Annotated in this window: 48 protein-coding genes and 1 pseudogene; 27 read left to right on the top strand and 22 right to left on the bottom strand. The window is 41.1% G+C overall.

Going from position 1 to position 57671, the window contains the following annotated elements; genetic code table 11:
- Nucleotides 1-221 precede the first annotated feature (221 nt).
- Complete coding sequence (locus IYN84_RS21580) at nucleotides 222-2882, top strand: S8 family serine peptidase (protein ID WP_196139725.1); 2661 nt, start codon at nucleotides 222-224, stop codon at nucleotides 2880-2882.
- A 49-nt stretch (nucleotides 2883-2931) separates the two neighbouring features.
- Here IYN84_RS21580 and IYN84_RS13265 read toward each other — a convergent pair whose 3' ends face one another.
- The 4 genes from IYN84_RS13265 to IYN84_RS13250 all read right to left on the bottom strand — a co-directional run bounded on the left by IYN84_RS13265 (nucleotide 2932) and on the right by IYN84_RS13250 (nucleotide 8040).
- Nucleotides 2932-4983 (bottom strand): TonB-dependent siderophore receptor, encoded by a 2052-nt coding sequence (locus tag IYN84_RS13265; RefSeq protein WP_196139724.1) that lies wholly within the window; start codon nucleotides 4981-4983, stop codon nucleotides 2932-2934.
- Between the two features lie 99 nt (nucleotides 4984-5082).
- Complete coding sequence (locus IYN84_RS13260; RefSeq protein ID WP_196139723.1) at nucleotides 5083-5436, bottom strand: energy transducer TonB; 354 nt, start codon at nucleotides 5434-5436, stop codon at nucleotides 5083-5085.
- 197 nt (nucleotides 5437-5633) lie between these two features.
- The gene (locus IYN84_RS13255) at nucleotides 5634-6269 is read right to left on the bottom strand and encodes a hypothetical protein (protein ID WP_196139722.1); all 636 of its coding nucleotides are present in this window, start codon (nucleotides 6267-6269) and stop codon (nucleotides 5634-5636) included.
- Between the two features lie 16 nt (nucleotides 6270-6285).
- Nucleotides 6286-8040 (bottom strand): serine/threonine-protein kinase, encoded by a 1755-nt coding sequence (locus IYN84_RS13250; RefSeq protein WP_196139721.1) that lies wholly within the window; start codon nucleotides 8038-8040, stop codon nucleotides 6286-6288.
- A 297-nt stretch (nucleotides 8041-8337) separates the two neighbouring features.
- Here IYN84_RS13250 and IYN84_RS13245 point away from each other — a divergent pair, with 297 nt between their 5' ends.
- Entirely contained in the window at nucleotides 8338-10140 is a 1803-nt protein-coding gene (locus tag IYN84_RS13245; RefSeq protein WP_196139720.1) for a DUF885 family protein, read from the top strand.
- Between the two features lie 607 nt (nucleotides 10141-10747).
- Here IYN84_RS13245 and IYN84_RS13240 read toward each other — a convergent pair.
- From IYN84_RS13240 to IYN84_RS13225, 4 genes are all read right to left on the bottom strand, one after another.
- Entirely contained in the window at nucleotides 10748-11983 is a 1236-nt protein-coding gene (locus IYN84_RS13240; RefSeq protein ID WP_196139719.1) for a M56 family metallopeptidase, read from the bottom strand.
- Nucleotides 11980-12360: a BlaI/MecI/CopY family transcriptional regulator gene (locus tag IYN84_RS13235; RefSeq protein WP_196139718.1), complete on the bottom strand. Its 381-nt coding sequence runs from the start codon at nucleotides 12358-12360 to the stop codon at nucleotides 11980-11982. Before IYN84_RS13235 ends, IYN84_RS13240 begins: the two co-directional genes overlap by 4 nt.
- A gap of 126 nt (nucleotides 12361-12486) precedes the next feature.
- On the bottom strand, nucleotides 12487-13653 hold the full coding sequence (locus IYN84_RS13230) for an erythromycin esterase family protein (RefSeq protein WP_196139717.1): 1167 nt from the start codon (nucleotides 13651-13653) through the stop codon (nucleotides 12487-12489).
- Nucleotides 13654-13787: 134 nt separating this feature from the next.
- A complete protein-coding gene (locus tag IYN84_RS13225) occupies nucleotides 13788-15866 on the bottom strand; it encodes a winged helix-turn-helix domain-containing protein (protein WP_196139716.1) in 2079 nt (692 codons plus the stop codon).
- Between the two features lie 171 nt (nucleotides 15867-16037).
- Here IYN84_RS13225 and IYN84_RS13220 point away from each other — a divergent pair, with 171 nt between their 5' ends.
- Nucleotides 16038-17222: an MBL fold metallo-hydrolase gene (locus IYN84_RS13220; RefSeq protein WP_196139715.1), complete on the top strand. Its 1185-nt coding sequence runs from the start codon at nucleotides 16038-16040 to the stop codon at nucleotides 17220-17222.
- Nucleotides 17223-17241: 19 nt separating this feature from the next.
- Nucleotides 17242-17658 (top strand): hypothetical protein, encoded by a 417-nt coding sequence (locus IYN84_RS13215; RefSeq protein WP_196139714.1) that lies wholly within the window; start codon nucleotides 17242-17244, stop codon nucleotides 17656-17658.
- A gap of 15 nt (nucleotides 17659-17673) precedes the next feature.
- Here IYN84_RS13215 and IYN84_RS13210 read toward each other — a convergent pair whose 3' ends face one another.
- From IYN84_RS13210 to IYN84_RS13190, 5 genes are all read right to left on the bottom strand, one after another.
- Nucleotides 17674-18543: a DMT family transporter gene (locus IYN84_RS13210; RefSeq protein ID WP_196139713.1), complete on the bottom strand. Its 870-nt coding sequence runs from the start codon at nucleotides 18541-18543 to the stop codon at nucleotides 17674-17676.
- 17 nt (nucleotides 18544-18560) lie between these two features.
- Nucleotides 18561-19037, bottom strand: coding sequence for a GNAT family N-acetyltransferase (locus IYN84_RS13205; RefSeq protein WP_196139712.1), 477 nt, complete (start codon nucleotides 19035-19037; stop codon nucleotides 18561-18563).
- Between the two features lie 92 nt (nucleotides 19038-19129).
- Nucleotides 19130-19717, bottom strand: coding sequence for a Crp/Fnr family transcriptional regulator (locus IYN84_RS13200; protein WP_196139711.1), 588 nt, complete (start codon nucleotides 19715-19717; stop codon nucleotides 19130-19132).
- A 198-nt stretch (nucleotides 19718-19915) separates the two neighbouring features.
- A complete protein-coding gene (locus tag IYN84_RS13195) occupies nucleotides 19916-20455 on the bottom strand; it encodes a hypothetical protein (RefSeq protein ID WP_196139710.1) in 540 nt (179 codons plus the stop codon).
- Between the two features lie 171 nt (nucleotides 20456-20626).
- The gene (locus IYN84_RS13190) at nucleotides 20627-21097 is read right to left on the bottom strand and encodes a nuclear transport factor 2 family protein (protein ID WP_196139709.1); all 471 of its coding nucleotides are present in this window, start codon (nucleotides 21095-21097) and stop codon (nucleotides 20627-20629) included.
- A gap of 188 nt (nucleotides 21098-21285) precedes the next feature.
- On the opposite strand from IYN84_RS13190, the gene IYN84_RS13185 reads away from it, so the two are divergent.
- From IYN84_RS13185 to IYN84_RS13175, 3 genes are all read left to right on the top strand, one after another.
- Nucleotides 21286-22293: a helix-turn-helix domain-containing protein gene (locus IYN84_RS13185; RefSeq protein WP_210330474.1), complete on the top strand. Its 1008-nt coding sequence runs from the start codon at nucleotides 21286-21288 to the stop codon at nucleotides 22291-22293.
- 208 nt (nucleotides 22294-22501) lie between these two features.
- The gene (locus IYN84_RS13180) at nucleotides 22502-23626 is read left to right on the top strand and encodes a saccharopine dehydrogenase family protein (protein ID WP_196139707.1); all 1125 of its coding nucleotides are present in this window, start codon (nucleotides 22502-22504) and stop codon (nucleotides 23624-23626) included.
- Entirely contained in the window at nucleotides 23623-24282 is a 660-nt protein-coding gene (locus IYN84_RS13175) for a DUF4166 domain-containing protein (protein ID WP_196139706.1), read from the top strand. The genes IYN84_RS13180 and IYN84_RS13175 overlap by 4 nt, the downstream gene beginning before the upstream one ends.
- 184 nt (nucleotides 24283-24466) lie before the next feature.
- Here IYN84_RS13175 and IYN84_RS13170 read toward each other — a convergent pair whose 3' ends face one another.
- On the bottom strand, nucleotides 24467-24781 hold the full coding sequence (locus tag IYN84_RS13170) for a hypothetical protein (protein ID WP_196139705.1): 315 nt from the start codon (nucleotides 24779-24781) through the stop codon (nucleotides 24467-24469).
- A gap of 224 nt (nucleotides 24782-25005) precedes the next feature.
- Between IYN84_RS13170 and IYN84_RS13165 the strand changes: the two genes are divergently transcribed.
- Nucleotides 25006-25236 (top strand): PLDc N-terminal domain-containing protein, encoded by a 231-nt coding sequence (locus tag IYN84_RS13165; protein ID WP_196139704.1) that lies wholly within the window; start codon nucleotides 25006-25008, stop codon nucleotides 25234-25236.
- 95 nt (nucleotides 25237-25331) lie between these two features.
- On the opposite strand, the gene IYN84_RS13160 is transcribed toward IYN84_RS13165, so the two are convergent.
- On the bottom strand, nucleotides 25332-25898 hold the full coding sequence (locus IYN84_RS13160) for a glutathione S-transferase family protein (RefSeq protein WP_371734916.1): 567 nt from the start codon (nucleotides 25896-25898) through the stop codon (nucleotides 25332-25334).
- Between the two features lie 510 nt (nucleotides 25899-26408).
- Here IYN84_RS13160 and IYN84_RS13155 point away from each other — a divergent pair.
- The 3 genes from IYN84_RS13155 to IYN84_RS13145 all read left to right on the top strand — a co-directional run bounded on the left by IYN84_RS13155 (nucleotide 26409) and on the right by IYN84_RS13145 (nucleotide 27316).
- Entirely contained in the window at nucleotides 26409-26669 is a 261-nt protein-coding gene (locus IYN84_RS13155; RefSeq protein WP_196139703.1) for an RNA-binding protein, read from the top strand.
- A gap of 23 nt (nucleotides 26670-26692) precedes the next feature.
- On the top strand, nucleotides 26693-26893 hold the full coding sequence (locus tag IYN84_RS13150) for a hypothetical protein (protein WP_196139702.1): 201 nt from the start codon (nucleotides 26693-26695) through the stop codon (nucleotides 26891-26893).
- Nucleotides 26894-27106: 213 nt separating this feature from the next.
- On the top strand, nucleotides 27107-27316 hold the full coding sequence (locus IYN84_RS13145) for a cold-shock protein (protein ID WP_196139701.1): 210 nt from the start codon (nucleotides 27107-27109) through the stop codon (nucleotides 27314-27316).
- A 69-nt stretch (nucleotides 27317-27385) separates the two neighbouring features.
- Here IYN84_RS13145 and fadA read toward each other — a convergent pair whose 3' ends face one another.
- A complete protein-coding gene (gene fadA / locus IYN84_RS13140) occupies nucleotides 27386-28546 on the bottom strand; it encodes an acetyl-CoA C-acyltransferase FadA (protein WP_196139700.1) in 1161 nt (386 codons plus the stop codon).
- Between the two features lie 21 nt (nucleotides 28547-28567).
- Entirely contained in the window at nucleotides 28568-30712 is a 2145-nt protein-coding gene (fadB, locus tag IYN84_RS13135) for a fatty acid oxidation complex subunit alpha FadB (protein ID WP_196139699.1), read from the bottom strand.
- Between the two features lie 406 nt (nucleotides 30713-31118).
- Between fadB and IYN84_RS13130 the strand changes: the two genes are divergently transcribed.
- The 5 genes from IYN84_RS13130 to IYN84_RS13110 all read left to right on the top strand — a co-directional run bounded on the left by IYN84_RS13130 (nucleotide 31119) and on the right by IYN84_RS13110 (nucleotide 37040).
- Entirely contained in the window at nucleotides 31119-33608 is a 2490-nt protein-coding gene (locus IYN84_RS13130) for an EAL domain-containing protein (RefSeq protein WP_196139698.1), read from the top strand.
- Between the two features lie 191 nt (nucleotides 33609-33799).
- Complete coding sequence (locus IYN84_RS13125) at nucleotides 33800-34327, top strand: DUF962 domain-containing protein (RefSeq protein ID WP_196139697.1); 528 nt, start codon at nucleotides 33800-33802, stop codon at nucleotides 34325-34327.
- Between the two features lie 265 nt (nucleotides 34328-34592).
- The gene (gene pepQ / locus IYN84_RS13120) at nucleotides 34593-35906 is read left to right on the top strand and encodes a Xaa-Pro dipeptidase (protein WP_246722944.1); all 1314 of its coding nucleotides are present in this window, start codon (nucleotides 34593-34595) and stop codon (nucleotides 35904-35906) included.
- A gap of 166 nt (nucleotides 35907-36072) precedes the next feature.
- Nucleotides 36073-36678, top strand: coding sequence for a YigZ family protein (locus tag IYN84_RS13115; protein WP_196139695.1), 606 nt, complete (start codon nucleotides 36073-36075; stop codon nucleotides 36676-36678).
- Complete coding sequence (locus IYN84_RS13110; protein WP_196139694.1) at nucleotides 36666-37040, top strand: SirB2 family protein; 375 nt, start codon at nucleotides 36666-36668, stop codon at nucleotides 37038-37040. Before IYN84_RS13115 ends, IYN84_RS13110 begins: the two co-directional genes overlap by 13 nt.
- 34 nt (nucleotides 37041-37074) lie before the next feature.
- On the opposite strand, the gene IYN84_RS13105 is transcribed toward IYN84_RS13110, so the two are convergent.
- Nucleotides 37075-37983: an acyltransferase gene (locus IYN84_RS13105; RefSeq protein ID WP_196139693.1), complete on the bottom strand. Its 909-nt coding sequence runs from the start codon at nucleotides 37981-37983 to the stop codon at nucleotides 37075-37077.
- 234 nt (nucleotides 37984-38217) lie between these two features.
- On the opposite strand from IYN84_RS13105, the gene IYN84_RS13100 reads away from it, so the two are divergent.
- From IYN84_RS13100 to IYN84_RS13075, 6 genes are all read left to right on the top strand, one after another.
- Nucleotides 38218-38460 (top strand): accessory factor UbiK family protein, encoded by a 243-nt coding sequence (locus IYN84_RS13100; RefSeq protein WP_196139692.1) that lies wholly within the window; start codon nucleotides 38218-38220, stop codon nucleotides 38458-38460.
- Nucleotides 38461-38678: 218 nt separating this feature from the next.
- A complete protein-coding gene (locus tag IYN84_RS13095) occupies nucleotides 38679-39803 on the top strand; it encodes an ABC transporter substrate-binding protein (protein WP_196139691.1) in 1125 nt (374 codons plus the stop codon).
- The gene (locus IYN84_RS13090; protein ID WP_196139690.1) at nucleotides 39796-40959 is read left to right on the top strand and encodes an ABC transporter substrate-binding protein; all 1164 of its coding nucleotides are present in this window, start codon (nucleotides 39796-39798) and stop codon (nucleotides 40957-40959) included. The genes IYN84_RS13095 and IYN84_RS13090 overlap by 8 nt, the downstream gene beginning before the upstream one ends.
- Nucleotides 40960-40961: 2 nt before the next feature.
- Entirely contained in the window at nucleotides 40962-43481 is a 2520-nt protein-coding gene (locus tag IYN84_RS13085; protein ID WP_196139689.1) for a hybrid sensor histidine kinase/response regulator, read from the top strand.
- Nucleotides 43481-44572 (top strand): ABC transporter substrate-binding protein, encoded by a 1092-nt coding sequence (locus tag IYN84_RS13080; protein ID WP_196139688.1) that lies wholly within the window; start codon nucleotides 43481-43483, stop codon nucleotides 44570-44572. The genes IYN84_RS13085 and IYN84_RS13080 overlap by 1 nt, the downstream gene beginning before the upstream one ends.
- A 145-nt stretch (nucleotides 44573-44717) precedes the next feature.
- Nucleotides 44718-46040, top strand: a complete 1323-nt coding sequence (locus tag IYN84_RS13075) for a diguanylate cyclase (RefSeq protein ID WP_196139687.1) — start codon at nucleotides 44718-44720, stop codon at nucleotides 46038-46040.
- A 17-nt stretch (nucleotides 46041-46057) separates the two neighbouring features.
- Here IYN84_RS13075 and IYN84_RS13070 read toward each other — a convergent pair whose 3' ends face one another.
- The 3 genes from IYN84_RS13070 to IYN84_RS13060 all read right to left on the bottom strand — a co-directional run bounded on the left by IYN84_RS13070 (nucleotide 46058) and on the right by IYN84_RS13060 (nucleotide 50328).
- Nucleotides 46058-47755: a bifunctional diguanylate cyclase/phosphodiesterase gene (locus tag IYN84_RS13070; protein ID WP_196139686.1), complete on the bottom strand. Its 1698-nt coding sequence runs from the start codon at nucleotides 47753-47755 to the stop codon at nucleotides 46058-46060.
- A gap of 241 nt (nucleotides 47756-47996) precedes the next feature.
- Nucleotides 47997-49436 carry a coniferyl aldehyde dehydrogenase gene (locus IYN84_RS13065; RefSeq protein WP_196139685.1) on the bottom strand — a complete coding sequence of 480 codons (1440 nt, stop codon included), beginning with the start codon at nucleotides 49434-49436 and terminating at the stop codon, nucleotides 47997-47999.
- 52 nt (nucleotides 49437-49488) lie between these two features.
- Nucleotides 49489-50328 (bottom strand): 2-keto-4-pentenoate hydratase, encoded by an 840-nt coding sequence (locus tag IYN84_RS13060; RefSeq protein ID WP_196139684.1) that lies wholly within the window; start codon nucleotides 50326-50328, stop codon nucleotides 49489-49491.
- Between the two features lie 230 nt (nucleotides 50329-50558).
- Here IYN84_RS13060 and uvrD point away from each other — a divergent pair, with 230 nt between their 5' ends.
- Entirely contained in the window at nucleotides 50559-52721 is a 2163-nt protein-coding gene (gene uvrD, locus IYN84_RS13055; RefSeq protein WP_196139683.1) for a DNA helicase II, read from the top strand.
- Between the two features lie 426 nt (nucleotides 52722-53147).
- Here the strand turns inward: uvrD and IYN84_RS13050 are convergent, their stop codons facing one another.
- On the bottom strand, nucleotides 53148-53861 hold the full coding sequence (locus IYN84_RS13050; protein WP_196139682.1) for a 2OG-Fe(II) oxygenase: 714 nt from the start codon (nucleotides 53859-53861) through the stop codon (nucleotides 53148-53150).
- 194 nt (nucleotides 53862-54055) lie between these two features.
- Between IYN84_RS13050 and IYN84_RS13045 the strand changes: the two genes are divergently transcribed.
- The 4 genes and pseudogenes from IYN84_RS13045 (at nucleotide 54056) to IYN84_RS13035 (ending at nucleotide 57659) form a co-directional block, all read left to right on the top strand.
- A complete protein-coding gene (locus IYN84_RS13045) occupies nucleotides 54056-54556 on the top strand; it encodes a TIGR03546 family protein (RefSeq protein ID WP_196139681.1) in 501 nt (166 codons plus the stop codon).
- A gap of 56 nt (nucleotides 54557-54612) precedes the next feature.
- Nucleotides 54613-56295, top strand: coding sequence for a TIGR03545 family protein (locus IYN84_RS13040; RefSeq protein ID WP_196139680.1), 1683 nt, complete (start codon nucleotides 54613-54615; stop codon nucleotides 56293-56295).
- Nucleotides 56296-56757: 462 nt separating this feature from the next.
- Nucleotides 56758-57111 (top strand): annotated as a pseudogene (locus IYN84_RS21710) (DUF6572 domain-containing protein).
- Between the two features lie 68 nt (nucleotides 57112-57179).
- Nucleotides 57180-57659 (top strand): hypothetical protein, encoded by a 480-nt coding sequence (locus tag IYN84_RS13035; protein WP_196139679.1) that lies wholly within the window; start codon nucleotides 57180-57182, stop codon nucleotides 57657-57659.
- Nucleotides 57660-57671 lie beyond the last annotated feature (12 nt).

Raw genomic sequence — 57671 nt, 5'->3', positions numbered from 1 at the left:
GTTCGAAAAAAATGTGTAATTTTTACCTGTTTTTGATCAATTTTTATCTTTATATTGAGATTGAAGTACGAAGTACCACTATTTAATAAATCTAATAATCTTACTTAGTGGCCTGTCCTATCAAAAAGTTGAATCTAATAAAAATAAAAATAAAACGATTAAAAAAATAAGACAAAAGTTCGTTACTCGCCTACTTATAATAATGTTGGGAGATACAACTCATGAAGTATTCGGTTAGTAAAGTAACCTCGGCTGTTGCAGCAACAATTTTTGGCGCTGCAATCGCAACAGGCACCAGTGCAAGCTCATTAAATCAAAATGCAGCTACAGGAAAAGCAACTCAAGAATTTAATCAATTTGTTAGTTCATTACCAAAGCGATATATCATTCAGTATAAGAATGATAATTCACTTCAGGCGAACGGACTTTCTCGTCGTGCGTCAGTCAAGGCAAAAGCAGTAGGTCTTGGTGCCAAAATTAAACAGGAATTCGCTAACATTAATGTTATCTCTGCTGAACTCGATGCAAAAGCGATTAAAGCACTAAAAATGGATAGCAATGTTGTCCGAGTAGAAGAAGATTTCCCTCGTCGATTAATGGCTCAAACTGTTCCTTATGGAATAGGTTTAGTTCAAGCTGATCAGGTAGATGACACTGTTGCTGCTGCATCAGCGGGTGGTAAGAAAGTTTGTATAATTGATTCTGGTTTGGATTTGCCTCATGAAGATATGGGTAGTCAGGGCGGAACGATTAACGGGACAAATGATAGTGGTACAGGTAACTGGCACGATCATGGTGGACCTCATGGTACTCATGTTGCCGGTACTATCGGTGCACTAAACAACGGCATCGGTGTTCGCGGAGTTATTGGTAGCGATGTAAGCATGCATATCGTTAAGGTATTTAACGAATCAGGTTGGGGTTACTCTTCAAGTCTGGCAAGCGCAGTAAATACTTGTGTAAACAATGGCGCTGATGTGATTAATATGAGCCTTGGTGGAAGTGGTTCAAGTACAACTGAAGCTAATGCGATGCAGTCTGCTTTAGATGCAGGCGTTTTGCTTATTGCTGCAGCTGGTAATGACGGAAATGCCAGTAGCACTACAGATGCGATGAGTTATCCTGCGTCCTATGATGCTGTAATGTCTGTTGCTGCGATAGATAGTGAAAAAGCATTGGCGGATTTCTCACAGAAAAATAGTCAGGTAGAAATTTCAGGTCCAGGCGTTAATGTTTATTCTACATACCCTGAAGGGACAGGAAGTGTTGTTGAGTTGACAGTGGGTTCTACTGGCTACTCAGTAAATGGCATGGAAAATCAGGGCAGCGCTTCTGGTGCACTTTATAACTTTGGAACCGGTGAGTCGACTAATTCAGGTGCATCTGGCAAGGTTTGCTTGATTGAACGTGGTAACATTTCGTTCCACGATAAGGTGAAAAACTGTGAAAACAGTGGCGGTGTAGGCGCAATTATTTATAACAATGTTGCCGGTGAATTAGGCGCAACCTTGGGTGATACTAATACTACCAGCATTCCTGCTGTCGCTGCTTCACAAGCAAATGGTCAAGCTATGTTGAATCAGCTGGGTCAAAATACTTCGCTAAATATTGGTCCGGGTAATTATGGCAAGATGAGTGGTACTTCAATGGCGTCACCACACGTTGCCGGTGTTGCAACTTTGGTGTGGAGTCATCATCCAAGCTGTACGGCAACACAAATTCGTGCCGCGTTAAATGCGACAGCAGAAGATTTAGGTGCGGCTGGACGAGACGTTAAGTTCGGTTATGGCCTGGTACAAACTAAAACGGCTATAGACTACATTACAGCTAACGGCTGTGATGGCAATGGAAATGGTGGCGGGGGCGGAGGCTCTAACAACCAGCTTGAAAATGGTGTTGCGGTTAATAATTTATCCGGAGCCAAAGGAGAGCAGGTGAAGTTCACTCTTGAAGTTCCTGCTGGCGCTAGTGATTTAAGCTTTGCCATGAGTGGCGGTACTGGTGATGCTGACCTTTACGTAAAGTTTGGATCTGAAGCAACCACTTCGAGCTATGACTGCCGACCTTATAAGGGCGGTAATGCTGAAACCTGCACTATCAGTAATGTTCAGTCTGGAACTTATCATGTGATGTTGAACGGCTATAGCTCATTCAGCGGTGTTTCTTTGATTGCTAATTTCACCGAGAATAATGGTGGTGGCGGAAGTGATGACGTACTGGAAAATGGCGTTGCTAAAACCAGTTTATCTGCTGCAAAAGATGCAGAAGTAACTTTCACTATGGAAGTTCCTGCAGGGGCGAGCGACCTTAGCTTTGTTACTACTGGTGGTAGTGGCGATGCTGATATGTACGTCAAATTTGGAAGTGCACCAACAACTTCAAGTTACGATTGTCGTCCTTATAAGAGCGGCAATGAAGAAACCTGTAATATCAGCAATGTTCAAGCAGGAACTTACTATGTCACACTTCGCGGATACAGTGCGTTTAGCGGTGTTTCGTTGACCGGCTCTTATAGCGAAGGTGGAAACGGTGGCGGTGCAGCCAGCTTTGAAAATAGCGACAACTATTCGATCCCGGATAATAACTCAACCGGTATTTCCAGCCCGATTTCTTCGACTAGAAGTGGTGCTTCGAATACTGTGACTGTTGATGTCAATATTATCCATACTTACAAAGGTGACCTGGTTGTTGACCTGATTCATCCGGATGGAACTGTTTTCAACTTACACAATCGTACAGGTAGCTCTACCGACAATATCGTACAAAGCTATTCAGTAAATGTTGGTTCTAAAGATTCTGCTGGAACATGGAATTTGAGAGTTAAGGATATGGCAGGTCAAGACACTGGTTACATTGACAGCTGGAAATTATCCTTTGAGTAAGAGTCAATTATTTTAATTGAGTCGTAGGCCCCTTAATGGGGCCTTTTTTTTAAAATTGATAAATTAACTTTAAAAGAGTTTCTCTCCCATTTGCAGGTATATCATGAACGGGAAAATCCTGATTAATATAAAAGCTTGCTAAATCAGAAGTGAAGGATGGGTGTTCATAATATTCATCAAATAGGTTAAATATGCTGATGTCCAGGGTTAGTCTGGGTAAAACCTGAATATTTGTTAAGCTCAGATTTGATATCTGGTGAGGCGGTAGCTCGCCTACTTCAGGATTTGCATATTGACGAGAGTCTGTCCACTGTGACTCCATATGAAACCGGATTTGATTGGAAAACTGGTAGGTATATCCGAGTTTCAACTGTTGCTCGGGATAGAATGAAGTTCGAGCTCCGGTCAGATCATTTTCTACTTTAGTGTAGGAATAATTTAAATAGCCAGACTGCATCCCCTTCGAGTATTTAAGTTCCGACTCAAAGCCCTTTCCCGAAACTCCGGCACCATTAGTAAAGCGGACGCCATCAGTTGATTGTGAAATGGTTTTTTCTGTTTCAAAAGCATAAAAACTTGATATCCAATGCCAATTATCTTTAATACTATAGTCAAACAAAACTTCATAAGTACCGACACTCTCAGGCAGTAGTTGCTGATTACCTACCAGATAAAAGCCGCCATTTAATTCCCAACTATTTGGCGCCCGAAAAGATTCTCCATACAAAAGTTTCAACTGATATCTCTGAGTTGGAGAATATACTGCTGAGGCTCTAAAACTAAATTGTCCTCCGACAGTCTGGTAGTGATCATAGTGTAGTCCTGCAACTGAACTCCAAAAGGCATTCCATTGATAGTCAATGGAAGCATGTGCCGAAAAAACTGACTCTTCAGGATCAAAACTGAATCTTTCATTTAGCAATTGCAGCGGATCATTTTCAGAGACATAAACGAAATCAACGTCGCCATATTTTTTAAACTCAGCACCATATAATAATTGAATGTCATCAGATATCTTTTTATCAAATAATACTTCGACACCCAGGCTTGTATTGGTCACTCGATTAAACTCACTTTCGTAAGGAGGCCCTAACACACTGGAAGGATCTGAAATATAATAAAATCTTCCTTTGAATTCATAATAATCATAAAAAACCCTAATAATTGCTCTGTTATCCTTAGCGATTCTGGATTCTTTCTGGAACTCAAAAAAAGTATTGGTATCTTCAAAAAAGGTAAAACGATTGTCCATGCTTCCGCCAAATATTCCGGTGGGTACATTTTTAATTCGATGATTCAGATAGGCAGAAACTCTCCAGTCTTCAATCTTGGCGTCGAAATAAAAATTTCTATTTTTCACTGCGTTAGCTTCTTTGATAGTTTGGCCCTGTAATGGATGTATCGAATCTTGATATTCTTCAAGGGAAAGACTTGTCTTTTCTCCTCTAGAAAGACCACCCATAATCGATACGTAACCGTCTTTTAAATGCCAATCTCCTCTAAAAGCGGTCTTTCCCCATTCACCACTTCCGGCTTCAAAATAAAAATTTTGTGAATCTTTGTTTAATGGCGCATGTGTTATGACATTAATTACCGCAAACATTGCATTGGTTCCATAGGTGGCTGAGCCGGGACCACGTACAATTTCAACGCGTTCAATATGATTGATGTCTACTGATGGCAAATGTCCGTTGAAATAGCCAAAGCTCTCGATAACGCTATGACCGTTTAAAAGTAGTAATACTCTAGAGTTTGGATCATTCGACTGATAGTGACCTCGTGGAATGATAAAGTTATAAATTCGATCACTGAAAGTATAAAAGCCCACCTGGGCATTAAGTAACTCAGACAGATCTCGCCAGCCACTTGAGCGAATTTGATGCTTGGTGATTACCGTGACAAATGCTGCTGTTTTAGAAACCGGTTTCTCGGTTTTTCTTGCAGTTGTGACGGTTACTTTGAGAAGTTCCTCCAAAGTCAATTGAGTAAGCTGAAATGGTTCTTCCTCTTCCGCTTTTGCAGGTAGACATAGATAAACCACACAAAAAGCAAGGAAGAGGAACCTGTAGCTAATAGAAAGAGTTTTTTGTTTAAGCATCATAGATAGGCGCCACTAAGTCTTAGTAAAGCTTAGTAGAGCCCAAGAGAGTTATCCAGAACTATGAGCCGGCACAAAATTGACATTCCCGAGAGTTCTCTATTAGAGCTTAAATTCCAGGGTATAACGATATTTATTGTCTTGTGAGTTGTTGACCTCAAATACCCATTGTTTGATAGCTTTACTAGCCTGAACAACAAAGGTCTGATCCGGAATAGCATTGAGTACTTTGATATTTGTCGGGCTTCCATTTTTGTTTAGAGAAAACTCAAAGGTAACACTACCTTCAATCCCTTCAACTGCTGCCCGTCTGGGATATTCGGGATTTACGATTTTCACCGGTATGGCTTCAACATGAGCGCCAGCAGTGACATAACCGGCTAGTGAAGTTAGAAAGAAAAAAGCCAGTCCAAATAAAAGCGGCATTAAAGACAGTTTTGTGGTGATCATTTTCATAGATTCGTTCCCTAATTTACTTAATGTTATTTTTTGATTACGTTTGTAATCCGTGTTAAGTATTACACTTGTAATTCTATTTGGCAAGTTTGTTTTACAGGAAGATGGTTGCTGGATTTGTTTTGTGGGAAGAGGACCGTGAGTTTAAATGAGATAGATGAGACGCATTACTGCGCCTCAATCCTCTCTGGTATGATTTAATGAGCTTTAGCTAGTCGATATTGAGCATGTTCTAAAGGTTGCTCTTGATTGGTATTGATTACCAGCTGCATGCGGCTATCTACCGGCGCAAAGGCTTTTCCGTCGACTATCACTTTTGTTTTGATTGGGTAAACCCCCTGTGGCATCCCTTTAGGTAGTGTAAAAGTAAACTCATTATTAAAAGCTCCACAGCGCTGACTTTCTTTGTTAACTACTTTTACCAGACTTTTGAGTTCTTTGGTGGGATCCTCATTGTCATAGATGATTATTTGCTCTTTTATTTCCAGGGTTTCTTTGGCTTTGCCTCGGACTACCTCCAGCGACGATTGTATTGAGATTTTATTTCCGGCACTGACCACCTCGCCTGGCTTGATACTAGATTCATAGGACACTAGAACCGGCTCATCAGGTAGTGAATTATATTGGGATTTATACTTATCAACGACTTGCTTGTCTTCACGGGTTTGTTCAGTTTTGTAGTCGATATACATGTCATAGAGTAATTTGGCAGCAATCGCAACAGCAGCTACCGTTGCAATTCGCTTTATATTGTCACTCTTACAGCCCATGCCTGCGACCGACATTATAAAAAGAATGCTTATCGCGATTATCGTTGTTTTGGTAAACTTCATTTCAAGATCTCCATGGCTATTCGATGCGGATGGCTTTTTTCGCATCGGCTATCGCTTTTTCCGCCGATTTTTTCAATTCTAGCGCGGGTTGATAGTCTGGTACAAATGCTAGTGCTGATTCTGACTTGGCTATTGCACAGCTATAGTCATATTTTGCAAAACATTTTTTTCCATCGTTTAAAATATCTTTAGCTTTTAATAATGCTTCTTTTTGCTGATCCCCGGCTATGATTGCGCTTTGTCTTAAAGAAACTGCTTGCGCATTAGTCGGGTCAATTTTTATCGCGAGAGTGGAATTATCGATAGTACATTGGTAGTTCTTTTTCTGTAAACACGTCTCCGCTTCTGTTAACGCCTGCTTTAATTGTGTGCTAATTAGTTGCATCGCTTCCAATGCGACGGCTTTCAGTTTAGTTGCTTCAATATTATCAGCACTAACAGCCAGAATTTCATCTGACTTCTCAACTGCGCACTGATAACTCTTTGCCGCTAAGCACTTTTGACCTTCCTGCAACAGTAACAAGACTCTTTGGCTTTCCTGTTCTACCTGGACTCTGCTGAGCAATTCATTTGCGAGCTGGTGTTCGGGTTTGATTTTTAAAATGGCATTTACACTACTTTGTACACATTCGTAATCTTTCTGAAGGTGACATTCCTCGGCTGTTGCGAGAGTCTTTTGTATTACTGAGTCAATTTGGTCATGATTGAAAAATTGAGTGTAAGCAATTGCGCCTACTGAGACTGCTATCAGACTCGACAAAAGAATTGCTTGTGAAAGCTGACGTTTGCCAAGAAGAGCCTCGGAAAACTCTTCAATAGTCTGCGTTCGTTCTGTTTTCTTTAATTTTAAAGCATTACTTAATGCTCGCCACTGTCGTTTAGACAGTCCTTCGATCATTGGGGGCTCTAGTTCCATCGATAACGCAGCTGGAGCTGATTTTTGTTGATAGGGATGCTTTCCTGATAATAATTGATAGGCAATTATTGCGGCTGCGTAAACGTCATCGCTCGGACTGGGATCCTCATTGGAAAACATTTCAAGACTCGCATAACTGGGTGTCAGAGCGCCGATAGTTCCTGCGTCAAAGTGATCCTGATTTTTTAGTGCTAGTCGAGCGATTCCAAAATCGAGAATTTTGGCACCCTCTTTGGTGACAAAAATATTCGCTGGTTTCAGGTCGCAGTGGATGATGCCTTTCTGGTGAGCAAAGCTTAATGCACTGAAAATATCTTGTAGAATTTTAAACGCTTTTTCTTTGCCTAGTCCTTTTTTGGCGTGACGTTTAAGAATCTGATCCAAATCTTCGCCTTCTAACAACTCCATTGTCATATAAATCGTATCGCCATCTCGATCAAAATCATGCACTGTTACGATATTGGGGTGAGACAGACGGGAAGAGCGACTCGCTTCCCGTTGCAGGGCGATAAAAGCGTCGGGGTGTTCCTTGAAATCCGCGTTAAGTACTTTGGCTGCGACGAAGGGATTGGTATCTCTGGCTTCTACCTTGCGCAAGTCCTGTGCTTTATACACAGTTCCCATTCCTCCAGCTCCCAATGCAGACTGGAGTACAAAACGATTTTTTAAGACAATTTTGTTTTCGGCTAGTGCCTTATCTACGTCTGCCTTGGCTTTAATAAACCCTTGCCTGTTTTCTTTGGCATACAGGGATTGGCCAATTCGTGTCAGTTCAACAAGCGCCTCTGCGGAATCAGTATCGGATGTGACACTGTCTGTTATCTGGCCATTAGTATTTTCGTTATTCCCCGCCATGAGGTTTCCTGATAAGTGTTCCCAAAATAGGACAGAATATTGAGTCAAAACTATCGGTCTACAATACAGTCTCTTTCAGTTTGGCTCAAGAAACACTTCTCAGATCATAAAGGTAAATACAGATTTTCAGGCTAATTTTGCTATCAGGTTGGTCTAATTGACCAAGTTTATGTTAATTTGAAAGCCCTCAATAGCAAGCTGTTTATTAAGTATTTGATTTTTATGAAATTAACAAGTTGGCAATGGTATTGCTTATATATGCAGTTTTAATTGATAACAATAACGGTTGGGAAATATATGAAATCAACAATATGGAAATACAGCAAGCGAATATTGCTTGTTGGCTTTATCGGGCTCTCTATTTTCTTAATTAACCTCATCTGGTTCAGACCTTTCTTTATTGGTCACTTTTACGACAAGATCTTTTTTGAGTTTGCGCTGGAAAACCCACAGATGCTGACAAATATAGGGGTGAAGTATCGATATGGAGAGCTAAACGACAACTCTATTGCGGCGAATGAAGCATCTTTTGAGTTGCTGAAGAAAGATTACCAGCAGTTGAAGGAGTATGAGCGGGAAGGCCTGGAGGGCCAGGAGTTACTTTCCTACGATATTCTCGACTGGTTCCTAAAAGATCAAATGGATGCTCACAAGTACCGTTACAATGGCTACAGTGTCACTCAGCGAGGAGGGAGTTATCAGGGAATTATCAACTTTATGGTTAATATGCATCGGGTTGAAGACAGTAGTGATGCAGAGGATTATGTTTCCAGAATTTCACAAATAGGTAGTTATTTTGATAATACTCTTGAGTCGGTTAAGCAGGAGCAAGAGCATGGTGTAGTTCCGCCTGACTTTATCATCAGCAAAGTTTTAGAAAATCTTCACAATATTCGAGATCCTGAGCTGAATGAAAATGTTTTGGTGAAAGACTTCAATAAGAAAGTCGATGCGCTATCTGATCTTAGCGAAGAGGAAAAAAGCCAGCTGAAAGCGCAAATGCTTGCTCAGATGGAAGCTGTTGTTCAGCCCGCGTATGATCGCTATATTCAATTTTTCGAAAATCTGAAAGATGATGCTAATAGCAATGCTGGGGTGTGGAAATTTCCAAATGGAGCAGAATATTATCAACATCGCATTCGTTCGGTAACGACCACTGATTATACCGCCGAAGAACTTCATCAGCTTGGCTTGGTTGAAGTCGATCGTATTGTTGCTGAAATGGAAGCCATTTTGGAATCTCAGGGATACAGTGGTAAATCTGTAGGCCAAATAATGAATGAACTCGGTGAAGACCCCAAGTTTTTGTATCCTGATACTGACGAAGGTCGTGAGCAGATTTTAGCTGACTATCGAGCAATGATTACTGAGGTTGAAGCGGGCATGGATAAGGTCTTCGACATTATGCCCAAATCAGGTGTTGAAGTGAAACGCGTTCCTGAGTATCGCGAAAAAACTGCTGCAGGTGGATCATATCAGGGGCCTTCTATCGATGGTTCACGTCCGGGAATTTTCTTCGCCAATCTTTATGATATTAAAGCTACTCCGAAATTCAGTATGCGGACTCTGGCTTATCATGAAGCGATCCCTGGTCATCACTTTCAAATTGCGATCAAAACTGAGCTGGAAGGCTTGCCGATGTTCAGAAATTTCATCGGCTTTACCAGCTACTCTGAAGGCTGGGCACTTTATGCAGAAAGACTGGCGTGGGAACAAGGTTATCAACAGGAGCCCTTCAGTGATCTTGGTCGACTACAGGCTGAGTTAATGCGCGCAGTTAGATTGGTTGTTGATACCGGCATTCACCACAAGCGTTGGACTCGAGAGCAGGCGATTGATTATATGGCTTCGACCACTGGACTGGCTATGACAGACGTTGAATCGGAAATCGAACGTTACATTGTTTGGCCCGGTCAGGCACTTGCCTATAAAGTCGGGATGCTTAAAATTCTTGAGTTAAGAGAAAAGGCTGAAAAAGCGTTAGGCGACAAATACGATATTCGTAAATTCCATAATGTCGTATTAAAAAGCGGTGCTGTACCTATGACCATTCTCGAACGGATGGTGGATGATTATATCGCCCGTGATGGTGAAGTTTAATTCGAATGGTCCCCTTCCTGAAAAGGAAGGGGAATATCCCGATTAATCTTGTCAGATAGTACTAAATCAGATGATATTACTCGGTTTTTTCCGGTGTTTTCGCAAACAAAAAAATTCCCCCCTTAGCTTCAGTATCATCTTTAATCATAGCTTGATCTTTCATATTGCCAATAAAGAGTATCGTTACATTCTTTAGAAAATTGTCACCAAGTAATTGTAATTCTTTCTGGAGTACCGCTGCAGCTAATCTTGAACGACTTCCGGAACAAGCGACGTTAAGGTGTATCGATGAAGCATGACCAATATTATTAGTTCTTCTTGTATTAAATTCGTTAATTGCACCAAGAAAACTTCGAGATAGTTCTTAGCCTGGATCGGGCGGCACAAACTGAATCCCATGTGAAATTTTTTCTAATTTTGCTTCGTCACAACTTGATGCGTCAAAATAAAGGCGTTGTGCACCCAATAGATTTTTGGCAAGCTCCAGACGATCCGAATAACTGTCGTCAAGATAATCCGAGTTGATACTTTTACTAGTGTAATAACTTAGCGAAAGTATCAACAGGAATTTTTTTATAGCTAAGAGAAGATAGCATAAGAAGTACAACTACCTTTTCAAAATATCTTTTTTAATTTCTTTCCAGTCATCCGGAAGTCTAAACTGTAGAGTGTACTTTAAGTTTGTCTTTGCATTGCTCTTTGTATCAAAGCGCCATTGTTTGATTGCTTTAGTAGCATCTTTATCAAATATCCCATGCGGTATGGAGTGGACTATTTTCAGGTTTCTGGGAGTTCCATCATTATCCAGATCAAAACTAAATTTAACCTCTCCTTCAATATCGTTATTCACGGCTTCACGTGGATAGTCTGGTTGAATTACCTTGACCGGAACAGGACCTTCCGACTGAATTGCTCCATTGTTTTGAGCGACAATCAAACTGGTGAAACCTAGCGATATCAAGGCAAAAGGTAACAGCAGCCATTTATGCCAGGCTCGATATTTACTTTTGCCAATCATCATTATTCTATTTTTAACAAGCTTGGAGTAATTCCATTGGCTAAATGGTAATTGATAATTAAATGCCACCGCTTCGTCTAGTAGTGTCATTGCGTAGTCTTTTGGATCGATCTCGGATTGAGCTTCCAATACCCCCTGATCACAAGAAAGCTCCTGATCAGCCTCAAAATATTTATCAGCAACATAGATTACCGGGTTAAACCAAAAGATACATTTGAAAATATTACGAAATTGATTGATTAAGTGATCACGTCTTTGAAAATGAAAAAGTTCATGACACAGAATAATCTCCTGTTGTAGAACATTCATTTCTTCAAAGCGTCTCGGAAGTATGATCTTGGCTTCTGTGATCCCAAATATCCCTGGGCAATTAACTAACCTGCTTTGGGTTAGCCTAAAACCAGCAGGAGCGTTGCTGATGATTTTTTGTAGTAGAGGACTTTGTGGCTGATATGAGTAGTCAGTTAGAGATTTGTTTAATTGATAATAACCAATGAAATAACGACCTAAAGAAAAAGCGAAGCCTCCAAGCCAGATACCAAGAGCAAGATAAATGAACTTGCCATCAATCTGGTTTCCGAGCTTCTCTATCGATGGAATCAGACTCACTTGACTGGCAAAAAACATGCTGTTGCCATTTGAAGAAGCTGCGACAAAGTCGAAGTTGGGGAAAAGTAAAAACAAAGGTATCAAAAGCCATAGTTGATAGGAAGTTCTGACACTTAGGTACTTAACAATAAAGGGACGTATGAAGAGTATGAGCAGAATTAGAAATGAGATACCTGCCAGCTTATAGTAAAAGTACTCGGCGATGGTTTCGATCACTTTTTCTTTCCTTCTGCTGAGTCCAGCTGATTAACCAGACCTTTAAGCTCTTCGATATCTTTGGATGAAAGCTTGTCAGTTTTGGCGAATGCTGCAATCAATGAACTGACATTACCTTTGAAAACGCGCTCTACAAAATTTTCACTGGCATCAATGATATAGTCTTCCTCTTTCAATACTGGAAAATAGAGATATTCCCTACCTTGTTTTTCAAAGTCAATCGCACCTTTTTTTAATAGGCGATTGATTAATGTTTTCACTGTTTTATCTTGCCATTCCAGACAAGGATCGAGTTGGCCAATAATTGTTTTTGCAGATAGTGGCGACGATTGCCACAAGAGGTCCATGATATATTTTTCAGAGTCGCTGATTTTCATAGCTAAGTGTTATTTTGATTACGCATGTAATTTATTAGTTAGTATTACATTTGTAATCATAATTTGTAAAGTGTTTTCTAAGAGAGGAATTTCTGTGTTCGAATCAGAGAGCCGCTTTTTGTGGCCCTATTTAATTGCTTCCTCTGTATCCAGTACTATAACGCCATCAATTAATCGGGACCAATCTGCTTCGCTTGGTTTTATGTAATTGATAAGCTTTGCTTCCACTTTTCCAAGCTGCGTCAGTGCGTTATTATCCAAATATATCCATTCTCCCGAATGATTTTTGCTGATAACCTGTTCCAGAGCGCCTCGATTTGCTTTCGGTACAGCATGAATTTTGGTACCACGACCGAAACTTCCTTTCAGTGCAGTAAACCCAATGCGGGCGACTGATTTTTCATAGAGTTCATTCAGATGTTGGCCCATGGGTATAAGCTGTCCGGATATTCCTTGATTGCTCTTGAGTGCGTGAATTGTTGCAGTCCAGATGACTAACTTCTTCTTTGATTTTAGCGATGGGCGAGAAAAATACTCGACAATATTCGAAAACATCGCCTTGTCTCTAGCGTTAAAAGTATTTCCAGAAAAAGCATCGAGGAAGCTTTTCAGGTTATTGTTCATTAGTGCTATCTGCTTACTGTCTTCATTATGTTTAAATTTTTGCGTGGCTGTTTTAATTTTATCGAGACAGCTCTGTAATTCAGCGATTACTTCTTTGCCGAAAGGTGTTTCCTGAGTATATTGCCATTGCGTTAATTGGGTAATTTTCTTTTTACATTCGATTTTTTCCTGATCAAGGTAGCGGGTCAATTGATCTGGTAGTTCTTTTTGTGCAAAAAACTGTCCTCTTCCACCTATCTGATGGTCAAAGCCAAATATCTCCAGCTTGCTATTTTGGGCCTCTTCAAAGAGATAGACAAAAAACTCTTCGAGTACTTTTGCCGAAGACAAAAAGTAGCTAACGGACTGTTGTAGTCGTTTTGCGCTGGCATTACCCGTATGAAGTTTATTACTAAAATCGATCAGATCATAAACCTGGCTTTCCAGCCCCAGTTGATTGAAATTACATGTTTCAATGAGTTGACGCGTTATTTGAGCTTTGACTTTCAGTGTTTTTGCGCTGCCATGATTGGCGTCTTCACCGAGTATAACAATGTCCTTGTCACATAAATCTTCGAGCAAACGAGTAAGCTCAGATGAATATATTGGAGTAGTTTTCAATGAAGCTTTAGAAATAGCAGAAAAGCTGACAGTGAATAAAAATACTAAAGTTACTATCCTGAAAAGCATTGATTTTCCCTTATATAGCTGTAAGATTTTAATAGTAAGTGACAAGCAAAGTGCAAAAATCTCTAGCTAATGTCACATCAGTGACTGACTTTATTCACTACATGAGCCGAATAGTTGACCTTGAGGAGAAGTAATCAGGGAGACAATTCGATAATCTCTTTTTTCGCAGATATGGCCTGGGCCAATAAGATTAAGTCGTCTTTTATATCCTCAATCCACCACACTTTAGGATGGACTTTTTCAATTATTTCGAATTTGTTATCTTGCAAATTAAAACGCCACAGCTCGTCATTTCTCCCAACACCAAAGACTTCATCTTGAACGAGTACAATGGGCTTTCCTGTTATTTGAGCCGGGCTAATTGCTAGTTGCCGGATGCTATTTTTTTCCTGTATCCAGAGACCGAGATCCTCTTTCAGGAAGATAAATCCGTCTTTATATTTTTTTGCCCAAAGTAGTGGATATTCTATCTGGATAGTTGATTCTTCTCCGATATAATCTATTTCTAGCATTTGACTTTGCGAGCCTGAAGTAGCTAATACATACAAGCGCTTATCATGTGGCCAGTCTAACAAAGATTTGAAAGTTATGGCTGAAGGAAATATGGTTGAAGCTCCCTTTAAGTTATTGATGATTAATCGATCATTAGCGACATAAGCGAGCATTTCACCATTCGGAGACCATTCGATTCCATTCACGTTTTCCTTATTTTTCAAGTGACTTAGTTGGCGAATCGAACCATCTTCTGCAAGCCAAACCTGTTGACTACCTGAACGCGATGATACAAAAGCAATCTGGTCTGTTTTAGGATTAAATCTAGCCTGACTTTCGAGGCGAGTAGATCGTTCAAAACTAGGATAGGGCTGAAAGACTTGATTAAATCCTACTTCGAACTCTTTTTTTCTATGTAAATCTTTCATCCCCACTAATGCCAGATCAATATCAACGGTACCCATTGAAGCAACGATTTTATTTTCTGATGGATGGTAGCTGGGAGAATAGACTTTCTCGCTGGAAGAAATTTCAATCGGAAACAAATTCCCATCGAGTGAAAGGTGAAATAGACCTGTTTGAAGGTTGGTAACCAGAGACCTGCCTCGGGAATCAAAACTACTGTAGTAGCGTTGATTTTTTGAGAGGTTGTCAATTGGTTTTATCCGACGGATAGACTCAAGCTTGCCACTGGTGTTGAGTAACTCTATGTAATGCGTATTTGAACTATCGCTACCAATAACGGCTATTTTTTCACTTATTCTGGAATAATCAAAGTCGTAAAGCACCATGTTTGGTGAGCGGTAAAATTCTGTTAGCTGATTGCTACGAGCGTCAAATCGCATCAGTTTTTGCCTGTTTCTATCTTGTTTCAGCATCAAAATATCACCGTTATTAAGCCAAACAGGATTAGTAGTTGGAGACTCGTCGCAATCGAGTCTTTGTGTGGCGGTAACTGGTGATTGCAGTGCCGCGGCAAAATCCAGAGTTTGCAGGCGCCAACATTGACTATGTTCGATTTGCGTATTGCTCTGACAGTTTTCCTGTTTGATAAATGCTATCTGAGTCCCATCATAAGACCAGCTATGTGCACCATAAACACCAGCGTCTTTAGTTAAGCGATATTCTTTTTGAGTTTTTAGATCTTTTGCCCAGATATGGTTTTCACACACATCAAGATAACGATGATAAACCAGGTAACGACCATCAGGAGAATAGTTGGGATTGAATTCTTTTTCATCGCTCGCGGTAATCGGTGTGATGTGGTTATAACGCAAGGATAGTGATGGTGAAGAATAGTAAAACCAAAATACCGAGCCTGCTAGTGCGAGTAAAACAACTGCGAACGATGAGGACCAGTGATTCAAAATTTTCTTATTGTTACCAGAATGACTAGCGTTATCTGGACGCCACTCTACCGGAAGTTCAAGGCTGTATCCTTTCTTTGAGTGTGTTTTGATAACTTCCTGTCTACGACTGTCATCTCCTAATACTTTTCTTAGTTGAGCGATACAACGTTGTAACGTATTCGGGCTAACGGTACTCTCACCCCAAATACGCTCCATAATCTCATCATGAGAAACAACTTCTCCCTGCATGTCCGCCAAGAGAGCTAATACCGCTAATATTCTCGGTTGGAGCGATTCTAAAGTCGAACCATTTCTAATTTGATTGCGGTTCAGGTCAACTTCAAATTGCCCAACTCTGAAGTGTCTTTTCATAAGAGTGACTTTGCTAGCTAAATTCAGTCTGCAAGAGTATCAGCCCTGCAAGCTTTATAAAACAACAAAAATCAGCTTTTAATCAGGTAAAAATCGAGCTTTTTATTTTGAAAAGGGTAGCTTACGAGTCATTCAAGTCGCAGGTGTACAATTAATCATCAGGAGAAATGCATGCCAAATCAAAAGATAGCTAGTGGAGTAATATTGTTAGTATTTTTAATTGTCTCGGGATGGAGCCTTAGTCCAGACGCTGTGGCAATTGTTAAGGGAGCCCAGATGAAAACTCAGAAAATCACTAACAATTTTTACGTGATTATCGGTGGAAATGGTTTGGGGGCTAACACAGGTGTTCTGGTAGAAGATGAAGGAATCACTTTGATTGATTCGGCCAACATTCACGAAGAAAGCCATCAGCAGCTGATGAAAGCGATAAGGGCAATTTCAGATAAACCAGTTAAATATGTAATTAATACCCATCATCACCGGGATCATAGTGGTGGTAATGAGTTTTTTGCCAAGCAGGGGGCCACTGTCATTGCCCAGGAAAATGCGCTTATTGTCCGCCAAGCAGACTTTGTTCATCTAACGTTTAAGAATCGTCTTACACTCAGATTTGGTGCCGAGACCATTGAGGCCTTTCACGTTAATGCACATACCATGGATGATGCCATCATCTATTTAAAGAAGGCCAATGTCGTTTTTACCGGCGATACTCATGCAACGACTTGGGGTCCTTCGGTGAGTAATGGAGGAATACAGGGAATAAAGTCTGTGCTTAATTTTGCAATTGATCTAAGTGATGAGAAAACCAAAGTTGTACCTGGACATGGTGAGGTGGTCAACAAACAACATGTAATCAAATACTTGCAAGACACTTTGGAATGGTCTGATTACGTTATAAATCAGCAAAAGCAAGGTATTACTACTGAATCATTAGTAAAAGATAAAAAAGTACACGCGTTATTTGAGCGATTTAACGGCAACAATAAAGAGCAATTTATGACTGCAGATATGATGAGTCGACGCATTGACTGGCATATTCGAAGCAGCAGTTTTTCTGAATCAGAAATATCGCTACCAGCGTTTGAAATAGAAAAGTTTGTGGGCTTTTATCACCTACCAGGTGGGAAAGTCGCCGAAATTTATGCGGAGGAAGGGAGGCTTTTTCTAAGATTTAAAGGAGAACATGTCACGGAATTATTACCTCGAAAAGGCGGAAAATTTGAATTTCGAAACTGGAACAACGGTGAGTATTTAACATTTGAATTTGATGCAAGCAGTGAGAAATATCAACTGAGGATTTATGAAGAAGAAAAACCGGTGATCGCCACTAGAACTAGCTTGACTGCTAGATAGTAATTGAGGAGACACATCAATGCATAAAAGTATAGCGTTATGGTCGCTCGCTATTGCAATACTTGCCTATTTATTTGGCATTCCAGAAGCAGTTGCCGATGAAACTAGTATGACGGGCGAAAATGAGAAGTTGCAACTGGTAAAAATATTCTTCGAAAAGGTTGACAGTCAGGCTGATATTGATAGCAAATTTACTTATTTAACTAATGACTTCGTCTATATTCATGAAGGATATGGTGGGGAGTACTCTAGGCAAGATCTCTACAATGGATTTCTCAGAAACTGGAAAAATGGAAATTATAAAGACTCTGAACCGGTGAAGATACTTAGTACATTTTCTGGATTGAATATGCTGGTTATCAAACGGGAGCCTGGAGGTACTACTTTGTTCGAATTTGAGAAAGATAAAATCTCCAGGATTAAAGAATATTGGTAACTTTTGAAAGTAAGATTATTGATAGCCAGAAAGTTTCTGGCTACGATTCTCGCGCCAACTTTGCCACATAATAGGTAAAACAATTAATGTAATTCCACTTATAGTCCAAATATCCACAGCTTCATCAAAGATCAACCATCCAAGTAATGCCGCAAAAATAAGTCCAGAGTACTCCGCTACTGAAATTGCACTGGCATCTGCGCGCTGAAATGCATACACGCAACACGCTTGATAGATTAGCAAGCAGACGCAGGCACCAGAGGCGAGAATTAATAGCTCCTGAGTTATCGGCTGCCAATAGAAAACTGCGATTGCACCGGTGATTGGCAGGGTTAACAAGTTACTCCAGAATAAGGTATTGAGCGGGTGACTGGTAGGAAGCCACTTAACCGAAATGTTATATCCTGCGACAGCGAAGGCGGTGACTAAAGCGAGAAAACCTGCCAGATCGATGTACTCGGGGCGAAAAGCGACAATAACACCTGCAAATCCACATAAAGTAACAATTAGTCTTTCTCGGGTTATAGATTCCCTAAAGAACAATTTGGCCATTAAAACTGTGATTAGCGGGGCAGAATAAAAAATCACATTGGCAGTAGCGAGCGGTAAGTACAAAATCGCGATTACCGCTGATGGACCGCCGATATTGGTGAGCACCGCTCGAGCACAGTGAACTTTTAAGTTAATCGGGTTACGCTGTACCTTACTCAAACGCAACCAGAATGGTAGCAAAATAGTAAATACAGCAAGCTGTCTTAGAAAAATATACTGATATACACTGACTTCTGCGGCCGTTAGTTTAACAATAACGTCAACAAAAGTGGCGAAGAGGTTACCTGCAATCAAACTAATTATTGCAAGCATCACTATACTGATATTTCTCATTGCAATTGTTTGACTGGCTATTGCGGCTTTCTTTCCATACCGATGTGTGGAATATTATCCTCCAGATATTCACTGCCCACGGCAATAAAGTTTTGTTGACGATAATAACCTTGCAAGTGAGACTGGGCTGAAATGTGGCAAGTTTTATCTGGCCAGTGACTATCGAGAATTGCAACTGCTTTCTCAAGCATTTGATGTCCCAGGCCTGTCCCTCGAGCTGACGCAGAAGTAACAACCCGCCCGAGTGAAGGCATATCAGGATAGCTTATACCAGGAGATAATATTCTCATATAAGCGACAATATTTTCATTGTCATTACGGATCGTATCCACGCCAAAAAAGTGCATTGCTCCGGGCTGATAGTCTTTACCATCGAGATCACTATAGGGGCAATCCTGCTCTACTACGAAAATATCAATGCGTAATCTTATAATTTGATAGAGCTCGTTATTGGTTAACTCATCAAAAGGTTTTAGGTACCATTCAATTGCCATTAGAATCGATCCGGTTGACTTCAAATTAGATAAGGTCAATTTAATATAGTTGGCCTAATTTAGGCGTTAACATTTGTTAATATAGTAGAAGATTATTTTAAGTTTAGCCGTTTCTTTATTCTACTGAGGCTCACTGGTGTCAGATTTAGATAGGAAGCGAGTAATCTGGCTGGAACACGATTTACAAAGTCAGGGAAAAGTTCATAAGTTTTGACGACTTTCTCCTGATTATTGTTAACTAGCAGTAACTCTTCTTTAATTTCTTTTTGGTAGAGGTGAAGCCCCAGCTGAGCAATATGATAGTCTTTCCATTGAGAATGTTCTTTAACTAAACTCAAGTAGTTGCTGAGGGGAATTTTTACTAGTCGACAATTTTCAACCGATTCAATCGAATAAGGAAGCGGCTCATCTCTAAGAATACTGCGTAGCGAAAAAATAGTATCCCCTTCCCAATAGAATTCTTTACTGCAGATATTGCCCTGTTCGGTTTCATAAATCGCTCGAAGAAGCCCCTTTATCACCAGATAAATACAATCTGGCTTTTCTCCCATAGAAAACAGTCTGTACCCTGTTGGAATATCAATTTCTTTCGCATTATGTAAGAGTCTATCAAGGGCTAACTCCGGCAGTGGCGTATGGCCACTCATTATCCGAATAACTGTGTGTTTAATAACTGTCACTATGCATGAATCCAGCAGTAAATAGAAGTATCGTTTTTGTTGCAGAGAATGATAGTTTAATCGTTTTGCTTTTTTACCGCTATTCGTTCGTATTAATTTGCCCTGGTATATACCAGGCGCTTTTCGTTACCTGCAATTTCCTGATAACGAAAGAGATGGAAATTGATTGCCAGAAAAAACAGGCGTCGGCTAACGGGATCAGACTCCTCTAGTACCAGGGTGAGAAAATGGCCAGATCCAAACAGGGCTTTCTTGCCGAAGGATTGCTTCGGGGTGATTTTGAAACATTAAGTTCTCAATTTTATCTACCTGGCTATTCGGCACATCGATCATGATTAGAAAACGTCCATTTTCGATTTCTTGCTGGAAAGGTTTTAGCCTGATATTCTCATTTTGTAGTCCGAGTAAAGCGCCGTGGAACAGTCCACCCAGAAGCAAAACGAAGAATATTGCTAATAAGAACCCACTCTCAGGTAGTCGTCCGTGAATAGGGATGGGCGAAATCAGGAAAAACACTATAGTACCGACTGCCAGACCTTTGATAAAGCCGCGTTCTGTACTATGAATCAAATCGGTTTTCTGGAGAGCATTTGCCGAATGAATATGACGCTTATACAGCCCTTTTTCGTCTTTGCTGATGACGTGAAAATTCCAGTCAGAAACTCCCGTTTCATGTAGATCGTCCGATATTTCCTGAGTACTCTGAATATCATCTGTTAAGTAGTAGAGTCGTTTCATCTTTCCATCCTCCCTGTGAAACATGGTAATTAAACACCAGTCTTTTTAACTGGAATAGCTCTCTTTCTAATCTAATTGAGCACAAATGTGAAAACCAGTGATTCACTCATCAAGTAACAGATTAATTTAAAGACACTATCTGATATATCTGGAGGCTTTAACAATTTAAATCTAGGAGCCTTTTGGACTCAAATCCGTTTTGGTATTTTGGTCGTGGATGAGATACCAGTGACTTCCCTGTTTTTCAAAAATCAGGCTGAGATAGTGATCGAGGTGATATGGCTTTCCGCCTCTGTCAGCTTCGTTATAGTCGATCAACAATAAAGCATGACCGAAGGTATTTGAGCTGTACTTGCTTATAACTTTAAAGTTAAAGGTCCAGCCATCCTGTTTGAACCACTCTTTTAACATCTGTCGGTACTCTGCAGAGTCATCAAAGTATTTGCCATTGGGCAGGATAAATGTCAATTTAGCTTCAGGCGTTATCGTTTTTTCGAAAGCTTCAAAGTCTTTCGTCTGGATAGCTTGAAGGTGCTGTGACAAAGTACACTCGAAATCACAGTGAGTGGTTGATTCTGCCATCACCGCAGTTGTCAGAGCATAAAGTGAAATTAGTGCCCCAGTTAGTTTTAGTCGCTGCATGCCTGCTCCTCAGGTATTGATATATTGGTTTTATTATTCAGGATCGTTTCATCATTGGGCAAATTGAATTATTCTGATATCGCTTATTGAGCTAGGATTTTTACTGCCATGGTAGCCTGTCTGTTTGGCACAGATATAAGGTAAACTTGCTTACTGCAACTAGATGCTAACTAACAACCGTATTATAAATGCTCGAATCCATCACTAGTCTAAACATTGGTTTTTCTCTCGTAATCGCTTTGGTATTGCTTGTCAGCTACCAGTTTTTTATGAAAAGTAATAATAAGACTTTTGGTGCGAGAGCTGGAACATTTATTTTTTTAGTTGGTATCAGTGCGCTTCAATTAGAGCATTTAAGGTATTTCGAGCTAAATACACAACCCTTGAATACGACTTACTATCGATTTCTTCTCTTTTCTGTCCCTTCGATGTTTTATTTTTTCAGTCGGCTGGTTTTGTTTCCTGACTATAAAATTCGGCTGGTCAGCCTGCTTCATTTAATCCCCATTGTGTTGGTTCCTATTTTGGAGAGAAATTTGGCTGTGCCTTTGGCTTTTGTTATTGGCGCCGGTTATTGTCTCTGGCTGACACAATTGCTTTATCGATTAAGGGCTCATCGAAACCGGTTCGAGCTTGAGTTTTTCTTTGTCGCCTTTTTCTCGATTTTCGCCCTCGGTGTATTGGCCGTTGGTTTTTCTGCATCTTATATCGATGATGCCTATTTCTACCACTTTTATGCTAACGGTATAGCGTTTGCCTATATGCTGGTAACTGCGGCGCTGATTATTTACCCGGATTTACTCAATGAGCTAACCGAAGTGGTTAAGTTGAGTTACTCGAACTCGACTCTGAATAATGTGGATATTGAAAATGCCAAGGAAAAGCTGGAAAAATTGATGCAAAAATCCAATATCTATCAAAATGAAAACCTTAATCTTTCTTCTCTGGCTGAAGCCATGGAGCTTAGCGGACATCAGCTATCCGAGTTGATCAATACCCAGTTTGGTGCGAGTTTTTCCCAGTATCTGCGAGAAGTCAGAGTAGAGCGAGCCAAGTACCTGCTTAAGAGTGAGCCGAAATCCTCTATTCTCTCAATCAGCATGGAAACCGGATTTAAATCCCAGTCGAACTTTTATGCAGCCTTCAAAGAGCTGACCGGGCAATCGCCTGGGAGTTATCGAAAGTCGATAGAATAAGACCTTCCAAGATTCTCTTCTCTTCATGCGCAGGGAATACTCGCTTTCCCTATTAAACTCCAGTTTTATCATTCAGGAATTTTATAAGTTATTGAAAATAATAGATAATATTTTTATTTATTCAACCTTTATCAAACAGGAGTTTTCTAAACTCAGCTCTCGTTAGGATGCTTCCAAGGACACACTTTACTAAATCTTGGGAGTTAATATGAAAATCCTGATTATTGGCGGTTATGGCACATTTGGGAAAAGACTGGTCAACAGCCTGCTTTATTACCGTGACCACCAAATCGTAATAGGTGGACGTTCGAAAGAGAAGTTGGCGAAAGCCAGGCATATGATTCGCGTATCGATGAACAGCGTGATCGATACCGTCGAGCTTGATGTGCTTAATAGTGATTTAGTCAAGACATTTGCACATATCGAACCCGACTTGGTAGTCAATGTTTCCGGTCCTTATCAGCTGCAAACGATGCAGGAAACCTATAGGGTGGCTAAAGCTTGCCTTAATACGGGCTGTCACTACGTTGATTTGGCTGACGACAGAAAATTTGTCGGTAATTTTGCCCGGCAATTAAATGATGAGGCAAAACAAAATGAACTGGTAATGGTGACCGGAGCCAGTACGGTTCCTGCATTAACCGATGCAGTGATTACTCACTATGAGCCACAGTTCAAATCCATCAATTCAATTTATTACGGCATTTCTCCCGGAAATCGGACTGAGCGGGGCAAAGGTACTGTCGGGTCAATTCTTTCTTATACCGGCAAACCTTTCGACACTTTGATTAACGGGGACTTCAGACAGGTTTACGGCTGGCAGGATTTAACTCGCTACGACTTTGGCGGCTCAATTGGCAAGCGCTGGATGAGCAACTGCGAAATACCTGATCTGGATTTAATTCCGGCGTTATACCCCGAAATTAAAAGTGTTCGCTTTCAGGCCGGGTTGGAAGTTTCATTGTTGCATCTGGGCCTATGGCTACTTTCCTGGTTTCCCCGTTTAAAACTTATCAAAACATGGCGAACTTTTACCAATGTTTTGGTCGCCATGAGCGAATGGTTTAAAAGTTGGGGCAGCGATTGTGGGGGCATGTTTATCGAGCTTGGCGGAGTCGGCGATAACGGAGAGACAAAAAAAGCAGTCTGGCAGTTAGTCGCTGAAGACGGGGTGGGGCCGAATGTACCGACGATTGCGGCTGAACTGGTCGTTAATAAGATCGCTAATGGAGAACTCGGAGCAGGCGCCTATCCCTGTACCGGTTTGTTTACTCTGGAAGAGTTTTTAATCCTGGCCGGTCGCTGGGGAATTTATCAGCGGGAGATCAAATGATGACTGGAATGCCTCCTGAACAAACAATCAAAAAGGATTGGAAGCAAGGACTTAATTACGTTGATTTAGTCGGGTGGAATAACTGGATAAGAATTCATCCGGCGGTTCGCAAACGTTTTTCTACGAACGCTCACAGAGCCGTAACTTATACAGGTGTAATGAATGAAGTGCATTTATCTTTTGTTGGAAAAATATTTGCTCATTTGTGCCGGTTAATTGGAACTCCCTTAGCGCTTTATCAGGGAAAAGATGTGCCGATGGAAGTAAAGGTTTATCCCAATGAAAAGCTGAAAGGAATGACATGGGAGCGTTTTTATCAATATGAGGATAAGCCGGTCAATCGAGTAAACTCTACCAAATGCATTTTGCCTAAAGAACTGCTTGGAGAAGCTGGCTTGGTGGAAATGGTGGGCTGTGGTTTTGGAATGAAACTTAATGTTCGCGAAGAAGAAGGAGCGATAGTGTTTGAAAGTGAGTATTTCTTTTGGCAGTTGGGCGGTAATAAAATTCGAATTCCGGATTGGTTGACGCCGGGCAAGACAATTGTTTCTCAGCGGGCAATTAACGACAAAGAGTTTGAATTTAGATTGGATGTCAGGCATTCGGTTCTGGGGGTAGTTTTTAGGCAGTTCGGTGTGTTCGAAGAAAAAGTGTGAATAAGAGTGTCAGCTACTAGCAGAGAGTTGTATTCGCCGTTGTTCATTACGACTAGTGGCAATAACCTCGCAACCCTGCTTGTCATATAGTTGAGCTAGCGCCAGGCTTGAATACAGTTTATCTCCTGTTAGTTAAAACAAAACGGCGATAATGAGTCGTGTATTGTCGCCCCTTAGAGCTAGCTTAATCAACGATTACAGGATCAGGTAGATAACGAGAAGGACCCCAGAGCTCAATTTTAATGCCGTAAACTACTTTTCGCATTTCCCTTAAAATTTCTCGCCATTCGTCAGATTTAGCAAAATTGGCAAAGTGTGTGGCTTCGTTCCAGTAAACGCTGGCCTTAATTTGTGGATCACCCATTAAATTTTCGAATGCTCTAAACTCTCGAATTTTCTTATCTTTTACCAGGGTCGAAATAAGCTTTTGAACCGTTTCCCAGTATTCTTCTTCACTCACTTCTGGGCGGATGCTATATGAAATCTGTGACTCAACCATGAAAACTTTCTTTTATTATTTTTACTCTTTGCGCATGGTATACAAATTCCCCTACTTCAAGGGTCCGACCATTGCATTTTGCTTATCGTAGTTAATTAGTTTATTTAACCAAATAATTAGCAATAAATTACCCGAAGGTAAAGGTATATAAATATAGTTCATTGAAAAATAAGTATTTTTTATTTGGCCTACAACTTGCTAGATGTTATTGAAAGGAGGTAGTTATGGATTTTCTTGAAGGCATTTTCGTATTCATCGCAATTGGAGTTTGTTCTGTTATTTGGCTTATTCCGATAGTGATGATTGCTGTTTCTGATCGTACCGATGGCAGAGAAAAGTTTGCCTGGATTTTGGCAGTGATATTCATAAGCTGGTTTGCATGGATATTCTATTTGCTGCTGGCTCCGCTTAGAGAGCCTCGTCATTGTCGTTATCGTGAGTATCGGCGTTATTGAGAACCATTTTATTAGTTAGATATGTGCAAAACTTTCTGATGTTGAGACAAAAATAGCCCTTCCCTGAAGCGGGAAGGGGGTTTTGGACTCAATCTTTACTTGCCAATCAAATCAGCATCTATTTTTCTTGCTGTGATATATGCGGGCCTGGATGTCAGGCGTTCTGCGTAGTCATTAAACTCAGTGCGACTGTCAATCGTTCCGAATTGCAAACCCCAGATAACATGAGAACCGATATAGACATCAGCGGCACTAAAAGTCTCGCCTGTGATATAGGTTGAAGCGCCCAGTTTAGTGGCCAGGACTTCGATTGTTTTCGCATAGGTACCATACCCAAGCATCCGCTCCTGCTCAGGTTTAAACTCTAGCTTCATTGAATTGTTAGTGATCGCTGATTCCAGTGGGCCAGCACCGAAAAATAGCCAGCGATAATAATCCGCGCGGACATCAATTTCCGGAGCCAGTTGCTTATCGGGAAATACATCCGCCAGATAAGCGCAAATAGCCGCGCATTCGGTGACAATTTTTCCTCGATGGCTAATTGCGGGAACTTTGCCCATCGGGTTTATATTTAAATATTCCGGCGATTTCATAGGTTCGACATACTCAATCAGTTCCTGTTGATATTCAGCACCAACTTCTTCCAGCATCCAGCGGGCAATCTGTCCGCGAGATTAAGGGTTGGTATAAAAAATCAATTGTGTATGCTCTGAAGATGTTACTGGCATTGTTGCTCCTTGCACTTTTTTCAATGTAGAAAGATTACCATTGCAAATATATTGAGAAAAAGCGAGGTTTTTAGCTACTGATTAACAAGTAGTAGCTCTTATGAAAGTGATAGCTTCTGACACTAATATTGTCCAAACTACTTAATCAAAAAGATGCATTTCCACTGGCACTGACTAGCGTCGTGCTCCTGTACTAATTATCATGAGATTGGTCCTTAATTCGGTTTTTTCTTTTAAAACAAGGAGTAGTAGCCCCTGGAGGCTGGAAGAAACATCTATCTTGTGTGCGCAAGCTCGACTTTTCCTTGTACCATCGAAAGAATGTGCGTAGAGTATATGGCTAATTGCTGACAGAATTCCTTCCTGCACGACCTTTTATCGGGCATTTCCTGCTTTTTGGGCTCCTTTTAGCGACTTCGCTCACTTAAACTTCCGGAAACCACTTTGAAAAAACTTTTTATCGGAAATTTGCCGTCAAGTGCAAATGAAAGCAGTCTAACCGAATTATTCTCCCGTTATGGAACCGTACGCAGCATTAAACTGGCAACTGATATTTTCAGTGGCTATTGTCGAGGATTTGGGTTCATCGAAATGGAAGGTCATGAAGCCAGAGCTGCCATTAGTGGGTTAAACGGTTACGAACTAGATGGTAAACTGCTTAAAGTAAACTTTGAAAAAGCCAAAAACAAAAGGGGAGGTCGCTAGTACTGGCGACCCTATGTTGAGCTATGGAATATTTCACGTTACTAATACCTTCTAAATCCAGAGGTGATGAGGTTGTTACTTTCAAAGCTGAAAACTTTGAAGCTGCAATGGAGAAAGTAAACAACGACTATCCAGACAAAACATATCGTCTGTTTCGTGGTAAAGAGGTTCCCTCTAAACCGAAAGAAAATCCTAAAGTACCGCCACAAAAGCCAAAAAAATAGCAATTCATTAAAAATAAGCTTTGCTTATTGCGCTAAGACGGCTATAATTTAGTCAGCTTGAACGATCGGCTGATTCAGATATTATTTCAATACAAAGATTTTTCTTTGTTCTGCTTTTTTCTATTTCTACCCCTTTCTAGCTCTACCGTCTTTCAATGACAATTGATTATTGAATGGCATTATTTAATATTTATTTTTTTAGGTACAATTTCTATGTCTAATACGACAACTGGCACTGTTAAGTGGTTTAACGAATCTAAAGGTTTTGGTTTTATCGAGCAGGAAGGTGGCCCTGATGTATTTGCTCATTTCAGCAACATCACAGGTTCTGGCTTCAAGACTCTTGCCGAAGGTCAACGTGTTGAGTTTACCGTAGGTAAAGGTCAAAAAGGCCCACAAGCTGAAAACATCGTTGTACTTTAATTAACGATTTTAGTTTGAAAAAAAGCGGCTAATTAGCCGCTTTTTTTATTGCATATGAAAAGAGCAGGTTTAAACCCGCTCAAACACGGTCGCAATACCCTGACCTAAACCAATACACATTGTAGCAACACCTAAAGTTGCATCTTTGCTTTCCATCAGTCTCAGTAGCGTACCGCTGATTCGCGTACCGGAACATCCCAGTGGATGGCCTAATGCGATTGCGCCGCCATTCAGGTTTACCTTTTCTTCCATCACATCAAGCAAGCCCAGGTCTTTTAGCACTGGTAAAGATTGTGCGGCAAAAGCTTCATTCAGCTCCCACAAATCAATGTCTTGAACGGAAAGGCCGGCGCGTTTCAGTGCTTTTTGAACTGCAGGAACCGGACCGTAACCCATAATTGCAGGATCGCAACCGGCAACACCCATGGAGCGAACTTTGGCAATTGGTTTAAGCCCCAGTTGATCTGCTTTTTCGGCACTCATCATTAACATCGCAGAAGCCCCGTCGGAAAGCGCTGATGCATTACCTGCGGTCACTGTTCCACGTGGATCGAAAACCGGACGCAGACTGCTCAAGCCTTCCATATTGGTTTCCGGGCGGATAACTTCGTCAAAATCAAACAGCTTTAAGGCGCCGTTTTCATCGTGGCCTTCCAGCGGGACGATTTCAGCTTTGAATGCGCCGTTAAGGGTTGCCTGGTGGGCTTTTTGATGTGAACGCATTGCAAATTCATCTTGAGTCTTACGATCGAAACCGTGCATTTTTCCAAGTAATTCTGCTGTCAGGCCCATCATGCCTGAACCTTTGGCAGAGTGTTTGGCAATTTGTGGCGCAAAATCGATTCCATGAGTCATAGGTACGTGACCCATATGCTCGACACCGCCGACGATGAAAACATCACCGTTATTGGTCTGGATAGCTTGCGTAGCAGAATGGATAGCTTGCATCGAAGAGCCACACAGACGGTTAACGGTCAGTGCGGCTACTGTGTGCGGCAGATCTGTCATCAGCGCAGCGTTACGGCCGATATTGAAACCTTGTTCCAGAGTTTGCTGAACACAGCCCCAGATTACATCTTCAACTTCTGCCGGATCCAGCGCTTTATTTCTGTCCAGTAATTCCTGCATGAGTTTTGCGCTGAGGACTTCAGCACGAACATTTCTAAACATGCCACCTTTTGAGCGACCCATTGGGGTTCTGATAGCATCGACAATTACGACTTCTTTCATTTTTAATTCTCCCCTGGGGCGTTATGCGGTGTAAAAAGTTTTATTTTCAGCGGCCATGGTTTTGAGCAGCTCTGGAACCGCATAACCTTCACCGAGGTGTGCATATTTTTCAGCGGCAGCAACCACATTTTTAATGCCTAGTTCGTCAGCATACTTGAGCGCACCGCCACGGAATGGAGGGAAGCCAAGGCCATAAAGTAGTGCCATATCGCATTCGGCAGCAGTATCGACAATGCCTTCTTCCAGGCAACGAACCACTTCAAAAATAAGTGGCAGCATCATGCGCTCAACGATTTCATCGTTTTCGAGCTCCTTGCTCGGCGCACCGATCAACTCAAAAATTGATTCGTCGACGACTTTTTTCGGACGACCTTTCTTGTCTTTTTCGTACACGTAGAAACCGCTACCGGATTTCTGTCCATACTTGTCTGCTTTAAAGAGTTTTTCTACGGCGTCTTCGTCCATCTTGCCCATACGAGTCGGAAAGCCCTCGGCCAGAACATCGGTACAATGGAAAGCAGTATCAATTCCAACTACATCCAGCAAATAGGCTGGACCCATCGGCCACCCGAAACCGGCCATTACTTTGTCTATCTGGCGGAAATCAGCACCATCAGCAAGTAGTTGGCTGAATCCGCGGAAGTAAGGGAAAAGAACTCGGTTGACGTAGAAGCCGGGGCAATCTTTAACAACGACCGCTGATTTACCCATGGCTGTGGCATAAGCAACGGTTGCAGCCACGGTTTCATCCGAAGTTTTTTCACCGCGAATAACTTCTACTAATGGCATCTTATGGACCGGATTAAAGAAGTGCATACCGCAGAAGAGTTCCGGACGTTTAAGGTTTTTGGCGAGCAGGTCGATCGAAATGGTGGAGGTGTTTGAAGTTAAGATTGCATCTTCAGCGATCACTCCTTCAACTTCCTGTAGAACAATATCTTTTACTTTAGGGTTTTCAACTACTGCTTCAACTACCAGATCGGCGTCTTTTACCGTTGAATATTCCAGTGTTGGTGTGATGCTGGCAACGACTTTGGCCATTTTTTCCGGAGTAACCTTTCCTAGTTGAACACCTTTGTTCAATATTTTGATGGCTTCACTCATACCCAGATCGAGCGCGGCGTTGTTAATGTCTTTCATTACCACCGGAATTCCTTTGCTCGCTGACTGGTAGGCGATACCACCACCCATGATTCCTGCGCCCAGTACTGCTGCGCGTTCAACTTTCTTGGTGGCGGTCTTCGCGGCAATTTTGGCTTTCTTTTTCAGTAATTGATCATTGAGGAAGATCTGAACCATGGCGCTGGCCTGTGAGGTCTGGCAGACATTGGTAAAGCCTTCATGCTCTTCTTTGAGCGCTTCTCTTTGTGGAAGGGTTGCGGTTGCTTCAATAACACGGATTGCTTCCATTGGTGCAGGATAGTGGGGGAGAGCTTTGGCACCAACAACACCCTTGGCGGTGTTGAAAGCCATGGTTGCCTCCAGTTTATTTAATAACATCGGACCCTGTTTTTCTGCTCGGCGAGCTTTCCAGTCGAGTTTGCCCTCGGCAGCGTCATTAACCATTTGCAGTGCAACATCGCGTAAAGCTTCTGGTGCTGTCACCGCATCGATTGCGCCAACTTTTAATGCGTCTTCAGGTTTGTGTGGCTTGGCCATGGCAATCCATTCAATAGCATTATCACTGCCGATCAACCGGGGTAAACGGATAGTACCGCCAAAACCAGGAATTAATCCCAGTTGAGTCTCTGGCAAACCGACTCTTGCTGTGGCGGCTGCAACACGGTAGTCGCAAGTGAGTGCCATTTCAAAACCACCTCCGAGAGCGAAACCGTTAATTGCGCAGACGGTCGGGAAAGGAAGGTCTTCAAATCCTGAGAAGATAGCTCCAGCTTCGACACACCAGCTGACCATTTTATCTCTTGGCTCGGCAAACATTGCCAGGAATTCGGTAATGTCGGCGCCCACGATGAAGACTGACTTGGGGCTGGTGGCAATAGCGCCACGTACACCGTCAGTTTCGTTGAGTAAGCCGATAACTTCATTCCATTCTTTCAAGGTAGCGTTATCGAATTTATTGACTGATTCGTTTTTATTATCAAAGATGACTTCAGCAATGCCGTTGTCGAGCATCTTGCACTGAAGGGATTGACCGTCATAAATCATGGGGTTCTCCATTGGTTAAAGCGTTGACGCTTGTCTTATACCTAGATTATTTGAGCTTCAATTAGTGTCGCCTAGTTTAGTCTAAATTGTTGCTATTTAAGAAGCTTTAGGCGGCTAAATTATTGATCTGGGTCCTGATTAAACTGGATCGATTATAACAGGTTCGACCAGAATTTAAACAGGTGTTTGAATTCTGTAGATGACGGAGTCAAGTTTGATAAATTGGTATTATTTTTGTCGGCTTCGGCAGATGATAGTCGCTATAATGGGAAAAGCCTTCTAATCAAAGAGATATGGCTCATTCTTACTAAAAGGAATTTATTCTTTGTTCAAATTTTGTTCGAAAAGTTGTTTTAATTTCTTTTTGTTTCTGTGCCTCTATAGTACCAATAGCTGGGCGGTGGAAGTGTACCTTGAGCCTGATCTAGATAAGCGGGTGATCAGCGAGCCTTTGCAAACCTATCAACAAAGAGCGGATCAAAAAAACATTTCTCCACAGCAGCTAGCTTTTCAGTTGCTTACAAGTCCGGATTTTAAGCCTGAGCTTTATAGTCCATCATTGGCCCCGGGAGCAGATATCTATTGGTATCGTCTGAATTTGACGATGAATGCAGCCATAAAACTGAATCAGAATTCTTCCTATTACCTTGTTTTTGACAATACCATTATTAGTCACCTGGACCTTTATCTTTTTGATCAGGGGAAGCTCGTTGCTCAAAAGTCGCTTGGGGTTGCTGATCGCCTGCTTGCGGATGATGCTGTTTATAAGGGACTTTATTTTCCGATTAATTACCAGCCGGATTCAGAGCTCTCCCTGTTAATCCGTAAACAGAGTGTTAGTCCAGCGATTATGCCTATGACTATCTATTCTGAAGAGGGCTTTTCTAATTATTTATATCGACAGTATTTATTCTGGGGAGGAGTGCTCGCCTTACTAGTTGTTGTTGCCATTTACAATGCGACCATTTTTGCAATGGTCAAGCTTAACTCCTATCTCTGGTATCTGGGCTTTTATCTGGTGACTTTCTTCTATTTTGCCGGACTGCATGGATACGGCAGGTTGCTGTGGGGAGATGATTTCCAGCGTCTGCTAGGGCAGAATATTATGTCGCTGAATTTCGCTTTGCTTTGGTTGGTACTGCAATTCGCTCGAAGCTTTCTAAACGCTAAAGACAATGCTCCCTGGTTTGAACGTCACTTTTACTGGGTAAACTGGAGCTTACTTCCTGGCCTGATTCTATCTTTGTTTGTTGTTGAGTATCATATGATCCCCGTTTTTGGAGTGCTTCAAACTTTGGGATCGCTTTACGCTATTGTCATGGCGATCGCCGCCTTTAGAAACGGTTTTTATCCCGCCCGGCTCTTTTTGGTTTCGTGGGTATGCGTAATGTTAGGAGCGGGAATTGGTATTCTGACCTTTATGAATTTCATCGATGCGACTTTTGTTAGCTTGCACGGCTTTTTCTTTGGTGCACTGATTGAATTAATTTTGCTGTCTATCGCGCTTGCCGATCGGCTGAGATACTCGGAAAAGCGAGCGATTTCCAATGCCTTTATCGACCCACAAACTCTGCTACCCAACTTTTCTTTTTTTCGTAGCGATTTTTTTCGTTTGCAGCAAGATACCGAAGCTAACTCCCAGCAGGTTATGCTATTGATAGAGCTTAAAGGGTTTGATCAGTTACTGGGAATGTTGGGGCCGAAAGGCGCAGAAAGGGCTTATCGCTCACACATTGAGCGTATCGCGCGATTTCTCAACCACGGTGACTGGGCTAAGACGTACCAGCTACCGGATGGTGAAAAAAGCCAGTTGATTGCATTGCCTGGCGATCAACTACTGGTTATCGCCGAGATTAAAAGTGACTATGAGTCAATTTTACTACCTCTGGTCCATCTAGCTGAGCGGCGAATACGTGTTGGCAAGCTGGATAATCAATTATCGATTCAGATTGGAGTGGCTCGTTATCAGGAAGGTCGTCAGGGTTTACTGGAATCTTATCGCCACGCCCAGCTGGCATTGTTAAAAGCGAAAAGTCAGCAAAAAATGTGGGCTGTTTACCAAAAAGAAGATGAAGACTTCTTTCGTGAACGCTCGGCATTATTGGCTGATTTACGTCAGGCGATTGAAGACGAGACTCTCAAAATCTATATACAGCCGCAATACACCACCCACGATAAACTCTTGTGTGGCGGAGAAGTGCTTGTTCGCTGGAAGCATCCGAAAAAGGGTATGATATCACCAGCGAAGTTTATTCCCCTGGCAGAAGAGTCCAATCTGATTTTCAAGATTACCAAGCAGGTGTTATTTCAATCTTTTGACTGGTTGAGCGAACATCCGCAAAGTGCAGATTTTCTGCTATCGATAAACCTTTCAGGTATTGATATTCAGCATAGCGAACTGGTTCCCTATATCCGGTGGCAACTGGAAAGAACCAAAGTACCTGCTCCGCAAATCATTTTTGAAGTCACTGAGTCTGCTGCATCGCAGGATCAGGAAACCTTCTTGCGTGTGATATCAGAACTTAAGGCGTTGGGTTTTTATATTGCTATTGACGATTTCGGTACCGGGTATTCTTCGATGAGCTACATTCAACAGCTCAATGCAGACTTCATCAAGATTGATATGACTTTTGTGCGCGATGTTGATCGCTCTAAAGTTAACCAGAATATTGTGGAAGCTATTGTCCAGATGGCTGATTCAACTGATGCTCAGGTGGTGGCTGAGGGAGTTGAGACTGAATCGGAGCTATATAAACTGGAACTTTTAGGCGTCCACAAAATACAGGGGTATTTGTTGGGTAAGCCGGTTCCTGCTTTAGCATTTGAGTCCTATTCACAGGGAAGCTCGCAAGGTAATACTTACCGCCCGAATAAAAGCCGCTCAAGTAGCGTGTAGTCAATAATCACATCCGACCACTTTACAAATCTTCTTCAAGTTGCGAATATGGCTCTATGAGGTGCTTGGCTCTCAGACGGGAGCCTTGTGTTTACAATGTTGCGTGAAGATTTGTCCGGCGAATAAGCTGGAAGATTCAAACTAAGTCTGGTCAACATTAAATCAATGATACTGACTTATCGGGATGAGCCATGAAAACTGCGGAAGAGCAATTGGCGACTTATAAAAGCGTTCATTTGAATAAAAGAAACATTGCGACCCATTTTATCGGTGTTCCTTCGATTATCTGGTCTTTAGCATTGCTTTTAAGTTTGTATCGTTTTCCTGTGACATTTGACCAGATAGAGATAGCATTGACACCGGCAAAGCTCTTCTTTGGCCTGACTCTGATTTACTATCTGATGCTTCATTGGAAATTGGCGCTAGGCTTACTGCTGTTTATTATCCCCGTTGTTTATACTGCTGATCTGGTTGCACAATATGAACATGCGCTTTTCATTGCTGTAGCAGTATTTATCGTTGCATGGATTATTCAGTTCATCGGACATCATTTTGAAAAAGCGAAACCCGCTTTTGTTGACGACTTAAATCAACTGTTGATAGGCCCCTTTTTTTTAATGGCTGAAGTTTACTTCATGCTGGGCCTGGAAAAGTCGTTGGAAAAAGCTATCACACCCATGGCTGTTGAAAAAAGACGAGCGCTTGAAAACAAGCGCTAGTGGACATTTGTTACAATTTTAGAATCTCTGGCAATTCCTAATAACTACCTGTTCATTGCACCTAAAGCATAAAGTTATTAACATGATGGAACTATTTCAGGCTGATACTTTTATTGCCTCCAGCCATTATTCCGCTCGCTGAGCGGCAGTTATCTTCAATGGTGATTATAAATGGCAATGCCCGAAGGCAGCAAATTCCAGATGATAAAAAGGTGTTTGGCTTGCCGGGCGCGGATCTAACTTCAGGAAATTTATTGTGACAGATATGAATCAACTCTACAGTAATCATATTGGCGACCTATTAAAGAGACATCGCCAATTGATGCAAAATAATGATATAGAAAATCTAATTATTTCATCAGGTACCCCCATTCGTGTTTATCAGGACGACATGGACTATCCATTTAAATCGAGTTTCTTTTTCCGGACCTATGTACCTTTGACTGAGTTGCCGCACAGCTTTATTGTTATTGGTTTAAGCGGCAAACCAAAACTGGTTTATTTTCAACCGGTTGATTTTTGGCATACACCACCCGCTGATCCTTCAGGCTATTGGACTGAGCACTTTGAAATAGAAGTTATTAAGGAAACTAAAGCAGCAGCAGAGCTTTTACCGCTCGATAATCAAGCGGTCGCTATTCTCGGGGAAGATTCTGAAATTCTTGCGGATTACGAAAAAGCTCAAAAAAATCCTGAGTCTTTGATCAATGCTATCTATTGGCAAAGAGCCTATAAAAGTGATTATGAGATTGAGTGCATTAAGCAAGCTAATCAGCTAGCCGCACGAGCACATAATGTTGCAGAAAAAATGTTCCGCGCAGGAAAGAGTGAACAACAGATTCATCTTGCATATCTCGAGTCACTAGGCATTCTTGAACATCAACTACCCTATGGAAATATTATTGCGTTAAACGCCAATGGCGCGATTCTTCATTATCATGACTGCCAGTCTAAAGTACCGGACAAAGTTCGCTCGTTTCTAATTGATGCTGGTGCATCTGTTGCGGGATATCACTCGGATATTACACGTACTTATGCCTATGAAGCAGGAGAGTTTGCTGAGTTAATATCTGCAATGGATGCTGTTAATCTGGAGTGTATTGGAGAAGCCAGAGTGGGGGCAGAGTATGGAGATTTGCATGCCAGTGCTCATCGAAAGATTGCCAGACTGATACATGATTTCAATTTTGTCGATATGTCCGTGGACGCTTTGGTTGAAACTGATATTACCTCAACTTTCTTTCCGCACGGATTGGGCCACTTAATAGGATTGCAAGTACATGATGTTGGTGGTCAGTTTGCAGATGAGACTGGTGCTGCCAAGCCTCCACCAGCAGCTTACCCGTTTCTAAGAAGCACTCGAACCATCGAATCAAACATGGTTTATACCGTTGAGCCGGGTTTCTACTTTATCGATCCGTTATTGGCGAAGCAAAAAGATGGAGAATACGCGAATGCTTTTAACTGGGATAAAATTGAATCTTTCAGGCCTTATGGCGGAATTCGCATCGAAGACAATATTGTTATTCGTGAAAGTGGCGTCGAGAACTTAACACGAGACGCTTTCTCCGCTTTGTAAAGTGAACACTCTGTTTCAGGTCTTCACCCTTCAGGGAGTCCGGTTGAATGTTGGTTGCTTGATTGCAAAAAATGAACATTCGAAATGACTCCCTTTGTATTAGCTTTCCGCAAAAACTTGAGTTTCGTGATAAGATCTGTCGCGAATTAACCAACAGACCAGTCAAATGTCGAGCTATCAAGTCCCTGCCGAGCCTTTCGAGGTGGAGGAAGTCATCAAAAACAGCCAGTTTATTACTCGAATTCGCAACGTCACCACAGCGGAAGCAGCCAAGGCTTTTATTAAGGAACTGAACCAGACTTATCCGGATGCCACTCACCATTGTTGGGCGTATATCGTCGGTAATCCACAGTCTACTACTTTGCTTGGGTGTAGCGATGATGGCGAGCCTTCTGGAACCGCTGGTAAGCCGATGTTGACTGTTTTACAGCATTCTGGTGTAGGTGACATAGTCGCCGTTTGTACTCGATATTATGGCGGCACCAAGTTGGGCACCGGTGGATTGAGTCGAGCTTATGGCGGCGGTGTGAAGCTCGCTATGGAGCAACTTCCACTCAAGGAAAAAGTAGATTTCAGTCCGCTTAAATTTGAGGTAGATTACTCTCAATTAAAAGATTGCGAACATGTAATGAAGGATTTCCTGATAGAGGAAGTCACTATCGAGTATCAAAGCCAGATTCAGATAAGCTTGATGGTTGCAAGTGAACAAAAAGATAGATTTAAACAAGCATTGCAGAATCAATTTAGGGGAAATATTGAGTGGATTACTTAATCATTAAAAAAATTCATATGATGGCTGCGGGCGTCTCGTTTCTTGGTTTTTTGATCAGAGGTTACTGGATGTTGATTGAAAGCAAGCTGCTATCAATTAAGGCCACAAAAATCCTACCTCATATAATTGATACCATTTTACTGGTGTCAGCGGTTATTCTTGTGTCTCTGTCTCAACAATATCCTTTTGTAGTCAACTGGGTAACAGCGAAGATTGTTCTATTGGTTCTATACATTCTGCTGGGAACGGTTGCATTGAAAAGAGGAAAAAGTAAGAAGATCCGTATTGCTGCATTTATCCTTTCGCTTGCTACGATAAGTGCAATTTTTGCTATTGCTTCCTTGAAGCCAGCTTTTAGTTAATCAGTGCGGATTATTTAATTCTGGATTTCAAGAGTCAGGAATTAGTTTCACTGGTCTGATTTAGACGGGCCAGTGTTTCATCTTTTTCCTTCCATAGCACATTAATCCACCGCTGAACACTTTTTCGGCACTCAGGATCTTCAATATAGTTGCCCTTTATTGTTTCAGGAATTTCGATTAGTCGTGCTTGAAGTTGAATTTTCCTGACCTTGCCGCAAAGAAAGTCCCAAAAACTAAAGTCCCGGTTATCCGGGTAATTGATGGTCACATCTAATAAGTGTTCTACTTCATCCATCAAAGCAAGAACATAGCCAATACCACCAGATTTGGGTTTAAGCAAATATTGAAAAGGCGATTTTTGCTTGTCATGCTTTAGCTGGGTAAAGCGAGTTCCTTCAGCAAAATTCATTATGGAAATCGGCAGTGATTTGAACTTTTCACAAGCTTTTTTAGTCGTTTCAAAGTCCTTACCCTTTTTATGAGGATTCTTTTTTATATATGACTTTGTATAGCGTTTCATAAATGGGAAGTCTAGCGCCCACCAGGCTATTCCTAACACAGGTACCCAGAAAAGCTCCTGTTTTAAGAAAAATTTGAGAAATGGAATTTTTCGATTAAAGACTTGTTGAAGCGCCAATATATCAACCCAGCTTTGATGGTTGGCTACTACCAGATACCAGTCATCGTCTGAAAGGTTCTCTGGTATATCAATTTGCCATTCGATGGGTTTGGTAACGGCTGTGATCAAACGATTTACGCTGATCCAGCCTGAAGCACAATTATTTAACAGGTAGTTAATTCCCCTGGTAGCTGATTGAACTGGAAGTAACATTTTTAGGAGGGCGAATACAAGTATGGGGACAAACCAGAAAAAGGTATTAATTGTGTGCAAAAAAAGAGTTAAGGCACCAAGAAGTTGGGCCGGAATGATTTTAGATAACATAAATTTAGCTTATTATCTCTGGTTGGTAAAATTCGCTAAGTCGAGCTGATTATACGCATATTTCATCAAACGCCCAACAAGTTAACTGTTTTTCGGGAGAATAGGCTGAAGTGTTTTAACCGGCTCTTTATATATGAGGGTATTGTTACCACCAATTGTGATAAAATAATGCAGACTGTCCATGCTCTTACTGGTATGGAAAGATAATTCTATGTTCAAAAAAGCAGGCCTAATATGTTTGACGCCCGAAAAATTGATGAGATTGCAGCAAAGCTTAATGAAGCATTGCCAGAAGGTGCTAAAGCGCTGCAGAAGGATATTCATGCCCAATTTAAGCAAATTCTCCAATCTGGGCTGGCTAAAATGGATCTTGTTACTCGTGAAGAGTTTGAAGCACAAACCAAAGTACTCGCGAGAACCAGAGAAAAGGTTGACGCACTGGAAAAAGCCGTCGCCAATCTGGAGAGTAAGCTATAAATAATTGATTGTATTCGACTATTCTGAGAAATCAGGCTATTCAGCAAAGCAACCTAACTACAGCATAATCCCAATATTCTTCTATACTTAGAATAACTGACAATTTAGGGTTTCTCTGTGCTTTGCTGCTAACAATTCTTGATAACAAGCCTGGTTCACGCTCATATTTCAAATCCAAACTGATTCACTACGCTTGTAAATGGTTTCGGGTTGGTGGAATGACAATTCGTACACTGTTTTTTACCTTTCTATTGCTGCTTACTGTCGCTTGTACAGAACAGGCCAAGACCATTAATATCGGGATTTTATATAATCATCAATCAAATGCCGGCCAATCTCTGCTGCGAGCAAGCCAGATGGTGGAAAGAGAGATAATGGAGGAGCAAAGTAACTTCTTCGGGCCCAGCCGGATCTCGTTAAACTTAATTAAAAAGGATATTGGCTCAACGCAGGAATCTGCTTTAGTTGCGTTTAGAGAGCTAATTAAAGCTGAACGTATAGATGCGATTATTGGACCCACTTCTAGCCACCAGGCAATTCCGATAGCAAAGCTTGCAGATAGCCTGCATTTGCCGATGATTTCTCCCAGTTCTTCACATGGCAATCTAACCAAAGGCAAAAAATATGTCTTCAGATTAGCATTTACCGACGAAATTCAGGCTCGAGCTCTTGCCGATTTTGCATCTATTAACCTGAACGCAAAACACATTGGTGTCGTGTATAAGGCCAGTAATTCTTACAGTAGCGAAATTGCTTCGCTTTTTATCGAACGAGTCAAACAGATAGCCGGCACTAAGCTGAATATCTTCAAATATGTTTCGAGTGAACAGAATTTTCAGTTAGCTTTGGAGAAAATGAAGAACGAAAAGGTTGACCTTTTATTTTCACCTAATTTTGATCAAGATGTGCGCAGGCAAATGTTAGTGATTGAACAGTTAAATTGGTCAGTACCAATTCTGGGGAGTGACAGTTGGCATCCTGAAAATATTCGTCGAAGAAATCCGTCTTTAGAAGCTTACTATAGTCATCAGTGGGGCGAGCAGGTTGCGGCTGACCGGGCAAAGTCACGTGCTTTTTCTGAAGCCTACAGCAAAATATATGATGCTCCGCCTACGATCGTAGCAGCATTGAGCTACGATGCTTTAAAACTTGTGGTGGCGGTAATAAAAGCTGTTGGTAATCAGCCCGAAGCCATACGAACAGAAATTGCAAATTTAGAGTGGTTTAGTGGCGTATCTGGGGATATCCGCTTTAGAGGTGATGGTACTCCTATTCGACCAGTATATATCTTTAGAATTGCCAACGAGAAAATCGAACTCCATAGTGAAGTGGTTTATGAGTAAAACCAGCCTTAGCAAGAGCAACCGATATTTTCGAAGAGCTATTCGGATAGTACTTTTGTTAACCTGTTTGATTTTTTCTGGTTGTTCGTCGGAGAAAGTAGAGTACCAGGAATTTCGAGTTGGACTCATGTATAATACCGACACTCCTGGAGCATTACCATCTGTCCAAGCTGCCAGGTTATATGTAGACAACCTTAATACAAAAGGTGGTCTTAAAGTTGACAAAAAAGCTATTCGATATCGTCTCATTGAATCAGAGGTTTCATCCAATCCTTCTTCTGCAATGCTTGCGGCAAGAGAGTTGATCTATGAATTACATGTAGACGCAATTATTGGACCCAACCAGTCTCTTCTTGCTGCTGAAGCAGCTGCTGTCGCAGAGGTCGCCAATATTCCATTGATTTCTCAGGGTTCAACCAATCCTATCGTGACCCAAAATAAGAAATTCGTATTTCAGATTGCATTCAACGATCAGGAACAAGGTGTCGCCTTGGCTAAAGCCGCTCATCGCGTTATCAAACCCGAAAAACTTGTGATTATTTATGGATTGAGTGATCCCGCTTCTCGTGCAGTCGGAGAGTCCTTTATAAATAAGTTCCAAGAGTTAGGGGGGCAGCTTCATAAAGTATTAACCTATAGCCTGATTAATGAAAAGCTGGAAAAGCAGTTGGCATCGATAGCGCAGGATCAGCCGGACTGGATATTATTACCTAATCGGTATGATGAATCATTGCAACAAGCCAAATTACTGAGAGCGTCAGGGTTTAATGGTTTATTTTTGGGAAGTGACAACTGGTCAATCATCGATTCACCCAAACAGCCTGTCTTGGACGGCTCGATAATGACCCATCACTGGCATCCTCAGCTTATTCAGGTTGAAGTCAGTTCAGCGAGGTTTTTTTCTGATTATATAGCTCGATTTGAAGAGCCTCCCACAAGTATGTCTGCATTAACTTACGACGCTTTTGATGTGCTAACTTATTCTTTAAAGCAGTGTAAGGGGAGTAAGTCCGAACTCGCAAAGCAAATAAGCACTTTAAGTGGATTTCCCGGAATAACCGGTCAGATTTCCTTAAATGGAAAAGAGCGAGTTAGAGAGCCCATATTTCTAAAAATCAGAGCGGGAGAATCCTATCTCTGGACTTCACAAGAATAGCTATGCAACTAAGAAAACTAAAAAATCTCAAAAGAACAATTAGAGGAAAACTAATATTTTCCAATGTGGTTGTTTTCGCTATTACCGTGATTTTATTTAGCTTTTTTAGCCTTATAATGACCAAGGAAACGATACAGAATTCGACCTTCTTAAAACTAGAACAAAGCCGAAATCTTAAATCGAGTTCAATAAAAATATGGGTTGAAGAACTAAAAAATGATATTCAGTGGCTGGCGCAAATGGAAGAGGTTGGCAACATCATTGATATTCTTTCCGAACAAGACGAAAGCACAGAAGATTCGAATAAAGATACCAGGAAATTTAGAACTAAAATTTATCAATTAAAATCAATTAAGAAAAATTGGGGAGAAATATTCTTCCTCAGCAAGGAGGGAGAAATCTTATTGTCTACTAATCCTCAAAGAGAAGGGGATTATAGAACATTGGATACCTATTTTGTCGAAGGCCAAAAAGCACTGTTTTTTCAAAAAATATATCCGTCGCCGATTACTCTGGAAACCGCAATGACTATTTCAGCTCCTGTAAAAGCGATAGACGGCTCGCTGGCGGGTGTAGTTGCAATTCACATAGAGCTAGCTCGCCTGGACGAAATAATCTTTGAGTCCGATGACGAAAGCTCATTCGTTAGTACTTATCTTGTTGATCAGTACGGCGCGCTGACTAGCGGCGATGAGAAAGAAAACTCAAACCATCTTCGTGGTGTTAGTTCTAAAGGAATTGAGGCTGCAATTTCGGGAGGAAGTGGAACGGAAGAATATCAAAGTTTCAATAATCTAATTGTATTTGGTAGTTACACCTGGGTCGATGAAATTGGCGCAGCGTTAATTGTAGAAGTCGAGAGAGATCAAGCTTTTAAACCCTTGGTAAAACTATTTATAAATATATCGTTATTTTGTATTGTCATACTGTTCTTACTAGTTGGTGTTATATTCTTTATTTCGGAACAAATTACAAAGCCAATACGTTCTCTGACAAAAATGGCAGAAAATATTTCCGAAGGAGACTTTAATGTAAAGTCAGAAATCGAGCAGGATGATGAAACAGGTATCCTTGCCAAAGCCTTCAATAATATGAGTGAAAATCTCGAACAAGTACTTACTGAACTTTCTCAGGCAAAAGAGAAAGCTGAGTCCGCAACTATTGCTAAGTCAAATTTTCTGGCCAATATGTCGCATGAGATACGAACTCCCATGAACTCTATTCTAGGTTATTCCCAAATGCTCTCTCGGAATCCAAGTCTGGATCAGAATGCAAAAGATTACTTGGGACGAATTCGTGTTGCTGGAGGACATCTTCTAGACTTGATCAATACAATATTAGACTTGAGTAAAATTGAGGCCGGTAGCTCTAGTCTGGTACTAGAACCCTTTGATATCGACGAAATGATTTTTGAGCTAACCAGCATGTTTGATATTCGGTGCAAAGAACAAGGAATTGATTGGCTGGTAAATGTGGATATCACAGAAAAGCAAGTGCTGGGCGACCTTCTTAAACTGAAACAAGTGCTAATCAACCTTATCAACAACGCGATCAAGTTTACGGTTCGTGGTTTTGTTTCTTTGAATATTAAACAGTTAAAAAATGGTTGCTATCTTTTTCAGGTAGTTGATAGTGGAAGGGGAATTAGTAAAGACGGCGTGAAAAAGATATTTATACCTTTTTCACAGCAGGAGGCGAGCGATCAAGCGATTGGTACCGGCCTCGGACTTACCATCGCTCAGAGGCTGGTTAGTACAATGGGCGGAGAAATTGAAATTGAAAGTGAACCAGAAAAAGGGAGTAGTTTTTCGTTCAAAATCGATTTGCCAAGATCAAAAGTGAAATCAAAGGCCGATTCAGCGACGGTACATTTTACCACTCATGGCAGGGCACTGATTGTCGATGACAATAGAGATAACCGGATGATCCTTTCAGCATTTCTGGAAGAGCTGGGTTTTTGTATAGACGAAGCAGAGAGTGGAATCAAAGCAATAGAAAAAGTAAAGTTTTCTTACAATAGTATGGATGCGTATCAAATTATATTTCTGGATATTGTAATGCCAGATGTTGACGGTTTCGATGTGATGTCACAATTGACTGAGGCCGGAATGATTGCTGATACCTTGGTGATAGCAGTTTCAGCAGCAACTATGGAGCATGAAAAATCACTCGCATTGTCGAAAGGCTTTGATTACTTTATTTCCAAGCCAGTGTCATTTAATGATGTACAAAATCTCGTCGAAACCCTATTGCCAGACAGCACGAAAATAATTGACTCGACAGAAGAAAAAAAAAGTGTAGTACCTGAAACCTTTTCAAACCTTGATGTCGATGACAAATTGTTGGAGGAGGGGATACGAGCATGCGAAGTCTATCATCTATCAAAAATACAAGAGTGTATTGATAATATTGCCAGCAAAGGAAGTGAAGGAAAAAACATAGCCGCAAAATTGAAAGCCTTCGCAAAAGATCTGAATATGGAATCAATTAGTCAAATATTCAAATCGTTACGGAGCAAATAATGAAGCAGTTGATAATCATTGGACTTCTTCAAATAGCACTTCTAATAACTGCCTGTGGACAGAACGAAAAAAAACAAGCAAAAGAAAAAGTCAAGATTGGTCTTTTGATTGATCCAGAAACACCATGGGATGCATTAGTCTACCAAGGTGTCAATCAGGTTTTAAGCCAGCCGAACTCAGCGCTGAGTTGTAAGTATCCAAAGTCTTTTGAATTGGTTGTAGGGAATACTCATGCAACACCGGAAGGCGCTGTTAGTGCAGCCATCGAATTACTTAATAAAGAGAAAATATCAATATTACTTGGTCCTAATACAAGTGACGCTGCTTTGCCCGTTTCTGAAGTCGCTGAGAAGTATAATTTGACTATGCTTTCAATCACCTCAACGCACAATGAGCTTACAAAAAACAAGAATAATATTTTTCAGTTCGTGTCTAGCAACGACCGTCAAGCAGAACTAATTGCTAAGCTAGTCAATAAAAAATATGGTAGTAAAAATGTAGCATTGGTTACAAGACGGGATAGTAGCTATGGACAAAATATGGTATCCGCAATACAAAGCTCATTTTTAAAGGAAGGAATTGATAAACCATTAGCTGTTGATTATCTTTATTTCGAAAAGGACAAAGACTTTCTGCTCGAAAGCTTGATAACAAACAAGATTAACGTCGTGATTTTACCGCTTGCATCCGAGGGTGTGCTAGAAGTAGGTAAGTACATTGAACAGCAGATGGAAGATGTTCAACTTATCGGAACCGACTTTTGGGAAGTAGAAAAGCTTTCTTCGATAGAATATCTGGAAGGATCTTTGGTTCTTGACCATTGGCATCATGATGTTTCTAAAACTAAACTGAAATGGATGCCAACGACAAAAGCGCTGGCGATCGATGCGACTAATCTCCTTGTAAATCTTTTTTGTGATTTAGAGGAAATTTCGCAATCGAATATGAGTAATGGACTTTCCTCAGTTAAGAATTTTGAGGGGATCACCGGGACCATTAGCGCATTTGATGAAAACCAGGCAGTTCGTGATATGGTAATAGTCAAATTTGAAGGTGGAAGTGTAAAAGTCGTCGATACTATAGGCTGGTAGGAGTCAATAATGTTTCATTAGTTTGCGAAGACTTAGATGTTGACCTAAAGTTATAGTGAGAATTTGCATAGGTCCGATATTCGATAAAGTCAATATGGAAAGTCAATCCATAGACCGGGTTTCTATCGTCAGAGGTTATTTTTTAGTGAGCCAGGAAAAAAGTAGCGGAAAAGTTTTGGTTGTCGATGATATTACGCAAAATATCGACTTGCTCCACCAGATTCTCGCACACAAAAATTACTCTGTTTCTGGCGTACCTTCCGGTAAGCTGGCACTTAAAATAGCAAAAAACTTTAAGCCGGATATTATTCTTCTGGATGTTATGATGCCTGATATGGACGGCTACGAGACCTGTCGTCGACTAAAAGATGATCCAGATACAAAAGAAATTCCCATCATATTTGTAACCGCCAAAAAGGAACCAGAAGATATTGCAAGGGGATTCCAATGTGGCGGAGTCGACTACATTACTAAACCTGCGAGAGAGGAAGAAGTTTGGGCCAGAGTTGGACATCATATCAAAATTCGTCGGCTTATCGAGAATCAGAATAAACTGATAGCAAAGCTTAGCCAGATGGAAAGTCAGAATCGTCAGATATTCGTCAAGGCGAGTGATCCTATGTTGCTCGTCAATAAAGATGGTGTGATAGAGACTGTTAATCTAGCGTGTGAAAAGACTTTAGAATGTAATAACTATCAGCTAGCTGGCAAGCAGTTTATTTCGATCGTTAGTGAGCAATGTCGGGATAAAGTCGAAAAATCATTTAGCCATGTTGATGAATCCATGTCCGATACCAGAAATGAACCGTTAGAGACTAGTATTCGCATTTTAAAGCCGAATAATAGTGAGATACCTGTAGAGTTGTCAGTCAGCTCAATTGGATACGAAAATAAACGATATCTGGTATTGTTACATGATCTTACTATTCATATGCAGTTGGTTAACGATCTGAAGGATCAGACCAATATTGATAAGTTAACTAAAATACCTAATCGACGAAGAATCGATGAATTTTTAAAAGATGAATGGTTTCGTTGTCTTAGAAAACAGAGAGACTTTTCTCTGGTGTTTATTGATATCGACAAATTCAAGGAATTTAACGATAACTATGGCCATCAGGCGGGTGATAAATGTTTATTGGAAATAGCGCAAGCACTAGCTCATGGTGCTGCGAGGGCTTCGGATCTGGTTGGTCGGTATGGAGGAGAAGAGTTTATCGGAATTCTTCCAGAAACGGATATTGAAGGTGCCAGGGAATTAGCTGAGAAATTACGTAAATTAGTCACTAATCTAAATATTGCGCATAAATACTCTGATGTCGCACCGCACGTGACAATTAGTTTAGGCGTCGCATCCTGTATACCATCTGTGGAAACAAGTGCGACTGATTTGTTAGAGGCTTCAGATAGAGCACTATATGAAGCAAAAACTTCTGGACGAAATAAAGTAATCGCAGTAGAAATCTAGATAGAAATATTCTTTTCCTATCCAACACTCTTATAATTCAGTTTCTGGTTTTTCAACAGGTTTTCAAAATCGTCAAATGGTAGTGGCTTTGAATACAGGAAGCCTTGAATGAGATCACATCCGATGGACTTAAGGTGTGCTACTTGCTGTTCTTTTTCAACTCCTTCAGCGACAACTTTGATATCTAGTTTATGAGCCAGGTCAATTAACGAGTCGACAATTGCTCGGTCACGTTTGTCTTCAACTATGTTATCAATAAATGCCTTATCGATTTTGAGTACATCAGCTGGAAAATTTTTTAGATAGCTGAGCGATGAATAGCCTTTACCAAAATCATCAAGCGCAATTGAAATGCCAAGTTCTTTCAGTTCGTTCAAAAGTAAACTGTTCTTTTCAACATGCTCTATCATAATATCTTCTGTTAATTCGACTTCCAGATTTTCGGCTGCCAGAGAACTATCTTGAAGTGCGAGATAAATATTTTCTTTAAGATTTCCTGTTTTAAAATGAGTACCTGAAATATTTACCGAAAAACTCAATTTTCCGTAGTACTTAACTACTTTTTTGGCAAAATGGCATACCTGATTTAAAACCCAGGCCTCGATACCAGCTAATAAACCTAGCTCCTCTAGCATGGGAATAAAAACAGGTGGAGATATCATACCCAGTTTCGAATGTCGCCACCTGAGCAATGCTTCTGCGCCAGATACTTTGGTGGTGTAAGAGTTGAATTGAGGCTGAAGATATATTACAAACTCTCCATTGATCAAAGCTCGTCTCAGATCGTTTTCAAGTTTCAATTTTTCTCGTGCCTGTTTATCCGGTTGGCCGGATAATATATGGAATCGATTTCGACCATATGTTTTTGCGAGCCTTAAGGCTGTTTCAGCTGACTTGAGAAGTGTATCAGAACTGGTTCCACATTGAGGAAAAGTGGCCATCCCCATGCTAGAGGTGATATGAAACTCTTGCTCACGAATGATAAAGGGGGAATCGAGTATATACTGTATCTTTTCTGCTATTACAGCCAGGTTAAAACTTTCGCCATAATTTTCCAATAAAATCGCAAACTCGTCATTCCCAAAACGAGCAATAATATCCGTCTCTCTTATACAACTGTTAAGTCGAGCAGCTATTTGTACAAGCAGATTGTCCGCGAACTCATGACCCGCTGATTCATTGATTACTTTAAAACGATCAATATCTAAAAAGATAATGGCAAATTCGAAATTGTCTCTCTTCGCTCTGCCTAAAGTATGTTCCAGGTGTTTTTGAAACATAAATCGATTAGACAATCCTGTTAATTGATCATGAGTTGATAGAAAAGCGAGTTTTTCTTTTGTGGATTTACGCTGCAAAGCGTGTCCAAGGGTTCTCTCAAATAGTACCGGAGTCAGCTCACTAAAAGGAAGGCAGTCATCTATCCCCAAGCAGAGCAACTGATGATCCAGACGGGCATTAAATTCCCGGGTAAGTAAGATGATTGGCTGATTGAGGTCAGCCTGAATGAGTGACCTGATATGACTGAGTTCAACTGAAGAAATATCGTCTGGTAGAGAGTAGATTATTGCTTCAGTATTCGTTTTCTTACATCGCTGAAAAGAAAAACTTTTTACTCTTTTGATATTGAATCTCTTATCCGGAAACAGTAAAAGTTTCTTTTTAAAAAGCTTGTAATGTCTATCACAATTTTCTATGAGTAGTAATTCCGTCATATTCCTTTAGTTCTTCGGCTAACTCTATACAGACAATTTAATTATAGGTGGAATACTTTCGAAATTCGGATTTTGTTTAGAATTTTTTAGCTAGATTTGAGGTTAAAAATCACATAATGATGCATATAGCGAACAGTTAAACCTGTCAATTGTTCGCATTTGGGAGATGATGGTTTTATAGAACATAATATAAAAATAGAGGTCGAGATAGTTTAATAAGCTATTGCTATAAAAAGCTACCTTAACGCAAAAACAGACGATAAATTAATCGATGAATCATCTTATTGTATGGTGGAAATGCCATTTTTGCGCTATTAAAGCGTCCGCGTTTAAATATTGATTTGGCCGATGAAAAGGTAAGAAATCCTTCTCTGGCATGATACATCCCCATTCCTGACGGGCCTATACCACCAAAGGGGAGATCATCTTGAGCTACATGCGAAACTGTATCATTAATACACACTCCGCCCGCGTGAGTCGTCTCAAGCAGCTTTTGCTGAATATTTTTTTCATGTGAAAAAAGATAAAGCGCCAGTGGCCTGTCTTTCGACTGTACATAGCTAATTGCATCATCAAATAGTTTATAACCGATGATCGGCAAAACGGGGCCGAAAATTTCCTGCTGCATGATGGTCATCGACTCTTTGGGGTCGAGTAAAAGAGTCAGTGGCATTGCCCTTTGATTCGTCGAGTCGTCAGTGGATAAAGGGATTATCCTGGCACCTTGTTGTTTAGCATCTGCTATCCAGTCAGACAGACGATCAAACTGCTGTTGATTAATGATTGAAGAGTATTCACCGTTATTGGTGTTAGGGTAGAGTTGCGCAAATTGTTTTCTGAAAGCTTGCACAAGTGCATCAACCTTATCTTCAGGACAAAGAACATAATCCGGAGCAACACAGGTTTGTCCTGCATTTAAACATTTTCCATACAACATGCGCTCAACGGCAAATTCCGCGGAGACATCAGGTCCGACAATTGCGGGGGACTTCCCACCAAGCTCCAGAGTTACAGGAGTAAGATTGTCGGCCGCCGCACTCATTACTTTTTTGCCAACCGAAGTCGAGCCAGTAAAAATCAAATGATCCCAAGGAAGAGAAGTAAAAAATGAGGCGACTTCAGGACCGCCTTCGACAAGGCACACTTCGTCTTGAGTAAATGCATCATTAATTATTTCTTCCAGCACTCGATTGGCATAGGGACAATATTCGGAAGGTTTTATCAAGGCTCGATTTCCTGCTGCAATAGCGGCTGCCAATGGCCCTAAACAAAGGTAAACGGGATAATTCCAGGGAGACATGATGCCAACTACGCCCAGAGGTTGATACATGATTCTCGCGTTAGCGGGTTGAAATAATATCGATACAGGGCGCTTTTCCGGTTGCATCCATTGGCGCAGGTGCTTGATACAGTGATTGATATTCATAACTGTAGGCATGATATCTGCGAGCATCGTTTCATCTACTGAACGACAACCAAAGTCAGCGGAAATTGCCTTGGCTAACTTATCCTTGTGTTTTAAAAGAGCCTTTTTCAACGCGATTAACTGCTGTTTACGAAGTTTCTCTTGCGGATAGGGCTGCTCTTTAAAACAACGTTTTTGAAGTTCAAATACTTCTCTGGCTTTTTGAATTTGCCTGGCGCTGTGATCTATCTGGGCATTACTACTATGATTTTTCATAATTGTATTCGTCTATTTCTATAATCGTTAAATCAGGAATTTCTTGATGGAACTATTCAATTGAGAATTTAATTTGGCCAAGAGTTCCAAAGTCTCCTACATAATCTCCACTACGGGCGGGGATCATTTTACCCAGAGCGCCGGTAATGAGGAGGTTTCCAGCTTCCAGTTTATAACCTTGAGCCAGTAAATGGTTAATCAACCAACGGAGGGCGCTCAACTGATCTCCTGAAGCATCGGTTGCTTTTCCTGATATGACTGTTTCTCCATTTAACTTCAGCTGTGTAGAAATTTCGTTGATTGCTTCAATTTCTTTCAGAGCGTATTTCTTGCCCAATATAAATTGGTGTGAAGCAAGGTTAGCCGCGACTAAGTCGATCCCTTTGATTTCCTTCGGCGATTTAAAGGCAAGATCAGGTAGTTCGATCACTGGAACGATTGCTTCAATGTAGAGTTCTAGTTGAGCATTACTTTCTATCGGTTGAGCGATTGCTTTAGAAAGTAAATAACCTATCTCCGTTTCAAGCATTAGCTTGCCTGCGTCGGAGAGTCTGATTACTTTATTTGCCTTTTTATGCCCACTTACAAAAAGCACTCCCGATAAAGGGGCCTTCACCTTGAATTTTTCTTGTCCGGGCTTTGAAGTTAGTCCTGCTTTGTACCCGGCAATATCGTCAGACTCTTCTCGGGATAATACGAAATCATGTTGAATACTATAGGCCTGATCTAGATTGGCTTGGGGCTGTATCTTACTCAAATGAGGCATGCCCGATTTAGTGGTAAATCCCAGTTGTAAATCTTGAATAAACTTTTCGCTGGCGGTTGCTGGCGAAAGAGTTAAAAGCAGGTAAAATAGAGCAACTAATTGGCAGAGTCTACTAGAGTTGTTCATTTTTTGTTCGCTCTTGTTTGTTATGATTCTAAAAAAATTGGTTTATCAGGGTTATTGATATTAGCGGCTTTTTAATCGTTTTAACTTGAAGCAGTCCGCTTGTCAAAACATACAATTACCAAAAAGTGTTATCTCACCAATGCGATTGTCATAAGTAAAGGCTTTAAAGAATAAAGCTTTTTACCGATTGAGTAATGGTCAGATGACTTTTCAATATACCGAATCAATTTATGGATGTCACACCTATTCTGGAAGGCCTGAACGAGGCACAAAAAGAGGCTGTTAGCGCAAGCGAACCAGCTCTGTTAGTTTTGGCTGGCGCCGGCTCTGGAAAAACCCGTGTGCTAGTTCATCGCATAGCCTGGTTGATTGCGACACAAAACCTGTCCCCGCACTCTATTATGGCGGTAACTTTTACCAACAAAGCGGCACATGAAATGAAGTCGAGGGTTGAAGGCTTGTTGGGGCGCTCAGCGGCAAACATGTGGATTGGTACTTTCCATGGGCTTGCCCATCGACTTTTGCGTGCGCATTGCCGTGATGCCGGTTTACCGGAAACTTTTCAGATCCTCGACTCCGATGATCAGTTAAGGGTCATTAAGCGAGTAATGAAGGACATGAGCCTGGAGGAGTCCGAGTGGCCAGCCAAGCAGGCACAGTGGTTTATTAACAAGCAAAAAGATGAAGGAAGACGACCTAAGGATATTCGGGCAAATGGTGATCTTTTCACCAATATTCATTGCAAGGTTTACTACCAGTATCAGCAAGCCTGCCAGACAGGCGGACTGGTAGATTTCGCTGAGCTTTTGCTCAAAGCCTACGAACTGCTGCGTGACAATCAGCATTTACGTGAACATTATCAGGAACGTTTCCGGCACCTGCTGGTTGATGAGTTTCAGGATACCAATGGCATTCAGTATGCCTGGATCCGGTTAATTTCTGCGCATGAATGTGATATCACAATTGTTGGTGATGACGACCAGTCTATTTATGGCTGGCGTGGTGCGAAGATAGAGAATATTCAGCGGTTTGAAAGAGAATTTTCAGGGACAAAAACAATTCGGCTGGAACAAAACTATCGCTCTACCGGCTCTATTCTAAAAGCCGCCAATGCGGTTATTGAAAATAATCAGGAGCGAATGGGTAAAAACCTTTGGACTGAGGGCAATGACGGTGAGCCAATCTCGCTATACGCTGCCTTTAATGAGCAGGAAGAAGCTCGCTTTATCGCTGCTCGAATCGAAGACTGGTATCAGCAGGGCAATGCTTATGGTGATTGCGCTATATTGTACCGTTCGAACGCACAATCGCGGGTCATTGAAGAGTTCCTCATTCAGCGACAGATTCCGTACCGTATTTATGGCGGACTTAAGTTTTTCGAACGAGCTGAAGTTAAAGATACGCTCGCCTATTTGCGCTTGATGTATAACCATCAGGATGATGCTGCGTTTGAGCGGGTAGTTAATACGCCTGCGAGAGGGCTTGGGGCTAAATCGGTAGAGAAAATTCGAGAATTAGCCAGAGGTAATCAGTCTACTTTATGGGAAGCAGCCTGGGAACTGGTAGAAGAGCAGGCATTATCACCCAAAGCAACCCTGGCGCTGGCTGAATTCCTTAATCTCATTAAGTTCGGTTATGAAGAGTTTCATGAATTGCCACTGAGTGAGCAGATTCAGATGACGATCGAAGCCTCCAATTTGATGGCAATGTACGAGAAAGAAAAGGGCGAAAAAGCACTAGCTCGAAAAGAGAACCTTGCGGAGCTGGCATCTGCAGCGAGAGAGTTTGACGTAGATGACTACCCGGAGCTTAGCCCGATGACTGCATTTTTGGCGCATGCCTCACTGGAAGCAGGCGATACACAGGCCGATCAGTATGAAGATTGCGTGCAGATGATGACCCTTCATTCAGCCAAAGGGCTGGAATTCCCATTAGTTTTTATCGCTGGAATGGAGGAAAAGCTATTTCCCCATATGATGTCGATGGATGAGCCGGATAAGTTGGAAGAAGAACGGCGACTGGCTTACGTTGGTATTACTCGTGCGATGAAAAAACTTTACCTGCTCTATGCGGAAAAGCGTCGCTTATGGGGAAAAGATACCTACCCTGCAGTTTCTCGTTTTATCCGTGAAATTCCCGCACAGCTAAAAGAAGAAGTGAGACTCAATGCTACCTTCAGCCAGCCTGTTTCAACCAGGACCAGGGCAATTAACGACGCCGCAGCTAACGACACCGGCTTTGTGTTAGGTCAAATGGTTGAGCACGCAAAATTTGGCGTTGGTGTTATTTTGAACTTTGAAGGGGAAGGGGACAGAACTGTGGCTCATATCAATTTTGAAAGCGGAGAGTCGAAGCGCCTGATGCTGTCCTATGCCAAGCTCAAGCCCTGTTAGCGACTAGCCGGCTGTTCTGGATGACAAAAAAAAGCCTCAAACATTGTTTGAGGCCTATATTGAATCTAGCTTGGGGAAACCAGATCCAAATTCCCGCATTGGTTAGGAGGGGTCGCGGGAGACGCGCGATGCGTCTGATAATAAGACGCGCCGAACAGGCATATAGTTTCATATTTTTATCGCGGTAAATGTAAACAATTGTTAATAGATGTTTTTTTAAAACTGAATGGTATTAAATATCCGATAACTGGATGATCGCTTCAGGATTCAATGACGTAACTTTTTCGAAGCAACTTTTTCCTTTCAAGGCTTTCTCGGCGGGTAAATCAGGTATTTCAAGTTTGCGTGTCAAGTTTGCTGTCAGCCACTCGGCTAGCAACTAACTATTTGATTTTAAAAAATAATCTAACCATTTTTTCACCCAAACTAGTGTTTGGGCGGTGGCGCGTAGAGCTCTCCTGCATTGGCATACATCAGCCAGGAGGCAAGTACATATTTATCATTGGATTCAGGAATGCTGCCGCGATGAGTGTGGGTGAAGGTACATGGCGCCAGGATTAAGCTACCCTGAGTGGGTTTTACTTTAGCTTGCTGGTAGAAAAACTCCGTTTCCCCGCCTTTATCGACATCATTCAGATAGATTAGCCAGAGTAGTACACGATGCAGTGATTTCTGTTGTTGATCGCTGGGGTGTGGATAATGCTCTGAGTGCCAGTGATGATAGCCGCCTTTGCCTTTGGTGTAGCGCTGTAAATTAACATCATCCAGCCGATAAATGGTTTTAACCAGATTTTCAACCTGCTCATCTCCCATTTGTGTCACATCTTCATGGGTAATGGTACGCGGCTTATTGGTTTTAGGGTCGAGAATACTTGGGGAAATAGCACCAGTCAGAATGAAAGGGTACACTTTTGCATATTGAACCGTTGCTTTGAGTATGGTTTGGGCAATGTTGTTGCAGTCCTGCTGCCACTCAGGGAGCTTTGAAATATAGAGATCGACGCTATCCTTCTTCGATTTATCGACACCAGCGCCGGTGCGACCTTCTTGCTTGTGTTTGCTTTTCTCGAATTTCTCAATCAGCGAGTTACAGTATTCAGGCGTAAATGCCTGCTTAAATTCGATGATAAAGTTTTGCATTGCTCTACCCCAAAAATCTATACGGTATAATTGTTGTTATTCAATGAATTGAATTGCTAGCCTATCGGCTCACTCGTCGAATGACAAGGTAAAAATTTGTGAGGCTGATTTACATCAAAGCGTTAAACCTTCTACAATAAACTTTATCGCTTTGAACTCACAGGTTTTGTGAACTCTACTCTAAAGGATGAAAAATGCTCACAATTTTGGCAAAGCTGTTAAAAGTTCTTAATTCGGAACAATCTCCGGGACAAATTGCCGCAGCAATATCTCTGTCTGCAATTGTTGGACTTACCCCCTTAATGTCATTACATAATTTACTGATAGTGTTTCTGGTACTTTTCTTCCGCGTCAATCTTACTATTTTTCTGGTAGCCTGGCCGCTGTTTACGATATTAGGTATGGCTATCTCGCCGCTTTCAGAAAGTGTGGGAGAGAGTATTTTACATGCACCGGCATTACTGACTACCTGGGAGTCATTCTACAATACGGTGATAGGCCGATGGAGTAACTTTTATTATAGTGGTGTTATCGGCTCTTTAGTGATTGCAATTGTGGTTGCGATTTTAGGCTATCCGCTAAGCCGAATTCTAGTTGTAAAGTATCGTGACACATGGATGAAAAAACTTGAAAAGTTAAGAATTGTGAAACTCCTAAGCGCGACCAAAATATGGCAGCTTTATCAGGGACAATGATTCCTCTGGTTGATTATCTGTGAATAAAAATTAAAGGTTTCTAAAGGGAAAATACAATGAAAATAATTCGATGGTGGGGCGTTCTTGCTTTTGCTGTGTTACTACTACTGATTACGCTGGTCTGGTACTTTCTCGCGCCAAGAGTTATTGCTTCTAGTATTGAGCAGAGTGGAAGTGAAGTTCTTGGTGCCAGGGTAGAAATTGCCAGTGTGGACCTTGCCCTGTTTCCTTTGTCTGTTTCGATTAAAGGGCTACAAGCTGCCGATCCTGAAGAACCGATGACAAACATCTTTGAGTCGGAAGAAGTCAAGTTTGCAATTGATAGTAGCGCGCTATTATGGAAGAAAGTTGTAATTGATGAGTTAACTTTAACAGGACTAAAAACGGGTACTCAAAGAGAGACAAGTGGCGCATTACCGGGAGGGCGAAAGTCTTCTCAGGCTATCGATAAAGTAGTGGAGCTGGTTGTTCCTGATGTTGCAAATTTTGATGTTAAGAAGATGGTTGAAGATGCTGATCTGATCACTCTTAAACGTATCGCTGCTTTTAAAGAAAGCAAAGAACAAATAGAAACTCAGTGGGACAAGGATCTAGATAAGGAAGCCTTCGACAAGAGAATTGAAAAAATAAAAGCTGAATACAAAAGACTGGCTGATCGAGCCAAAGACAATAAGTTAAATCTATTGAAAGACAAAAAAGAATGGAAAGCACTGAAGCGAGACATTGATGTGGAGCGAGAACGCATTAGCTCATTATCCGGAAAGCTCAAAAGTGATAAGTCTTCTCTGTCGAAACAGTATCAGTCAATAAAGCAGGGACCGAAAGATGACTTGAATGCTATTTTGAAAAATGTCGGACTGGATAGCGGCGTAGAAAGTTTGGTAGACAAGTACATTGGTCCTCAATATACGCCCTATGTAATGCAGGCTTTGGATATGATTAAGTCATTTGAACCCTCTTCAGCCGGTGCCGAGGAAAAAGAAAAAGCAGTTGTTCAGATGGGGCAGAAAGTTTATTTCAAAGATGAAATTAATTTTCCTGAATTTCTGGTTAAAAAGGTAACTATGGGGGGCAGTAATGAGGGCTGGAATATTGATGGAAAAGGGTTTGATCTCGGATATCTGCCCTGGTTGACAGGCAAGCCAGCTAAATTAAATCTATCTTTTGGTGGGAAAGGTAGTGCCAATTTTAATGTTGAAAGCCATTGGCCGTCAGCCAATAAAATGAAAACAACGATTGATTCAAAAGTTGCTAAATGGCCTCTAGAGTCTATGGAGTTAATGCAGACAACTGACGGAAACTGGATTATTGATTCTGGTGAGCTTTCCGCTGAGCTAACAGGAAATATCACTCTAGAGTCAATTAACCTGAGCGCCAAGTTTGCGATAGCATCACCGAAGCTTTCCTTTCCGGAAACGCTTGGAGGATGGCAGAAGTCTTTAGCACAAAGTATTAACGGTCAGTCAAAAATCAATTTTGAATTAACTGCGACCGGAACGATTAACGAGCCCAAAATTCGTTTGAAATCCAGTATTGAAAACCTTTTCAAGCAAGCCGTTGGCGAACAGCTAAAGAAAAAAGCAGAGGGACTCAAAGGGAAGGTAAATGAGGCATTGTCAGAAAAAATTGGTGATTTCTCATCGCTGCAAAACTTTGGTTCACAGTTTAAGGAGTGGCAGTCTAAGTTAAAGGCCAATGATGATGTGTTGGAGCAGTTGAAAGGAAAAATTAAAATTTAGCCATTCGGCCTATTCTTGCTTAGCAGAGAATTAGTTTATGATTTAAAAATCGTTTGACTAGGCTGTTTCTCTGCTATTTATTTTTCTTTTTACGCCTAAAGTTTATTGAGTGGACTCAATGTTCCTGAAGGATTTCGATAGAGTACATGCGTATAGATTTGTGTTGTACGATAACGAACTGCGTTTATAGTATTTTCCCCAAGTGGAGTTTGAATAACTTTAATTCAGTATACATAGCTCTTTTCGGTAAAAATAAGAATGTTGCAATGTTTTCGCATTTACGACGCTTAAGTCTTATAACTTGTTGAAAACGAAGGATGTCAAAAGTGAGTTAGGAATTAAATGCAGTAAGGTAATATTAATCCGATATTGACTTAGAAAGGCAGTTCAGTAACCATCGGATGTCTTTAAATAACTCAGTGAAATCTAAACTACCGTTTGAATTAAAATGAGATTTACTGAATACAATCAGCTGTAGTTGAACGAATTCATGATGATCGAGCAAACAAAGTCGATATAATCAGCCAAAATATAAAAGAAGGATATGTGGTGCTAATGATGTCCGAACATTTGGAATGGGATGATAAAAACTTCAAGCTCCGAATACTTCAAGATAAGATAAATTCCTATCTAGCATTTTTATAGTTGGGACAGCTGTTCGAAGAATATCCTTCGGCCGAAGGCGAAGAAATTAGAATACATCTTCACTGCATGCAAAAAACAAATGAAGAGGGTATGAGATTTGTAAACTTGATTTCTCCGATAATAGAAGGGGCAGGATTCAAATTTACATGGGAAATGCATAATGATAACTAGCAAGGCGTTGAAAAAAGACGCCGATAACAATAGCGTTTCTTAGCGAAGCGTTAGGACAATGAAGAAACATGAGACTATTTATATTAATCATAGCGCTTCTTTCGACTCAACTTTTTGCACAAGATATGGAGCTGCCAAGCCAATTGCCTGACGCAATAACAGAAGAAATCAGTATTTATTCCATAGCGCGAGAATGGGAAGTTCACCCAAAAGGACCTTATCTAGAGTTAAAAAAATCTGAATTGGAAAAATATGAACGAGGATTTATTCTAAGTAAAGGCAAGGTTGGCCCTTCTAGTAATATTATCAAAATTCTTAACACTGGATTTGGTGAGCCAGATGGAATTGCAGCTTGTTTTGAATCAAGACATTCAATAGAGTACAAGTCGATCTATGGATTAGTTAAAGTTGATATATGTTTCGAATGTAGAAAAACATATGTAAATATTAACGGATGGACACGATTTTTTTACCATACAAACACTGTACTTAATGAAGTGAATGAGGTTTTCGCTAGCGCAGGAGTTAGACTTCCTGTAAGCAAATAAACCGGACACCCC

The organism is Aliikangiella sp. G2MR2-5, assembly GCF_015687155.1.
Taxonomy (GTDB): domain Bacteria; phylum Pseudomonadota; class Gammaproteobacteria; order Enterobacterales; family Kangiellaceae; genus Aliikangiella.
The sequence above is the reverse complement of the archived record's forward strand: the minus strand, read 5'-3'. Positions and strand labels throughout refer to the sequence as shown.

Coding starts and splice junctions, on each gene's coding strand:
- IYN84_RS21580 (WP_196139725.1), top strand. CDS start 222: ATGAAGTATTCGGTTAGTAAAGTAACCTCGGCTGTTGCAGCAACAATT.
- IYN84_RS13265 (WP_196139724.1), bottom strand. CDS start 4,983: ATGATGCTTAAACAAAAAACTCTTTCTATTAGCTACAGGTTCCTCTTC.
- IYN84_RS13260 (WP_196139723.1), bottom strand. CDS start 5,436: ATGAAAATGATCACCACAAAACTGTCTTTAATGCCGCTTTTATTTGGA.
- IYN84_RS13255 (WP_196139722.1), bottom strand. CDS start 6,269: ATGAAGTTTACCAAAACAACGATAATCGCGATAAGCATTCTTTTTATA.
- IYN84_RS13250 (WP_196139721.1), bottom strand. CDS start 8,040: ATGGCGGGGAATAACGAAAATACTAATGGCCAGATAACAGACAGTGTC.
- IYN84_RS13245 (WP_196139720.1), top strand. CDS start 8,338: ATGAAATCAACAATATGGAAATACAGCAAGCGAATATTGCTTGTTGGC.
- IYN84_RS13235 (WP_196139718.1), bottom strand. CDS start 12,360: ATGAAAATCAGCGACTCTGAAAAATATATCATGGACCTCTTGTGGCAA.
- IYN84_RS13230 (WP_196139717.1), bottom strand. CDS start 13,653: ATGCTTTTCAGGATAGTAACTTTAGTATTTTTATTCACTGTCAGCTTT.
- IYN84_RS13225 (WP_196139716.1), bottom strand. CDS start 15,866: ATGAAAAGACACTTCAGAGTTGGGCAATTTGAAGTTGACCTGAACCGC.
- IYN84_RS13220 (WP_196139715.1), top strand. CDS start 16,038: ATGCCAAATCAAAAGATAGCTAGTGGAGTAATATTGTTAGTATTTTTA.
- IYN84_RS13215 (WP_196139714.1), top strand. CDS start 17,242: ATGCATAAAAGTATAGCGTTATGGTCGCTCGCTATTGCAATACTTGCC.
- IYN84_RS13210 (WP_196139713.1), bottom strand. CDS start 18,543: ATGAGAAATATCAGTATAGTGATGCTTGCAATAATTAGTTTGATTGCA.
- IYN84_RS13205 (WP_196139712.1), bottom strand. CDS start 19,037: ATGGCAATTGAATGGTACCTAAAACCTTTTGATGAGTTAACCAATAAC.
- IYN84_RS13195 (WP_196139710.1), bottom strand. CDS start 20,455: ATGAAACGACTCTACTACTTAACAGATGATATTCAGAGTACTCAGGAA.
- IYN84_RS13190 (WP_196139709.1), bottom strand. CDS start 21,097: ATGCAGCGACTAAAACTAACTGGGGCACTAATTTCACTTTATGCTCTG.
- IYN84_RS13185 (WP_210330474.1), top strand. CDS start 21,286: ATGCTCGAATCCATCACTAGTCTAAACATTGGTTTTTCTCTCGTAATC.
- IYN84_RS13180 (WP_196139707.1), top strand. CDS start 22,502: ATGAAAATCCTGATTATTGGCGGTTATGGCACATTTGGGAAAAGACTG.
- IYN84_RS13175 (WP_196139706.1), top strand. CDS start 23,623: ATGATGACTGGAATGCCTCCTGAACAAACAATCAAAAAGGATTGGAAG.
- IYN84_RS13170 (WP_196139705.1), bottom strand. CDS start 24,781: ATGGTTGAGTCACAGATTTCATATAGCATCCGCCCAGAAGTGAGTGAA.
- IYN84_RS13165 (WP_196139704.1), top strand. CDS start 25,006: ATGGATTTTCTTGAAGGCATTTTCGTATTCATCGCAATTGGAGTTTGT.
- IYN84_RS13150 (WP_196139702.1), top strand. CDS start 26,693: ATGGAATATTTCACGTTACTAATACCTTCTAAATCCAGAGGTGATGAG.
- IYN84_RS13145 (WP_196139701.1), top strand. CDS start 27,107: ATGTCTAATACGACAACTGGCACTGTTAAGTGGTTTAACGAATCTAAA.
- fadA (WP_196139700.1), bottom strand. CDS start 28,546: ATGAAAGAAGTCGTAATTGTCGATGCTATCAGAACCCCAATGGGTCGC.
- fadB (WP_196139699.1), bottom strand. CDS start 30,712: ATGATTTATGACGGTCAATCCCTTCAGTGCAAGATGCTCGACAACGGC.
- IYN84_RS13125 (WP_196139697.1), top strand. CDS start 33,800: ATGAAAACTGCGGAAGAGCAATTGGCGACTTATAAAAGCGTTCATTTG.
- pepQ (WP_246722944.1), top strand. CDS start 34,593: ATGAATCAACTCTACAGTAATCATATTGGCGACCTATTAAAGAGACAT.
- IYN84_RS13115 (WP_196139695.1), top strand. CDS start 36,073: ATGTCGAGCTATCAAGTCCCTGCCGAGCCTTTCGAGGTGGAGGAAGTC.
- IYN84_RS13105 (WP_196139693.1), bottom strand. CDS start 37,983: ATGTTATCTAAAATCATTCCGGCCCAACTTCTTGGTGCCTTAACTCTT.
- IYN84_RS13100 (WP_196139692.1), top strand. CDS start 38,218: ATGTTTGACGCCCGAAAAATTGATGAGATTGCAGCAAAGCTTAATGAA.
- IYN84_RS13095 (WP_196139691.1), top strand. CDS start 38,679: ATGACAATTCGTACACTGTTTTTTACCTTTCTATTGCTGCTTACTGTC.
- IYN84_RS13090 (WP_196139690.1), top strand. CDS start 39,796: ATGAGTAAAACCAGCCTTAGCAAGAGCAACCGATATTTTCGAAGAGCT.
- IYN84_RS13085 (WP_196139689.1), top strand. CDS start 40,962: ATGCAACTAAGAAAACTAAAAAATCTCAAAAGAACAATTAGAGGAAAA.
- IYN84_RS13080 (WP_196139688.1), top strand. CDS start 43,481: ATGAAGCAGTTGATAATCATTGGACTTCTTCAAATAGCACTTCTAATA.
- IYN84_RS13070 (WP_196139686.1), bottom strand. CDS start 47,755: ATGACGGAATTACTACTCATAGAAAATTGTGATAGACATTACAAGCTT.
- IYN84_RS13065 (WP_196139685.1), bottom strand. CDS start 49,436: ATGAAAAATCATAGTAGTAATGCCCAGATAGATCACAGCGCCAGGCAA.
- IYN84_RS13060 (WP_196139684.1), bottom strand. CDS start 50,328: ATGAACAACTCTAGTAGACTCTGCCAATTAGTTGCTCTATTTTACCTG.
- uvrD (WP_196139683.1), top strand. CDS start 50,559: ATGGATGTCACACCTATTCTGGAAGGCCTGAACGAGGCACAAAAAGAG.
- IYN84_RS13050 (WP_196139682.1), bottom strand. CDS start 53,861: ATGCAAAACTTTATCATCGAATTTAAGCAGGCATTTACGCCTGAATAC.
- IYN84_RS13045 (WP_196139681.1), top strand. CDS start 54,056: ATGCTCACAATTTTGGCAAAGCTGTTAAAAGTTCTTAATTCGGAACAA.
- IYN84_RS13040 (WP_196139680.1), top strand. CDS start 54,613: ATGAAAATAATTCGATGGTGGGGCGTTCTTGCTTTTGCTGTGTTACTA.
- IYN84_RS13035 (WP_196139679.1), top strand. CDS start 57,180: ATGAGACTATTTATATTAATCATAGCGCTTCTTTCGACTCAACTTTTT.